Below are 57,174 nucleotides of genomic sequence, written 5' to 3' on the forward strand. Positions count from 1 at the left end.
GGCGTCGAGGTCGAAGGCGTGATGGCGCCCGTCGTCGCGTTCAGCGTCAGGCCCGAAGCAGGATTCACGGTGAAGGCGCCCGAGGTGCTGCCCGTGCCCAGAATTACGGGAATGGTGCCCGTAGCCGAGGTGCAGAAGCTGGTGGCCGAGTAGCCGATGTTGGCCACGGCCGGGGCCGTGATGGTGACGGTAGCCGTGCTGGTGCACGAGGCACTGGCGGCGTACGTCACGTTGTAGGTACCCGGCGTCGAGGTGCTCAGGTTGATAACGCCCGTGTTCGGGTCGATAACCAGACCGGTGGTGGACGAGTAGGTGCCGCCCGTGGTGCCGGTAACGGTGGGAGCGGGGTTGGTGCCGGTTTTGCAGAATGCGCTGGCAGCGTAGCTGAAGGCGGCGTTGCAAGTAGCTGGGGTCAGGTCTTCACCCTTGGCCACTACGTTGCGCAGCATGGCGTAGCGGCCGGTGCTGGTGCTGCCGCAGCTGAAGTACAACCGCAGGGTAACCGTTTGCCCGGCAGCAATAACGACGCCGGTCGAGCCGTTCAGGGCCAGGCGGTAGACGTTGGTGGCGCCGGTGGTTTGGTTGGCCAGCAGAATGGGCGTAGCAAAGGCGCCGTTGGCCGTGCTCAGCAAGCCGCCCGTCGGGCCACGGCCACCGGTTACATCGGCCGAATCGGACACGAACGCACTGCGCGAGTACACCACGGCCAGCTTGGTGTTGCTGCTGGTGTTGTGGAAGGCCGAGGTCAGCAGCAACGAGTCAAGGCGCAGGCTGTGGCCGGCCGCAGCCGTTACCGTGAACTGCTCGTAGAACTTGCGGCTGAGGTTGCCACCCGGGCCGCCCACGGCCGTGCCCCACGAACCGTCGCCGTTGGCCGTGGCGCCAAACGCCTGGCCCCGGATAACCGAGTAGGCCGGGATGGTGGGCACGGTGGTGCCGTTGGAGAGGTACAGGTTGCGCAGTACCGGCGTGCTGGCCGTTACGGCTACCGAGCGCACGGCCGTGCTGTCCTGGTTGTTGCGCGTCATGGGCCACCACTGCAGGGTTTCCGATACGGCGGCGGTGGTGTTGGTTTTGGTACCCGTCACGGCTACTGTGGCGGCGGGGGCGCCGTTGCTGGTGTGCGTGATGTTGCCCGAGTAGGTACCAGCTGTGGCCGCGTTCAGGCGCACGCTGATGGTGGTAGCGGCCACCACGTTGCTGGCAGGCGTGAGAACGAGCGGCGTAGCCGAAGTGGCCCACGTAGTGCCGCCGTTGCTGGAAATTTCAAAGTTGGCGGGCGGCGTGATGGTCAGGTTATCGGTCATGTTCACGGCCGAAACGCTGTAGGTCTGCACGCTCGAAGCACCGGTTTGGTACTGCGCAAACGCCCCCAGCGTACCGGTCGTCGTAATCGTCGGCTGGCTCGAAATCTGGATGGTTTCGGTGGTGTGGGTGGCGTAGCCGGTTTTGGAGGCCCGCAGGTAGTAGTAGTAAATGCTGCCAGCCGGCGGCAGGGCGTCGGTTTGCTGGAAGTTGATGGTCGAGTCGTTCTGGGCCGTTACCTCGCTCAGCTTGGTGAAGGTGGTGTTGTCGGACGAGCGAAACAGCTCAAACTTCACCTGCGGAATAGCCCAGCTGATGTTCCAGTTGAGGGTCGTTTGGCTGGCGCCTTTGGCACCGCGGAAGTTCGCCACGGCAATTTCCGGGGCGGCATTGCCGCAGAAGTTGGCCGAAATGGCGCACGGGTCCCAGGTGCCAAACAAGTTGGCGCGGGCGTACGCGGCGGTGTCGGCCGGCGTCAGCTGCTGCGACCAGGCCACGCGCTGGCTCACGTTGAGCGGGTTGCCGCTCATGGTGCGGGGCTGAAACTCGGCGTAGGTAATCAGGCTGGTGTTGGTGCCCGCGTCCCATGTCGTCCAGCCCGCCGGCTGCAGCAGGCCCGCGCCCACCTTCGACTTCAGGAATACCGTTTTGTTGGCGGCCAGCGGCGACGAACCGGTGGAGTTCTGCCAGGGGCGGCCCAGGAAGTACTGCGTGCCGCCGGTGTTGGCCGGCAGCTTGGTGTTGCGGAATACGTAGCCGAAAGTCTGGCCGGGCGGCGTGTTGGCGGCCGTGATAAACGACGAGCCCGCCGAGGTGCGCGCCTTGGCGTACACCACACAGTTGTCAAACAGCGCGATGGAGCTGCCGAAGATGAAATCCACGTTGCCATCGATGTAGCAGTTGCGGAAGTAGTGGCGCGGCACGCCGCTGCCCTTGGTGTAGAGCGTGTCCTGGTTGCCCAGGAAGCGGCAATTGTAGAACGCGCACCGGTCGGCGTTCAGCAACACTGCCACGGCCTGCGTACCGTCGCCGTAGGAGTTTTCGAACGTGATGTTGAGGGCCGAAAAGTCGGGGGCATTTACCGAGAAGCTAGCCGAGTTCTGCGTGCCCACCGTGCCGCCGCCGGGCAGCGGGTTGCTGGCGCCGTCGTCGAAGGTGAGGATGGTGTTGGCCACGCTTTCGCCAATCAGCTGCAGAAACGGCTTGTTGGCCGGCACGCTGATTTTCTCCTTGTACTTGCCGTTTTTGATGAAGATGGTGTAGAGCGTGGTGCGGCCCGTGGGGGCGGCGTTGATGGCGGCCTGCACCGTGGTGAAGTTGCCCGAGCCGTCTTTGGCTACCACCACGTCGTAGGCGAAGAGCTGGGAGCTAAAAACGGTTGTGAGCAGCAGCAAACACAGCGTCAGCCAGGGCCGAAGCGCGCGGCGTGTTCGTGCGGGTTGGGTAAAAGCTGGGGCCATAGAAAAAAGCATCAGTGGTTTGGGAAACAGCTGAAACTTAGCACCCTCAAAAGCCACAATGGAGTGCAGCCCGGCCTTTTAATTATGCACACGATACCGGGAACGTTGCCGGTAGCGGTGCGGCTGTTGGCCCGGAAGTAAACAGCCAGGCTACAGCGGTAGTCGGCACCTCTCCAGGGCTAGTGTTTTGGGGTGGCATATTTTCGCCCGCAACCTACTTAAGCACGCGGCGCTTAGTTTTGTCGGCTGCATTTGGCGCTATTCTCACTTCATGAACCGATTCCTGTCTATCTGGCTTCTCGGAGCCGGTTTCTGGCTGCTCATCGGCAGCCCGGCGCACGCCCAGCGGCGCTCCGTCCGCGCCGCCGATGCGCTGCTCACGCGGCCGGATACTGCGGCTGCTGTACACGAGCTGTTTGCCTCGCGCCGCACCGGGGGAGGCCTTTTCACCGCTTTCGGCGGGGTGTTCACGGGCTTGCTCACGGCCTCCATTGCCCAGGTGCCCGACCCGGGTTCCGGCGACAAAATCGGGGCCGCCGCGTCCATCGGGGTCATGGGGCTGATGCCGCTGGGTGTGGGCATCGGCAAGCTGACGCGGTACAGCAAAAAGCGCGAGCAGCAAGTTCTGACGGAATACGCGCAGGGCGGCCGGCTGGCCCACAAGTACCGGCGCCGGCTGCGGGGCAACTTCCGCCCCGTGCACGGCAACCAAAGCTGGCCCGAGCTGGCAGCGGTGCAAGCCGGGGTGAGCATTGACCAGCCCACCCGGCCCGATTCGGCGGTGCAGCAGCAGGGCGCAGCCACGCCAGCCCCGGCCACAGCGACGTCGCCGGTACTCGCCGTTGCCGGCCGCACCCGGGCCGATACGCTGGATGCCGTGCTGGGCTTGTTTATGGCCAAGCGGTTCGGCGGCCAGCTCCCAGCCCTGCTGCTGGTGCCCGTGGGCGGCCTGATAGCCGGCACCAGCAATGCCGACGGCGAATACAACGTGTACACCGGGCAGTATGAGGAAAAGCAGGTATCGGGCGGGGCTGTGGCTGCGGGCCTGGGTCTGGCGCTGGGTAGTGCGGTGTACATGTTCGTGCACAATGCCCCGTATTCCATGGCGAAGTTTCAGGAGTTGGAAGCCGCCTACAATGCGGGCCAGCCGCTGCCGCCGGCGCTGCGTGCCCAGCTCAAACCCAAGCATTTCGACAGCGGCCGGGAATGGCGCAACAAGATGGCCCGTCGCGCCCGGCGGTAGCCCACGTAAGCTGCGGAGCGTTATGACCCACGAAAAAGCCCTGCCGTATAGCCTACGGCAGGGCTTTTTCGTGAGGGAAAGCTTGCTTGGGTCCGTTACCGCGCCTAAAACGTGGCTTTCACAATGGCAAAGCGCGGCGAGGTCGGCTGGTAGGGGTAGAGCACGTAGGCATCGGCGGTGTTGCGCCGCGTGATGGTGGTGGGACTTACGGCGCCCGTGGCAAAGCTGCCGCTGCCGACGGCGTTGGCCCAGGCATCGGTGCTGCGCATGCGGTACACGGTGCTCTGGTTGCCGGCTACCACCAGCAAGGTTTGGTTGTCGAGCAGGAGCAGGCCGTCGGCGCCCGTCAGGGCCGGGGTGGCGGGCGTAACCACTTTGGTAAAGCCCACCGGGTTGTTGAGCGGGATTTTGAACAGGCTGCCGTCGTTGGTTTTGGCGGCCAGCAGGTAGCCGTCGGGGTGAAATACGATGCCGTTCAGCCCGAAGCCGGTACCGCCGCTGAGCTGCGCATTTTCCAGAAACACGGTGGCGTTGCCCTGCAAGTCGAGCTTGTAGATGACCGGAGCGAAGCTGTCGGTGATGTAGGCATTGCCCTGCGCGTCCACGGCAATGTCGTTGGCGAAATGCTGCGAGTACGAGGCGGCTTTGCTGCCCAAGTCGGTGTAGGAAATCAGGCTGCCGTTGGTGGAGTTAAAAATGGCCACGGCCGCCAGCTTGCGCAGCGTTGCGGCCGTCGAGCGGGTGGTGTTGGCCCCGGCGTCCGACACGGCAGCCAGTACGCGGTTGCGGCCCGCGTCGAGGTTCAGGCCGATGGTGGAAATCAGGCGCGGCTCGTCGGCCAGCACGGTGTAGGTGCTGTCGTCTTTCACCGTGCCAATGCGGCCCTGCGTGCGGGAGCTGACCAAAAAGCGTTTGTTGGCCTCGTCCCACTGCACGCCTTCGGGGTGCAAGGCCGCCTGGGGCACGGTTATCTTGTCGGGGGCACCGACGGTGGTTTCCGGGTCGTCATCGTCGGAGCAGCCGGGCAGCACGGTTACCAGGCCTAGCGCCAATACGGCCAGGCGCAGCAACGCAAACGGATTGAGTGGAGTGGGGCGGGACGGGTGCGGCATGTGCGTAATGGTAAAGGTCAAGAATTCAGGTTGCTGGCTATACGCGGAACGCGCAGGGAAAGGCCATGCCGGTGCGCCCACCAGTGCCGGCACAGGCGCTACTGCGCGGCTATACCCCGGCGGAACTGCCTCCTGCAGGCGCTTGTCTATCTTGCACCGCAACCACCCTTCGGCATTTCCATGCACAAGTATTTTCTGATAGTCGCTTTGGCCGCGCTGCCTTTGGCGGGGGCCTGGGCGCAAACCACGCCGGCCCTGCCCGCAGCCCCCACGCCGCCCACGGCCGCTGTGGCCGCCGCCCAGCGCGCCGCCCCCGACTCGGCCGATGCCGTGCGCACCCTGTTTCGCAAGCGCCGCAACGGCGGCACGGCCTTCACAGCGGTTGGGTCATTGGTGCTGTTGCGCGGGGTGCTCTTCGGCGGCGGCAGCGGGGCCAGCATCGGCGCTTCGGCCATTGTAGCCGCTCCGTTCCTCGGCATTGGCATCGGCAAGCTGGTGCGGTTTGGCAGCAAGAAGGAGGAAGAGTACGTGAAAGCCTACCGGCAGGGCAAACCGCTGCCGCACAGCATCCGCAAGCGCCTCCGGCCCGATTATTTCCGGCTGCCTCGGTAGAGGTAAAAACAGCAAAAAGCCCCGTCGGCGCACTGCCGGCGGGGCTTTTTGCTGATGTATAGGATAACGGTAGGGATAATATGTTGAAAATGGTGGTGATATGCGTCTGAATTGTGGTTGCTTTGGAGAAGTGTTGCCATGATTTGTCTTTCAGGAGCTTGCATCCAAAGCTCTATCCACTTTCACTATATGAAAATGAGAAAAGCTGCTTTCCTCACGTTTTCGTTCGCATTCATTGGCTTAGCGCAGGCCCGGGCGCAGGAAGCCATAGTTCCGGCGGGCGGCGACGCCTCGGGTAGCGGGGGCAACGTGAGCTACTCGCTGAACTACGTGGCCTACACGACGGGCAACAGTTCCGGTGGTAGTGTAAGCCCAGGCTTATTGCACCCCATCGAAACATTTGTGTTGAGTTCCAAGGTCCGTTCGACGGCGCTCAAGTACGAGGTATACCCCAACCCAACGAGTGGAGGTGTTACACTACAAGCTGCCGGGGCTTTTCTGCGCAACTACTCCTACCGGTTGTGCGACTTACAAGGAAGAGTGGTCGAGTCGCAGCCTCTCGGTGGTCCCACAACCGGTATTTCGCTGGAGCAACTACCTGCTGCCGTCTACATTCTCACAGTGAGCCAGGGAAACAAGGCCACCCAAACCTTCAAAATCATCAAACACTAAGCGCATGAAGTATTGCTTTACTCTCTTGGTTATGCTGCTCTCTTTTGCAGCCTTTGCCCAAACGCCTAAGCAGTTCGGCTACCAAGCCGTGGTGCGGAACAACCGCAATGGCATCAATGTACTGGCCGCTAATCAGCAGGTAAGTCTGCGCGTCAGTATTCTGCGTGGCAGCCCCACGGGTACGGCTGTGTATGTAGAAGACCATTCGCCTACTACCAATGCCAATGGCTTGTTTACGGTCCAAATAGGAGGCGGAACCCGCGTAAGCGGGCGGTTTGCCTCCATCAAGTGGAGCACCGGGGCTTTCTACCTAAAAACAGAGACGGACCCGGACCTCACGAACGGCACTTCGGCTGACGTCATTGTTAGCACCAGCCAATTATTGAGCGTTCCGTATGCCTTGTATGCTCAGCAAGCTGATACCACATTGTATGCGCAGTACGCTGATTCGGTTAAAGGGCATCAGATCGGAGACTTTGCCGAGGGAGGTATCATCTTTTCGGTGTGGCGCGACAAAACCGGCCAGCAGCACGGTTTAGTAGCATCGTTGCAGGACTTGGGAAGCCGTCCATACGCCGTTCCGGGTGTTTCTTCTGCAACCAGCAGCCACAACGGGGCCGCCAATACCGCTACGCTTGTAGCTGCATTGGGAGCCAACACTAACCACGCAGCCGGTCTGTGTGATGCGTATACAAGCGGCACCTTTACGGACTGGTACCTGCCGGCCGCGGCGGAGTTAAGCATGCTTTACAACCAAGCCGTGTTGCTTGATAGAGTCTTAGATGCGGATAATGATCCACTGACCACCGGATTATACGCCAATGCATATCTAAGTTCTACGTATTGCCTTTTTGACCGCACCTTTCCGGTTCCTGGCTATTCCGATCTACCAGAAGTTGCTGCGTTTGCTTTGGTCTTCAATAGCAATCAGAGTGCTCTTAGAACCCCGTTTTCTACCGGTACGATGACGTACGCTCCGCAGCAAGTGGTGGTACCTGTGAGGGCCATTCGGCGCTTCTGATTTCTCCATCAAGAAGAGGCAAGAAAAAGCCCCGTCGGCGCACTGCCGGCGGGGCTTTTCTTTAGCGGCATGGGAGCCTACTCCACGGTGGGCATTTCCACGTTCACGAACTCGATGCGTCCGTCGCGCAATTCAGCTTCCACCACGGCGTCCTTGCTCACTTTGCCGCTCAGGATTTCCTTGCTCAGCTCGTTCAGAATCAGCCGCTGCAGCACGCGCTTGAGGGGCCGCGCGCCAAAGGTCGGGTCGAAGCCTTGTTCGCCGAGGAATTCCAGGACCTCGTCGGTGGCTTCCAGGCGGATGCCGGCTTCTTCCAGGCGGTGCTGAATCTGCCGGAACTGGATGTCGACAATCTTGCGGATTTCCTTGCGCTTGAGCGGCTGGAACATCACGATTTCGTCGATGCGGTTCAGGAACTCGGGGCGCATGTGCTGCTTCAGGCGCTCAATGACTTCCTCGCGGGTGCGGTCCACCACTTCGTCGTGGTTGTACTCATTCAGCTCCTTGAAGTTCTTCTGAATGATGTCGGCCCCGGTGTTGGAGGTCATGATGATGATGGTGTTCTTGAAGTTCGCCACCCGGCCCTTGTTGTCAGTGAGGCGGCCGTCGTCGAGCACCTGCAAGAGGATGTTGAACACGTCGGGGTGGGCCTTCTCGATTTCGTCGAGCAGAATTACCGAGTACGGCTTGCGGCGCACGGCCTCGGTCAGCTGCCCGCCTTCGTCGTAGCCCACGTAGCCGGGAGGCGCCCCGATCAGGCGCGACACGGCGTGGCGCTCCTGGTACTCCGACATGTCGATGCGCACCATCGCGTTTTCGTCGTTGAACAGGTACTCGGCCAGGGCTTTGGCCAGCTCGGTCTTGCCGACGCCGGTGGTGCCCAGGAAGATAAACGAGCCGATGGGCCGCTTGGGATCCTGCAAACCGGCACGGGAGCGGCGTACGGCGTCGCTGATGGCCATGATGGCTTCCGACTGCCCGGCCACGCGCTTGCCCAGTTCGGCCTCCAGGTTCAGCAGCTTCTCGCGGTCCGACTGCAGCATCTTGCTCACCGGAATTCCGGTCCACTTGGCTACCACTTCGGCAATGTCCTCGTGGGTTACCACTTCCTGGAGCATGGAGCCGCCGTCCTTGTTGGCATTGGCCTGCTCCTGCAGGGTTTTGAGCTTGGCTTCGGCTTCCTGAATCTTGCCGTAGCGCAGCTCGGCCACGCGGCCGTAGTCGCCCTGACGCTCGGCCTGCTCGGCTTCCATCTTAAACCGCTCGATGGCCTCTTTCTGCTCCTGGATGTCGTTGAGCACATTTTTCTCCGACTCCCAGCGGGCTTTCAGCGAGTCACGCTTGTCGCCCAGCTCGGCCAGCTCCTTGTTGAGCACGGCTTCGCGGTCCTTGTTGTCCTCGCGGCGGATGGCTTCGCGCTCAATCTCCAGCTGCATGATGCGGCGCTGCACCTCGTCGAGCTCCACGGGCATGGAGTTCAGCTCGATGCGCAGCTTGGCGGCCGCCTCGTCCATCAGGTCGATGGCTTTGTCGGGCAGGAAACGGTCGGTGATATAGCGGCTCGACAGCTCCACGGCGGCAATGACGGCGTCGTCGGTGATGCGCACGCCGTGGTGCAGCTCGTACTTCTCCTTGATGCCGCGCATGATGCTGATGGCGTCCTCGATGCTGGGCTCGTCCACCGTCACGGCCTGGAAGCGGCGCTCCAGGGCCTTGTCCTTCTCGATGTACTTCTGGTACTCTTTGAGGGTGGTGGCGCCGATGGCGTGCAACTCGCCCCGCGCCAAAGCGGGCTTGAGCAGGTTGGCCGCGTCCATGGCGCCCTCGCCGCCCGCGCCGGCCCCGATCAGCGTGTGCATCTCGTCGATGAACAGAATGATCTGGCCCTCGGCGTCGGTGACTTCCTTGATGACGGACTTGAGGCGCTCCTCGAACTCGCCCTTGTACTTGGCGCCGGCAATGAGCAGGCCCATGTCGAGCGACATGATTGTCTTGTCCTTGAGGTTCTCGGGCACGTCGCCGGCCACGATGCGCTGGGCCAGGCCCTCCACGATGGCGGTTTTGCCCACGCCCGGCTCGCCAAGCAGCACGGGGTTGTTCTTGGTGCGGCGCGAGAGGATCTGCAGCACGCGGCGGATTTCCTCGTCGCGGCCGATAACTGGGTCCATCTTGCCGGTGCGCACCTGCTCGTTGAGGTTGCGGGCGTAGCGGTTCAGGCTCTGGTACTGGTCCTCGGCCGACTGCGAGGTCACTTTGCGGCCGCCCCGCAGTTCTTTGATGGCGGCTTTGAGGTCTTTGAGGTTGAAGCCCGTGTCCTTGAGCAGCGCGGCCACGCTGTCTTTGCCGTCGACCAGGGCCAGCAGCAGGTGCTCGACGGAGATGAATTCGTCGCCGAACTCCTTGAGGAAGCCGTTGGCGCGCTGCACGGCGCTGGCGGCTTCGTTGGCAAGGTAGGGCGAACCGCCGCTCACCTTGGGGTAGCCATTGACAATGGCGTCCAGGCGCGGGGTGAGGATGTTCAGGTTGACGCCGAGCTTCTTGGCCAGAAACCCGGTCACGTTTTCATCCACCTGAAAGATGCCTTTCAGGAGGTGACCCGTCTCGATGGCCTGCTGCTGATGGCCGCCGGCAATTTCGGTGGCCTTCTGCACGGCCTCCTGGGCCTTGATGGTGAAGTTGTTGAAGTTCATAGCTGCTAGGTCTGGTTCAGGTGCTTTGGTCTAAAGCTGATACGGACGTAGCAAAGGATGGGCTAAAGTGAATATTCGGACTTTTTGGCTGATTTTGGGATTTTAAAGGAATATAAATGTGAATTATTGACAGGGTACAGGTTGTAGTGAGTCCATAGATGCGACGAAAGGACTTAGTTCGAGCTAGCCGCTTCAACACAAGGTGCTGACGAAGAACTCACGGGCGATGATGTAGTCACGACCAATGAGTAGAAGGTGGTACATTGGATTGCCTGCATGAGTAGACCAACGGTCCTGTGGAGGGTAGTAGTAAGTTTCTACACCGTGGGTGGCACAGATATCAGCCACAGATTGCGCAACTTCTACCGGCACGGAGTCGAGGATGATTCCGCCGGTACGGGTAAGGCTAGGCTGCACATTATGGGCCACCAAGCGTTGCCACCACATTGTCCAGGAGCCGCTGACGAAGCTATACCACTCACCTGCCTGTGTTTGCAATTCCTGGCGGATATCAGCCAAGAGCGCGGGCGCACTAAGCAAAGGGTAAGGCGTAGCCCGGGCCATTAGACTGGCTAAAGGACCGTGAACACCTTTAAGTAATGGGTGGTCGTGGTGAAACGAAACCGGGCCGCGGGTGCCGCGCCGCAGCCGGGAGCTGAGCTTGCCTCGGAAATCAATGCGGTGTACTTCAGTGTCGGTGACTAATTCGAGAAAGGTGCTTTGGGTGTAACGAATTAAGCCGGAAGGGTAAAGCTGGGTGAATTTGGTCATCATGCTGACAAACTACAGAGGTCCGCATCTATATGCAAGAAAGTGATTAATGCTTCGATCGTAGATTGACACAGTTATACATCACGGTGTTATTTTCCGTAATTAATAATTCTGTCAATAATTGTGTCATGTATATTGCCTGTGTCTTCGTAGTAATCTTTATAATGGTCATATATAGTGTTGTATGTTTCTTCTTTCTGAGAAAATTTAGCGAGTTCAAGCCCGATCCAGAATATAAGTTCATTTACAATTCGTAGTAATTTAGTTGTATTGCCCGTTTGAATTAATTGCATATATTCTTTTTCCATGAAAGGAATCATCCATTGGTTCCTAAAGATAGTTTCGTCGCCATGGGCTATATGGCTTGCTAGCTTATAATAATGATCGAGTAATCTAAATGGTACAAAAAATCCTCCCTGTAGATTGCTGCTTAAATACTTGCTTAGTTCACTATAGGACCATTTGGCTTTAACTTCTTGTCGATATTTTCTATTTGCCCAGCTCGGCTTCTGCTTAAGTTCTTGCTCTTCTTCTTCGGAAAGAACTAAAGCAGCATATGGGTTGAATCTACTGTTAATTTTAGATTCGGATAAAATTTTATGTTTGTCAGATGTCCTTAATGTTTCTATTTGACAAAGAATTGTGAAATACTCATTTATCCTATGTTGATATACTTGGTCGTTTTCAGAGGTTATTATATAAATTAATTTTATAAATCCTTCTAGCATGGATCGAAATATAATTTCAGCATCGCCAGTGCTGCCTTGTTTAGATAATTGATTGACGCGTTTGGCTCTTTCGAGTGTGTATTTGACTAATGGTCTAATTTGGAAAAATGATTCGTGCGAATACAGTAACTCATATATGTTCTTCTCTGAATTGGTAAATTCAAGAGTGGATTTTGATATTATATACTTTTTTAGTGAAGCTGTTGTGCGCTTGTCCATTGACTTTGTTAAAGTATTTGCTGTCTTCAATTTAAGAGAAAACGCAGCGAAGCGAGTGAGTTCCTTCACTCCGCTTCGCTGCGTTCAGGATGACAGACGGCTGGGGCTACTGCTGTGGTTATCTGTTACTCCAGCTTCGCCGGCGCCGCACTGCTTTTCTGCTTGCCGGGGCGGTTGATGACGAGGCGGGCGGCTTGGATGCGCTGGTAGAACGCGGGGTGGGAGCGGGCGTACTTGCGCAGGCTGCGGTCGAGGCGGTCTTCGAGCAGGGCAGCCAGCTGGGTGAACTTGTCTTTGATGGCGAGGCGGGCGGCTTTGCCTTCGCTGATTTGCTGGCGCGGGTCGTTTTTGCTGGTGCTGAAGGCGCTGAAGGCTTCTTTGAGCTCGGTGAGGCGTGCTTTGGTGACGCCGTATTCGGCGAGGGGCTCGGCGTGCTCGGTGGCGAGGTCGAGGATATCCTGGGCGGTGTCGGTGAGGGCGGTGGCGCGCAGGTCGTAGAGGCTGCTGTAGTTGTGGTTGGCGGCGTTTTGCAGGGTGCGGTCCTGCTGGTCGATGGCGTAGGCGTACAGGTCGCCGGCAATTTCGCCAGCGCTGGTGGCGAGCAGCTCGCGGCGGTCGGTTTTGGCGGTGGTGTTGCCTTTGGAGGCTTTGCGCAGCGTTTGCTGCCGTAGCGGGGTGAGGTCGTCGGCGAACTGCTGGAGGTCGGCGACGGCACGTTGCAGGGCCTTGTCCTGCTGGTAGGGGGTGGCGTCCTGCAGGAGGGCGGCCAGGGCGTTTTCGGCGGCGGTGAGCCGGTTGTCTTGTTTGGCGGTCAACATATGATGGAAAGGAAAAAAAGGGAAAGTCGAGAGCAATCGGTGTGGGGTAGGGTCTAGCGTAATAGAGCAGTTGCCAAGAATAGAAATATTCGGGCAGATTATAGCATATCGAAGGCCGGAAAAAGTGTGACCGTGCCCGGAACGACTGAAACCGAAGCCGGGAGGCTGGTGACCATAGCGGGGAAGGGCGTAACCGGGGCCGGAACGGCTAGGGCCGGGCCGGGAGGCATTGGGGCGACAGCCGGAACGCCTGGGGCGGGTGCCGGAGGGTTCGGGCCCATAGCCGGAAGGGGTGAGGCCGGTGCCGGAACGACTGTGACCGGTGCCGGAGTCGTTGGGGCCGGTGCCGGGGATTTGGGGGCAAAAACGGCGCATGTTGGGCACCTCACCCCCGGCCCCACTCCAAAAGAAAGGGGAGTGTATGGTGTCTGATGGTGTCTGACGTCGGCACGCCAGCCAACAGGCCGGCCAGCAGAACCGGGACTGGCGGAAAACCAGTCAGGCGCTTGGCGCTTGCTTGCCTTTGCCAATTGCTTTCTTGCCTAGCAGCACCAGCTTTTCCACCACGAAGCCAATCAGCAGGCCGCCCAGGGCGCAGGCCAGGGCCTTGGCCAGCCAGGCCACTGCGGGCAGGTGGGCCAGGGCCTGTTCCAGCTCGTGCAGCAAGTGCGCGGTGAACGGGATGCCGTGGGCAATGATTTCGGCGCCGACCCAGAGCATGGCGGCGGTGCCCACGTAGCTGAGCAGGCTTAGGAAGTGGGGCATGAACCGCACGATGCCGTGCCCCAGCTTTTGGGTGCCAGGGTGGTATTTGTCCTGGGCCAGGTGCATGCCGATGTCGTCGGCTTTCACGATGAGGCCCACGAAGCCGTAGACGGCCACGGTGATGAACACGGCCACGGCCAGCATCACGGCAATCTGGTTGAGGATGGGCTGGCCGGTGACCTGGCTGTAGGCAATGGCCATGATTTCGGCCGACAGGATGATGTCGGTGCGCACGGCGCCGGCCACGCGCTGCTCTTCCAGCTCCTCGGGCGTGATGGTCGGGAGGTTCGCGCTTTCGGCGGCGTGGGGGTGCGGGCTGAAGAGGGCGTGCACCTTTTCGTAGCCCTCGAAGCACAAATAGGCCCCGCCCAGCATGAGAATGGGCGTAATGGCCCACGGCGCGAAATACCCCAGCAGCAGAGCCGCCGGGCTCAGCAGCAGCATTTTATTAATGAGGGACTTTTTGGCTATTCGGTAGATGATGGCCAACTCCCGGGAAGGGTCGAGGCCGACGACGTACTTGGGCGTCACGGCGGTGTCGTCGATGACGATGCCGGATACCTTGCCGGTGGTTTTGGCTACCTGGGCCGGCACGTCGTCGAGGCTGGCGGCGCTGGCTTTCACCAACGCGGCAATGTCGTCCAATAGCGCAAAAAAGCCTGAAGCCATACTCTGGGGGTTTGTTCCGGGGGTTGCCGATGCCGGCGGAGTGTGCCGGTTTGCGCCGCTCGGCTTGGCAGCAGGCAGGCGCACGGGGTCGTCCTTATACGGGCGGAGCGTGGGAGCTGCGGTAGTGGGCCCGATATCTGACGTGCCGGCTGCGGGAATGGGGTGGGGCACGCGGCGCTGTGGGTGCGGTAAGTGCCTGGGACGAACGGTGAAGGAAGGGCGTGGCCGCGGGCGAAAGCGCGGCTTGGGGAGTTGGTTGCTAATATGTTATATTCAGGATGACAACACTTCAAACGTTGGGTACTACTATGGCAACAGAAACCGAAGACTACAACAGCTGGCAGTACCGCATGAGCCATCCGTCGTGGTGGGTGTACATGCTCATTGTGCCGGCCGCCTACCTGACCTACTGCACCCTGCACTGGACGGGCGTGATTTGAGGGCTGCGGCGGGGCGGCTACCGGGTGCCGGGCCGCGCGTATCCGGTCAACTGAACCGGCCCGAAATAGCCGAACCCGAGGGCAGGCGCGTAGACTCGTGCAAACGACGCTCCGCGCCTGCTGCTTTATGCCCACTTACCACATCGGCTGTTCCGGCTTTCACTACCGCGACTGGAAGGGCGTGTTTTACCCACCCGAGGTGCCGCCGCGCAAGTGGTTCGGCTACTACTGCACGCAGTTTCACACGCTGGAGCTGAACGTGACCTTCTACAAGATGCCCGAGCTGCCGGCGCTGGAAAACTGGCACCAGCAAAGCCCCGAGGGGTTTCGGTTTGCGGTGAAGGCGCCGCGGCTGGTCACGCACTACAAGAAGTTCGGGCCCGAAGCCGGTCCCGTGCTGGCCGATTTCTACGGGCTGGTGCGCGAAGGCCTGCGCGAAAAGCTGGGGCCGGTGCTGTTTCAGCTGCCGCCCAAAGCCGCCTATACCGAGGAGCTGCTGGGGCGCATGCTGGAGCACCTGGATCCGGGCTTTCAGAATGTGCTGGAGTTTCGGCACCCGAGCTGGTGGGACGGCGAGGTGTTTCGCACGCTGGCCCGCCACGGCATCAGCTTCGTGGGCCAAAGCCACCCGCTGCCCCTGCCCGACGAGGCCGTGGTGAATGCGCCGCTGGTGTACTACCGCTTCCACGGCGTGCCGGAGCTGTACAAGTCGTCGTACGACGATGCGTTTTTGCAGCGGGTGGTGCGCGACATAGAAGCGCACCGGGAAGCGCGGGAGGTTTACCTGTTCTTCAACAACGGCATGGGCGGAGCGGGCGTGCTCGATGCCCTGCGGCTGCAGAAGCTGCTGGGCACGGGCATGGCTGGCTAGGCGCCGAATCCCGGGCAACCCCGACGCCGTGCCGCTCCGAGTAGCGGTTACCGTGCTGGAAGTTCTCCGCGGAGTTCTACCTTGGAAAGCTGCTGCTACCGGCTGCCGGCGGGTGTTGCCGAAGCGCCCGGCCGAAAGGACGGTGGGCGGTAGTTGCGGTAGCTATTTTGACGCCCTTACGCCTCTTGCCCATGCGCACCTTTCTACTTTGCTGCACGCTGTTGATGGGGTGGTTGCTGGCGGCGCGGCCGGCGGCGGCCACGCACCTTGTGGGAGGCGAAATGAGCTACAAATACCTCGACGACCAAGGGGGCAGCAGTACGCCGTTTCGGTACCAGTTTCTGGCCACGGTGTACTACAACAAAGAAGTGGGCTCGGCGGCACCCGACGGCCGTCCGTCGATTACGGTGAACATTTACAACCGCAGCCAGCCGGCCCTGCTGGTGCGGCGGGTGGTCATTGTGCGTACCCAGTTCCAGGAAATTACGGCGGCCCTGCCGGCGGGCTGCGCTATTTCGGTGCCCCGCGTGACAATGGCCACCTACAATGCCATAATTGAGCTGCCGTACTCGGCCACCGGCTTCCAAGCTATTTACGGTGAGTCGGCGCGCAACGTCGACATCGGCAACATCGACAACGCCGGCGGCACGGGCATGGCCCTGACGATGGACATTACCCCCACACCAATCCGCAACGCCACGCCCGTGTTTTCCGACATGGCCGTGGCGGTGATATGCCAGAACGATACCAGCTTCGTGCTCAACAACGCCTTCGATGCCGACGGCGACCGGCTGTCGTACTCGTTTGGCACGCCCTACAGCATCAACAACGCGGGTGCGCTGCTGTCCATCGACTACGTGCCGGGCTTCAGCCAGGCGGCGCCGTTTGGGCCCACCGGCTACGCGGCCCTCAACGCAGCCACTGGCCTGGCCAGCTACCTGTGCCGCATTGCGGGCCGTTTTGTAGTAGCGGTGGATGTGCGGGAATACCGGACCATCAACGGGCAGGAAGTACTGCTGGGCACCATTCGGCGCGACGTGCAGCTGGTGGTGCGGCGCTGCCCGGGTTCCCCGGCGCTGCCGCCGGCCTTCACCCCGGCCACACTGGCCCGGCGCAGCTACACCGTGGAAGAAGGGCAGGAAGTGGTGTTTCCCATCGAAGCCGTAATAGCCGGGGGGCAGCCGCTGACGCTGAAAGTGAGCAGCGCCCTGCTCGATGGCGCGGGCCCCTACGATGCCAGCTTCAACAACAACGCCGGCAGCCCCGATGCCAACACGCCGCTGGGCGCCGTTACGCTGACGGGCCAGGGGGCAGTAGGCGCCAGCTTCCGCTTTCGGGCGGGCTGCGGCAGTGCCCGCGCCACGCCCTACGATGTGCTGGCCGCGGTGCAGAACAACGTGTGCGGCGGCCGCAACATCGGCGAGGTATTCCGCATTCAGGTGACGCGGGCCGCCGGGGCCGTGGGCGGCATAGAGGGCGACGCGGCGGTGTGTGCCTTCAGCAGCGGCAGCTACACCGCCCGCGGCCTCACCTCGCCGCAAGGCTTTTTGTGGTCGGTGCGCGGTGGCACCATTGTGGGCCCAGCCACCGGTGCTACCGTACAGGTGCAGTGGGGCGCGCAGGCGGCGGGTCGGCTCACGGTGCGCGGCATTTCCACCCTGGGCTGCCCCACCGATTCGGTGGCGCAGGTCGTAATGCTCCAGCCTGGGCCGCCCATCAGCGGTACCGCATTCTACTGCCCGCAAACCAGCACCGGCCTGCGCTATTCGGTGGTGCCCGAAGCCGGGGCCGTGTACCAGTGGAGCGTGAGTCCCGGCACCGTGGTAGGCGGGCAGGGCACGGCCAACGTGGAAGTGAATGTGCCCAACCGAAGCACCGCCATTTTGCGGGTGCTGAACACGGCGCGGCCGGGTTGCGCCGGTCAGCTCACCATTGCGCCCGACATGGCGTGCCTCGCTTTCTACAACGTGATTACGCCCAACGGCGACGGTCTGAACGATGCCTTTGTCATCGAAAACCTGGGACACTACCCCGGCAGCGGCCTGCGCATCTACAACCGGTGGGGCCAGCAGCTGTACCAAACGGCCGACTACCGCAACGACTGGCGCGGCGAGGCGCAATCGGCCGGCACCTACTATTACTACCTGCAGGTGTCTGACGGGCGGGTGTTCAAAGGCTGGTTTGACATCGTGCGCTGACGCGCATCTGCCCGTGCGGAACGGCAACGCCCAACGGCCCGGCACTGCTCGCACAAGAGCGTCGCCGGGCCGTTGGGCGTCGACAGCGGTTTATGCCACCAGCCGCTTCCGCGTGCTCACGCCGTGCGCGGGGCAGGTCGGCACTGTGGAGCGTGATGCTCACCGCGCTAGGCGGCGGCGCGCTGTTCGGGCATGGTTTGCAGCAGCCAATCGTAGAGCTTGTCCACGTCGGCTTTGCGGAACAGTTCGGTGCCGGGGTTCATGGTAGCGGCAGTGCCGCAGGCCACGCCCAGGCGGGCCGCCTTGCGCACCGATTCGCCCGCGGCCAGCGCGTGCACGAGGCCCGCTACCATGCTGTCGCCGGCGCCCACGGTGCTGCGCTTCTTCACGGCCGGGGCCGCAATGTGGTCGACCAGGTCGCGGGTGACCACGCAAGCCCCCTGCGGCCCCAACGACGCCACCACGATTTCGCAGCGGCCTTCGCCAATGAGACCCTGCGCCGCGGTAGCCAGCGCGGCGCTGTCCAGCTCGCTCACGCCGGCCAGCTTGCTCAGCTCGCCCAGGTTGGGCTTGATGAGGTAGACGCCCGCTTCGATAACCCGCTGCAAGGCCGGGCCCGAGGTGTCGGCCACTACTTTGGTGCCGGCCGCGTGGGCCATGCGCACGATGTCTACCAGAAAATCGGGCTCGACACCGGGCGGCAGGCTGCCGCTGATGACGAGGTAGTCGGGAGCGGGCGACAGGGCCTGCAGCGCGGCCAGCACCTGCTGCTGCTCGTCGGCGGAAAGCGGCGTGCCGGGCATGCCGAAGCGGTACTGCTGGCTGGCCGAGGCATCGACCACCACAAAGTTTTCGCGCGTTTCGCCGGCGGCGGGCACGGCGTGCTGCTCGATGCGCTCGGCCGTGAGCAAGGCTTGCAGGCGCATGCCGGTGGGGCCGCCCGCCGGAAACACCGCCAACGACTCGGAGCCTAACCGCCGCAACGCCCGCGACACGTTGATGCCGCCGCCGCCGGGCTCAAACTTGGGCATCTCGCAACGCAGCTTTTGGTCGGGTACAATCTTGTCGACGGTCGTGCTTTTGTCAACGGTCGGGTTCAGGGTAAGCGTGACGATGCGTTTCATCGGCGAGAGGACAGGGAAGTAAAAAGAGCCAAAGGCGGCCTGCCGACAATGTACTACTGGCGTTGCAGCAGGGTTGCTGCGAGGCTGTGGCGCGACCTTGCACCAAACGCAAAGGCGGATGTAGTCTGTACACATCGGTGCACTTAATGACAGTGGATGATTAAAATGGTATTAAATCAAGCTATTGGTGCGCGGAAAGGCCGAATTTTCTGCGGACGTGACGGTTAAAACGCGTTTTAATGCGACCCTAATGAGCCTTTAATTTTCCTATAATTTCCTTTTAACGTCATTATAACGGCTTTTTAACGCTTCATTAATTATCGAATAGGTATGGAAAGTAGTTTTGTAATGGTTGCATTCAGCTTGAGCGGGAAGTAGGATTTGGGCAAGCGCAACCCACCGTAAGCCTCTCGTTCAGCAAGTGTTTAACCGCCCGTAGCACGTTCGCCTGAGTGCCGTGCTACTCGCCCGGGCGCATGGCTTCGGCTGCCCGGCTTCAGCCCGCAAGAAGTTGTCAACGGACTCCACCGAGCCCGGCAGCTACCCTCATGCCTAAACCCAATGGTATCATGAAAGAAACGACCGATGCCCGGCGCCGCTGGGATTTCACGTACTGGAAAAACGATTTGCAAGGCGGCTTCGTGTCGTTTTTGGTGGCGGTGCCGCTGTGTTTGGGCATTGCGTTGGCCTCGGGCGCACCGCTGTTTGCGGGCATCATTGCCGGCATCGTGGGCGGCTTGGTGGTGGGTGCGCTCAGCCGCTCGGCCGTCAGCATTTCGGGCCCCGAAGCGGGGCTGATTTTGGTGGTGCTCAGTGCCTCGGCCGCTTTGGGCTCGTTTGCGGCCGTGCAGCTGGCCATTTGCGTGGCCGGGCTCGTGCAGATTGGGCTGGGCTTTGCCCGGGCCGGATTCATCAGCCAGTTCATACCCTCGGCCGTCATCAAAGGCATGATGGCCGCCATTGGGCTGATTCTGGTGATGAAGCAGGTGCCGCACGTGCTGGGCTACGACGCCGACGTGGCCGAAACCCTCACCTTGTTTCCCCGCGAGGGCGCCAGCATTGTGGAGCTGGTGCGCGTGGCGCTGGGCCACATCAGCCCCGTGGCCCTGGGCATTGCCGGGCTGGGCGTGGCGCTGCTGATGCTGTGGGAGCGGCCGGTGGTGAAAACCCATCCGGTGCTGTCGAAAATACCCGGTGCGCTGCTGGTGGTGCTGCTGGGCGTGGGCCTCAACCAACTGGCAGGGGTGTGGCAGCCCGAGGCGGCTTTGCGCGGCACGCACCTGGTACAGCTACCGGTGGTAACGAGCTGGGAGAACTTCCTGGGCCTGTTCACGCTGCCCGATTTCGCCCAGCTCCGCAACCCCAAGCTCTACACCGCCGCGCTGTCGATTGCGCTGGTGGCCAGCCTGGAGGCGCTGCTGGCCGTGGAAGCTACCGACGAGCTGGACCCGCTCAAGCGCAAGTCGCCGACCAACCGGGAGCTGAAGGCGCAGGGTGTGGGCAACCTGGTGAGTGGCATGCTGGGCGGTTTGCCCCTCACGTCGGTGGTGGTGCGCAGCTCGGTGAGCATCAACGCGGGCGGGCGCACCCGGCTGGCGGCGCTGCTGCACGGCACGTTTTTGCTGCTGAGCGTGCTGCTGTTTCCCACTTTGCTGAACCTGGTGCCCTGGGCGGCGCTGGCGGCCGTGCTGCTCGTGACGGGCTACAAGCTTACCCGCATCAGCATTTTTCGGGAGCTGTACCAAGCTGGCTCCAGCGAGTTTTTGCCCTTTGTCGTTACCGTAGCGGCCATTCTGGCTACCGATCTGCTGGTGGGCATTGGCATAGGGGCCGCCGTGGGGGTGTTCTTCGTGCTGCGCGAAAACTACCGCAACGCCCACCGGCACGAGCGGTTTGTGGTGCAGGGGCAGGAGCGCATCCGGGTGAACCTGGGCAAGCACGTGTCGTTTATCAGCAAGGCCAGCATTCTGAAAGTGCTCGAAAGCGCCCCCGACCACAGCACGGTGGAAATCGACGGCACGCTCTCGGCCTTCATCGACCGCGACGTCGTTAGCGCCATCGAGAACTTCCGCGACACGGCCCGCCGCCGCGGCATTCAGCTGCTGTTTCTGCGGCAGGGGGCCGAGGTGGCCCAAAACCTGGCCGGCCAGCGCGACACGCACGGCACCGACACCGACTTCGATGCCTACTACAAGCTGTTTGGGCACGAGCGCAACTGGGTGGCCGAAAAGCTCCGCCGCGACCCTAGCTACTTCGAGCAGCTGCGCTTGGAGCCGGCGCCCAAGTTTCTGTTCATCGGCTGCTCCGATTCGCGCGTGCCCGCCAGCCAGGTAACCGGCGCCGCCCCCGATGAGGTATTTGTGCACCGCAACGTGGCCAACCTCGTGGTGAGCACCGATTTGAACCTGCTGTCGGTGCTGCAATACGCGGTGGAAGTGCTGGGCGTGGAGCACGTGGTGGTGTGCGGCCACTACGGCTGCGGCGGCGTGCGCGTGGCCATGCACGAGCCCGACAACAGTGCCCTTAACAGCTGGCTCGGCAACGTGCGCACCGTGATGCAGCGGCACCAGCAGCAGCTGGCGGCGCTGGAAACCGACGAAGCGCGCCACCGCCGATTGGTGGAGCTGAATGTGATTGAGCAGGTGTACAACCTCCACCAAACCGCCGTGTTGCGCCAGGCCGCGCACCGGGGCAAGCCTGTGCAGGTGCACGGCTGGGTGTACGACACCGAAGCCGCCCACCTGCGCGACCTGGACGTGGACGTGCGCCGGGCGTTCGAGGAATACGACACCGAGTTGCGCTACCAAGTGCAGGCCGAGGGCTTGGTGCGGCTGCCTGGCCACCTGCACCAGCCGCCCAGCCTGTATTCGGTGTACACCGGCGCGGGCAGCTCCATCATTGCTGTGCCGCCGTTTGAGGGCGACGCGCCCCAGGGCACGCCGTAAGAGCAGTCGACTGATTCCCCGCAGCCCGCACCCGCCAGGTGCGGGCTGCGGGCGTTTGGGGCCATGGCTCCCGAAGCAAGCAGCTGCCTTGTTGCCCCGGCTGATCTTGTTTTGGCGTATAGGTAGGCTTGTTTGACTCCTTCCGCTGCTCAGTTATGCCTGCCTACCACATTGGCTGTTCCAGCTACCACTACCGCCACTGGCGCGGCCGCTTCTACCCCGAAAAGCTGCCCATGCGCCGCTGGTTTGAGTTCTACAGCCAGCACTTTGGCACGCTGGAGCTTCCACCTATTTGGGCGCTGTTGCTATGGCCGTTGGGCTTCAGGCAGGTGTGCGGTGATGTTTGAATTTCATACTCATTGGTTTGATTTCTAGTGGAACCGCAAGCGCAGATGGCTGACATTTGCGTTGCAAATTCGGACTTGCTTGGCAGAGAAACACGAGGCAAATGGGAATGGAAGGCAACAGGACAGACGTTGGGCGTATGCCGGCGCAAGTGCTTTTCGACGGCCGAACCGGGGGCGTTTTGGGTGAATACATGCAGCTTTCGACCTGCTTGGGTGTCGTTGGCACTTCCACCATCCACCCCAGGCTTTTGGAACGTCGATTTTCCCCGGCCACGTTTCCGCGCTGACAGCGGGTGTTGCCTCGCCGCCAAGCCGCCCGCCGCAACCTTTCGCGCTGCCGCCGGTTTACAGAACTTCACTCGCCCCATCCGCTACCCCGTTTCCCCTGACTTGCCCGTCCCCCAGCCGGGCAACCATGCTGTGTCTAGCCTCAGAGTCGTCAGCTGACGTGGGGAAAGCCAGCCGGGCCTGCTTGCTGCTTATCCTAGACCACCGCATTTCGCGCCATCCCGCGACAATCTTTGCATGCACTACTTCTCCAAGGCGGCCTGGGCCGTCGGTATCCTGAGCGGATGGTGGCTGGCGCTGGCCACTTCCGCCAGCGCCCAAACCCCGCCGCCCACCCCCAGCGGGCCGCTCACCCTGGAGCAATGCCTTCAGGTAGCCCTGCAAAACCAGCCACTGCTGCGCCAGGCCCGCATCGACGAGGAAACCAACGAGGCCGACATTCGCATTGGCCTGGCCGGCTGGCTGCCGCAGGTGGGCCTCACGGCCTCGGCCCAGCACTACTTTCAACTGCCCTACACCGTGTTTCCGAACGCCGAGGGCGTGAGCGTGCCCCGGCAGATTGGCCTGCGCAATACCTCCACCGTGGGCCTGACGGGCACCCAAACCCTCTACAATAACGACGTGCGGCTTGCCCTGCGCACGGCCCGGCCGTCGCGGCTGTTCTACCAGCAAAACACCACCACCGTACGCATCGATGTGGTGTCGGACGTGAGCAAGGCGTTCTACGACGTGCTGCTCTCGCAGCGGCAGCTGGAAGTGCTGGGCGAGGACATTGTGCGCCTGCAACGCAGCCTGCGCGACGCCAAAGCCCGCTACGACGTGGGCATCGTGGACAAAATTGACTACAAGCAGGCCGAAATTCTGCTCAACAACTCCGTGGTGGCCCGCAAGCAGGCACAGGAAGCCATCAAGGCCAAAACCGCCAGCCTCAAGGAGCTGATGGGCCTGACCGGTGCCCAGCCGCTGGCCTTGCAATACGACACGCTGCGCCTGATGCAGGACGCCGCCGCGGACACGACCGCCGCGCTGAACGCCGCCAACCGCATTGAGGTGCAGCAGCTGCAAACCCAGAAAGCCCTGCAGGAAGCCCAAATCGATTTTTACCGCCTCGGCTACCTGCCGAGCCTGTCGGCGTTTGGCACCTACAACTCGGTGTTTCAGAACAACCAGCTGGCCGACCTCTACGCCACGCGCTTCCCCACGTCCTACGCCGGCCTGCAGCTGACGCTGCCCATCTTTCAGGGCACGCGCCGCCTGCAGAACCTGCGCCGCGAGCGGCTCACCAACCAGCGCCTCGACGAAAGCCTGCTGGCCACGCGCAACCGCATCAATACCGAGTACGAGCAGGCGCTGGCGGCCTACAAAAGCAACTTTGCCGACTACCAGATGGGCCAACGCAACCTCGCTCTGTCGAAGGAAGTGTACGACGTGGTGCAGCTGCAATACCGCGAAGGCATCAAAACCTACCTCGACGTGATTGTGGCCCAAACCACGCTGCGCTCGGCCCAGCTCAATTACTACAGCGCGCTGTTTCAGGTGCTGAGCAGCAAAGTGGATTTGCTGCGCACCCAGGGCCTGCTGCCCACCACCTATTAAGCTACTCCCGGCTGCTCACCCAAGCCCATGACAACAAACTCCTTCGCCCGGTACGCCGCTTTCGGCCTGCTCCTGACCTCGGCCGCCTGCGGCAAAAAAGACGAAAAGCAGGCCAGCGCCGCCCCGCCGCCCACGCCCGTGGGCCTCACCGCCGCCCGCACCACCGACGCTGTGTACTACGACGAATACCCGGCCACCGTGGTGGCCCTGAACACCGTGGAGCTGCGCGCCCAGGTGTCGGGCTTTGTGACGGGCATCTTCTTCAAGGAAGGCGAGCTGGTGCCCAAGGGCAAAACGCTCTACGAAATCGACCAGCGCAAGTACCAGGCGGCTTACCAGCAGGCGCTGGCGGGCCTGCGCAGCGCCCAGGCCGTGGCCCAAAACGCCAAAGTGAACCTCGACCGGTACCAGCGGCTGGCCCAGCAAGACGCCATTGCGCGCCAGATTGTAGACAACGCCTCGACGGCCTACGCCACCGCCCAAAGCCAGGTAGCCGAGGCCCAGGCCGGCGTGTCGACGGCGCGCACCGACCTCGACTATTCGTTGATTAAAGCACCGTTTACGGGCCGCATTGGTATTTCGCAGGTGCGGCTAGGGGCGCAGGTTAGCCCCGGCTCTACCTTGCTGAACACCATTTCGAGCGAAGACCCGGTGGGCGCCGACATTGTGGTGAACGAGAAGGATATTGCCCGCTTCGCCCAGATGCAGCAGCGCAACACCACGGCCGCCAGCGACACCACCTTCCGGCTGGTGCTGCCCGACGGCTCGGCCTACGCAGGCGGCGGCAAAATCCTGGCCATCGACCGGGGCGTGGACCAGCAAACCGGTACCATGCGGGTGCGGGTACAGTTTGCCAACCCGCAGCGCACCCTCAAAGACGGCATGAGCGCCGTGGTGCGGGTGCTCAATCAGCAGTCGGGCCGCCGGCTGGTGGTGCCCAACCGCGCCATTGTGGAGCAGATGGGCGAAAACTTCGTCTTCGTGGTGCAGGACTCGGTGGCCAACCAGCACAAGGTGCAGCTGGGCCCGCGCCTGCGCGACCAAATCGTCATCATGAGCGGCATCGAAGAAGGCGACAAAGTGGTGACGGAAGGCCTGCAGCGCCTGCGCGACGGCGGCATTGTGCGCGTGGGCGACCCTGCCGCCGCTGCCACTGGTGGCGCGCCAAGCCAGACGGCTGCCGCTAAATAGGTAGAGTCAGAAGCAAATTCTAGTTCGCAACGAGTATTCCTGAACGTCAAGCCAACAGCCAGTAGCTGTCCGCTTATAGCTTCCCAGAAATGATTGCAGAAACCTTTATCCGGCGCCCGGTCACCGCCATCGTCATTTCGGTGGTGATTGTGCTGGTGGGCGTGCTGGCCATCATCAACCTGCCCGTGGGGCAGTACCCCGAAATTACGCCGCCCACGGTGTCGGTGTCGGGCAACTACATCGGGGCCGACGCCCAAACCGTGGAGCAAACGGTGGCCACGCCCGTGGAAGTGCAGGTGAACGGCACGCCCGGCATGACCTACCTGCAGAGCAACAGCACCAGCAACGGGCAGATGAGCATGACGGTGAACTTCGAGGTGGGCACCGACATCAACAACGCCGCTCTCGACGTGCAGAACCGCGTGGGTATTGCCCTGCCCACCTTGCCGCAGGAGGTGCAGCGCCTGGGCCTGACGGTGCGCAAGCGGAACCCGAGCATTCTGATGCTGGTGGCCATGTACGCGCCCAAGGGCACCCACAACGTCACCTTCCTCGACAACTACGCCAACGTGTTTGTGAAGGACGCGCTGCTGCGCACCAAAGGCGTGGGCGACATTGTGAGCCGGGCCGACGACTTTGCCATGCGCATCTGGCTCAAGCCCGACAAGCTGGCCCAACTGGGCGTGTCGGCGCAGGACATTACGGCGGCGCTGCAGGAGCAGAACGCCCAGATTGCGGCCGGCTCCATTGGGGCGCCGCCGCAGCAGCAGGGGCAGACCTTCGAGTACATCGTGTTTGTGAAGGGCCGCCTGGCTACGCTGGAGGAGTTCGGCAACGTGGTCATCAAAACCCGCCCCGCCGACGGGTCTCTGGTGTACCTGAAGGACGTGGCGCGGCTGGAACTGGGCAAGTTCAATTATTCCAGCAACTCGTTTGTGGACGGCAAGCGCGCCTCCTACCTGCTGGTGTACCAGGCGCCCGGCTCCAATGCCCTGGAAACGTTCGAGAACGTGAACAAAACCATGGAGCAGCTCAAAAAGAGCTTCCCCGCCGACCTCGACTACGTGGTGCCGTTTGAAGCGGCTACCGTGGTGAAGGTGTCCATCAACGAGGTGCTGCACACGCTGCTGGAGGCCCTGGCGCTGGTAACGGTGGTGGTGTATCTGTTTCTGCAAAGCTGGCGCAGCACGCTCATTCCGGTGCTGGCCATTCCGGTGTCCATCGTGGGCACATTTGTGCTGTTCATTCCGCTGGGTTTCACCATCAACACGCTCACCATGTTCGGCTTCGTGCTGGCCATCGGCATCGTGGTCGACGACGCCATTGTGGTGGTGGAAGCCGTGGAGCACAACATGAACGAGCGGGGCCTAAGCCCCAAGGACGCCACGCTGGCGGCCATGCGCGAAATTTCGGCGCCGGTTATTGCCATTGCGCTCATTCTGGCGGCGGTGTTTGTGCCGGTGGGGTTCATTCCGGGCATTACCGGGCGCCTCTACCAGCAGTTTGCCATTACCATTGCCATTTCGGTGCTCATTTCGGCTTTTGTGGCTTTGTCGCTCACGCCGGCCCTGTGCACACTGCTGCTCAAGCCCCACAAGCGCGACGAACACTCACGCGGCCTCGACCGGCTGTTTTACAAGTTCAACTCGTGGTTCGACCGCGTGACCAACAAGTACGGCCGCGGCGTGCAGCGCGGCATCAAGCACGCGCGCTTCGTGGTGGTCATTCTGGTGTGCATCGTGGTGGGCACCGGGTTGCTGTTCAAGAACAAGCCCTCGGGCTTCATTCCCACCGAAGACGAGGGCCGCCTGATTGTGACCTTCAACCTGCCTGAGGCCACCTCTACCAGCCGCACCGTGGCCACGCTTCACGAAATCATGAAGGAGCTGAGCCAGGTCAAGGGCATTCGGCACTACGCCGGCCTGGGCGGCCTGAACGCGGTCAACTTCTCGTCGAAGTCGAACAGCGGCACGGTGTTTTGCCAATTGCAGCCCTGGGACGAGCGGAAGAACAAGGAGGAGCAGCTGCAAGGGCTGATTGCAACGGTGCAGCAGCGGCTGAGTCGGCTCAAGGAAGCCAACATCGTGGTGATTTCGCCGCCGGCTATTCCGGGCCTGGGCAACACCGGCGGCTTCTCTTTTGTGCTGCAGGAGCGCGAGGCCGGCGGCGACGTGAAAACCTTCGACGCCAACCTGCAGGCGTTTCTGGGCGCGCTGCGCAAGCGACCCGAAATTGCGGGGCCGTTTTCGTTTTTCACCGCCAACACCCCCGGCTACCAGCTCAGCATCGAACGCGAAAAAGCCAAGAAGTTGGGCGTTTCCATCGCCGACATCAGCCAGGCGCTGCGTACCTACCTGGGCTCGGCCTACGTGAACGACTTCACGCTCTACGGCCGCAACTTCCGCGTGGTGGCCCAGGCCGACAGCATGTACCGCGGCGACATCCAGAACCTGAGCCAGTATTACGTGCGCAATTCCGCCGGCGGCATGGTGCCCCTGAGCACGGTGACATCCTACAAGCGCACCGAATCGGCGCCGCTCATCTCGCACTTCAATCTGTTCCGCTCGGCCGAAATCAACGGCAACGCCGCGCCCGGGTATTCTTCCGGCGACGCCATCAAAGCATTGCAGGAAACGGCCGCCCAAACCCTACCGCAAGGCTACGGCTACGAGTTTTCGGGCCTGACGCGCGAGGAGTTGCTGGCCGGCGGCCAAACGGTGTACATCTTCGCCTTGTCCATCGTGTTCGTGTTTCTGTTCCTGGCCGCGCTGTATGAAAGCTGGTCGGTGCCGTTTTCGGTGCTGCTGGCCGTGCCGGTGGGCGCCTTCGGGGCTATTCTGGCCCTCACGTTCCTGCCCAAGCTCACCAACAACGTCTACGCCCAGATTGGCTTGATTACGCTCATCGGCTTGTCGGCCAAAAACGCCATTCTGATCATCGAATTTGCCAAGGAGCGGGTGGATAAAGGCATGCCGCTCGTCGAGGCTACGCTGGAAGCCGTGCGCCTGCGCCTGCGCCCCATCATCATGACGTCGTTGGCGTTTATTCTGGGCGTGCTGCCGCTGGTGTTTGCCTCCGGTGCCGGCGCCCAAAGCCGTCAGACCATCGGCTGGACGGTGCTCGGCGGGATGCTCTCGGCCACGCTGCTGGCCATTTTCATCGTGCCGGTGCTCTACGTGCTCATCACGCGGGTGGCCTACGGCAAAGCCAAGCTGGCCGAACTGGAAGCCGCCTACCAGCCCGACGAAGAACACGGCGGCCCGCCATCAACCCACGACGGATTGCCGGCACCCAGCCCGGCGTAAAAGCAACCCTTGCACTTGAACAGAACGGCGTGCTTCGCAGAGCAGGCCGTTCTTGCGTTACTTGCCGCCCCGCAACCGGCCTCAACCTCTATGACCTCCGATACCTCGCTTCTTTTCGACCCCGAGCAGTTCAACCGCCTCGTGCAGGCCCGCCGCAGTATTCATCCGCCGCAGTTTGTGCCCGGTCAGGTAGTGCCCGAGTCCATTGTGCGGCAGATGCTCGAAAACGCCAACTGGGCCCCCACGCACCGCCGCACCGAGCCGTGGCGCTTTGTGGTATTCACCGGTGCCGGACTGCAGAAACTCGCCGCGTTTCAGTCGGAGCTCTACCGCCAGCACGCCGGCGACCGGTTCGATGAGAAGAAGTACAGCAAGCTCAAAGATGGCCCCATGCTGTGCTCCCACGTTATTGCCATCGGCCTGAAGCGCCACGACGAAGTGCCCGAAGTAGAGGAAATAGAGGCCGTGGCCTGCGCCGTGCAAAACCTGCACCTCACAGCCGTGGCCTACGGGCTGGGCGGCTACTGGGCCAGCGGCGGCATTACGTACTTGGAGGCCGCCAAGCCCTTCTTCGGCCTCGGCCTGCACGACCGGCTGCTGGGTTTTTTCTCGCTCGGCTACGTGCAGCAGCAGCCCGGCCGCAACTTCCGCCGCCCCGCCGAGGACAAGGTGACGTGGGTAACTGAATAACACTGCCGTCAGCAGACGGCACCCCGGAAAAGCAAAGCGCCCGCCGAATTCGGCGGGCGCTTTGCTTTTCCGGGGGTTAGCGGCGTTTAGGCGCTGGCTTGGCCGGTGCGGGTTTGCGTGGTGCCGGCTTGGCCACGGCTGGTTTTGCAGCGGCCGCAGGCTTGCGTACCGCCTTTTTCGACGCTGCTTTTGGGGTGGCCTTGGCCGGGGCTTTGCGGGCCGTCGCTTTCTTACCAGCAGCCTTTTTGACCGGTGCCGCCTTGGCTGGCGCTTTCACGGCAGGCACCGGCGGCTCGGGGCCGTATTTCACTTCGGCCGGGTTCGGGTCGCCGGTCAGGAAGAGGTCGAACTCCACACGGCGGTTGCGGGCGCGGCCAGCGTCAGTGGCGTTGTCGGCAATGGGGTGGGTGGGGCCGTAGCCGCGCAGCACAACGCGGGTTTCGGGCACGCCCTTGCCTCGCAGGTAGCTGGCGGCGGCGGCGGCCCGTTCGCGGGCCAGGCGCAGGTTGAAGGCGGCCGAGCCCTTGCTGTCGGTGTGGCCGGCAATACTCAGCGTGTAGTCGGGATACTCGGTCAGCAGTTGGGCAATACCGTCGAGTGTGGCGTAGGAAGCCGGCAGCAGCGCTGCTTTGTTAAGCTCAAACGCAATGAACTGGGTGGCTTCCTGGAGCTGCTGACGGGCTTCGGCCTTCACTTCGGGACAGCCGCGGTTGGTAGCTGGCCCGGCGCTGGTGGGGCACCGGTCGTCGGCATCTGCCACGCCGTCGCCGTCGCGGTCGGTTGCCGCAGATGTGGTTGCCGGGGACGTCACCGCCGGGCACCCCACGCTATCTACCGGTGTGCCCATGGGTGTATCGGGGCACTGGTCCTGCACGTCGCCCACCCCGTCGCGGTCCGAATCGGGGCAGCCTTGGTATTCGGCTTTGCCGGGCGTGTCGGGGCACCGGTCGTCGGTATCGGTCACGCCGTCGCCGTCGCCATCCGGACAGCCTTGCAGCTCGGCCACACCCGCCTCGGTGGGGCACTGGTCCTGGTAGTTGGGCACTCCGTCGCGGTCGTCGTCGAGCGGGCAGCCGTTTTCATTCACCGGCGTGCCGGGCGGCGTATTCGGGCACCGGTCGCGGCGGTCGGGCACTTCGTCCAGGTCCTGGTCGGGGCCCTGGCCGAGGCTGAACGTCAGGCCCACGGTATGCTGCAAAAACCGGTCGTCCAGCCGGTCGGCGTCGCGCACGGTGGTGCCGTCGAAGTTGGCATTGAGCGGCAGGTGCTGGCCTGTTTGCACAAACAAGCCCACCACGCCCCCGAGGCGGAAGTTGATGCCCGCCCCGGCAAACAGGTCGAGGTGGTTTTCGATCTGGTCGTCGGGCTTGCCATCGGTAAAACCGCTGCGGCTGGCGTAGGTCCAGCCCGGTGCGGCCAGCAGGTAGGGCTGAAAGAAGGCGTTTTCCTTCAGCGCCCAGCCGTTGTTGAGCTTCAGCTTGAAGCCCACGTTCACGTTCACGAGCGTGGTGGAGAAGGTGGCATTGGGGCCGCGGGTGCCCTTCAGGTCGCCGTAAAATATCTGCCCGTTCAGGTCGAGGCCCCGGGAAAGGTACTGGTTGATGCCGAAGCCCGCCGTGTAGTTGTTGCGGTCAAAATCCCAATACGAATTGCCGAACGTGCCGCGGTACTGCAGTGCGCTGGCGTGCAAGCCAATGCTGGTCGGGCGGTCGGCGGTTTGGGCGTGAGCAACTGCGGGCAGCGCTGCCAGCCCCGCCAGCAGAAGCCGGGAATTGAGTAAAAAGTGCTTCATCGCAGACAGCGTTTTGTCGGAGGGGGTGGGCTCCGGGCAAAGGGGGTATACCAGCAGTTGGGTAAAAAGTTGCCCCGGAAGCAGCCAACGCATTTTTGGCTTTTGAACTGGGCAAGACTTCAAGTTAGCAGAAAGTCAGAAACTGCGCAGTAGTGAGCCAAAGAAATTGGATTTTTTGATTGGCATGGCCCAAAACAACCGCTGCCGGCTTCGGCCGGGCCACTGGCCCGCCAAAACCGGCAGCAGAAATGTGGGCAGCGCAGCTCCGTACGACGCAATTAGTTGGCCGCGTTGGCGGAGGTAGCAGCCGGCATTTTCACGTATTTGTCGAGCCAGGCGTTCATCTCCCATAGCATGTGCATGATGTTTTCCCGCGCCGCGTAGCCGTGCGACTCGGCAGGTAGCACCACGTAGCGCGCCGTGGCGCCGTGGCCTTTCAGGGCATTGTAAAACCGCTCGGTCTGAATAGGGAACGTGCCCGAGTTGTTGTCCAGCTCGCCGTGAATGAGCAAAATCGGGGTCTTGATCTTGTTGGCGAAGTTGAAGGGCGACATGGCATTGTACACCTCCGGCGCTTCCCAGTACGTGCGCTCTTCGCCCTGGAAACCGAAGGGCGTGAGCGTGCGGTTGTAGGCACCGCTGCGGGCAATACCGGCCTTAAACAAGTCGGAATGGGCCAGCAGGTTGGCCGTCATGAAAGCGCCGTAAGAGTGGCCCATCACCGCCACGCGGCTCGGGTCCACCACGCCCAGGCGCTTGCCTTCGTCGATGGCGGCTTTGGCCGAAGCCACAAGCTGTTCGGTGTACGTGTCGTTCGGCTCTTTGTCGCCTTCGCCCACTATCGGAATGCTGGCGCCCTGCAGCACCGCGTAGCCCTGCGTTACCCAGAAAATGGGGGAGCCGTAGCCCACGCGCGTAAACGTGTAGGGGGAGCCCGACACCTGGCCGGCGTTTTTCTTGTCCTTAAATTCCACCGGGTAGGCCTCCATCAGGGTAGGCAGCGGCGCGTCGCCGGGTTTGTGGTTGGCTGGCAGGTACAGGTTGGCCGTCAGGTCCACGCCGTCGGCGCGCTTGTAGTGCAGCACTTGCTTTTTGGGGGCACCGGCCGCGCCGTAGGGGTTCGGGAACTTGGTGAGGGCCGTGAGCTTGCCCGAGCGGGCGTCGCGCAGGTAGTAGTTCGGCGCCTGGTCCACCGACTCGCGGCGGGTGAGCAGGCGCTGCTTGTCGAAATCGAGGATGGCCAGCGGTACTTCGTAGAACGGTGCTTCTGAACGCCACCAGCGCTTCGAGACTTTGGTTTTTACGTCCAGCTCGTCCACAAATGGCCGGTCGCCCTCGGGCGACGCGCCGGCGCCAATCAGGTAAATCGTTTGGCTCTTGCTGTCGGTGGCTAACACGTACTGGCCCTGGGCGTTGCGCTTGGTGTAGGGCGTGCCGGGCGCGTGGTACTTGTCTTGGGCGGAGCGGTCGAAGAGCATGGCCAACGACGGCAGCGCGCCGGGGCTCACGGTGTAGGTTACTTCCTTGCGGTCGGCCCAGCGCGAGGTGCTCACAAGGGCAATGTTGTTGTTGCCCCAGATGATGTCGTCGAAGCGCAGGGGCAGGGCCGCCAGCTCTTCGGCTTTGCCGCTAAAGGGAGCGGGCAGCGTGAAAATCTTGTCGCGCACGGCGGCCGTGGCTTTGGGGTCGCCGCCGTCCTGGGCTTCCACCCAGTAAAGCGTGGCGGGAGCATCGGCACGCCAGTCGTGGGCGCGGGCGCCGGTGGGCACCGCGTCGAAGCTGGTGGGCACGTTGTCGGCCAGCGGCAAATCGTCGAGGGTTTTCACCAAGTCGCCGGTTACCAGGTCGATAACATCGACTTTCAGCGGGAAGCTGCTCACCGGCAAGGTGTAGGAAAACGGCCGGTGGCGCGTTTTCACCAGCACGTACTTGCCGTTGGGCGAGGGCTCGGCCGATTGAATAATGGCGGGCTGGCCCAGGGGCTGTACTTTGCCGCCCACGGTGATTTTCACCAGCTGCGAGGTGGCAAAGTGCTCAAACAGCCGCTCGTCGGTGGGCGACTTCAGCAAGTCCTGGTAGGTGCGGGCGCCGGATTTTTTACCGGTGCTTTCCTGCACGGCCGGGCCCGTGGGCGCCGCCGTAGCACTGGGTGCCGCGCCCCGACCGGCCACCAGGCCGCGCACAATCAGCGTTTCGTTGTCGGAAACCCATTCGTAGGGCTTGCCAAACACGCTGTTGAGCGTGACACCGGCCAAGCGCTTGGCCGAAACGGTAGCCAAATCGACCACCCACAGCTCGATGCGACCTTCGGCGGCGGCACTGGTGAGGGTCAGGGCAATTTTAGAGTTGTCGGGCGACCAAGTAACGTCGCTGATGCGGGCTTGCTGGGGCAGGCCGAGCACGGCCAAATCCTTGCCGTCTTCCACGCGGCGCAGCATCATGCCGGTGGCAAAGCTCACGCGGCTCGGGCCGTTGGTGCGCGGATTGATACGCAAACCAGCCAAGCGGAATTCCGGTTGCGAGAGGTCGGCAATGCTGGGCATGTCCTGCATCGGCAGCAGCAACATCCATTTGCCGTCCGACGACAGATTGACGCGCGGCGTTTGGGGGGCATCAACCCAGTCGGCAATAGCCTTGGGGGGCGTTTGGTAAGGAACGTCCTGCCCTACAGCGACCAAGCTGGCCACCCACATCAGGCCGAGGAGTACGTGTTTTTTCATGTAAAACGAGGAAATCTTCCTAAGCTGCACTTATCCAAGCACTAAGGTACAAGATCCTGCGAAGTCAGCCATACATGAAGCCACGCTTTATCCAATTTTGAAAGACGGCCCTTGCGTGAAGCCCTGCAATAGTTTATCCTGCAAACCGGGCTGTTTAAAGCGCAGAACGACGTTTTTGCCGTAGTTTTAGGCCTTACAGTTCAGTAGTCGTTACAGGTTTTTCAAACCGTACAGAGGAGAAAAATTTCTTTTTGCTCGGCGCTACGCCCGCTTGCTCGGGCAGGCGGTAAGTGCACACAAACAAGTAGAGCGCGTGCACCCGCCACACCCATACCGTCTCGATGCGCGTGGGCTGCTGAAAGTCGTAATCGAAGCCCTCGTAGACGACGGCGCGGGCGGGACTCTCGGCAAATACCACATTGGCTTGTTCCAGCAGGCGGGCCCCGAATACCTGACGGCCGTACAGCCGGCTCTGCTTGTTGAAAAATCGGTTTAAGGCTTTCGGTGTGATGCCCTGGCCGGGGCGGTAGCCGGGAAAATACCGTCGGTCGAGGCTCATCACGGAAAAATCGACGTCGGCGGTGGTAGTTTCGAATACCTTCAGGCCCTGCGGCTGATCGGGAATTTCCACCGGCTTGGCCTCGTACGGCAGGTCCACCTGGGCGTCGTCGTGCAGGGTGGTGGTTACCCACTCCTGCACCACCCATTGTGCATGGAGCAAGGGAGCGTAGCCAAGGGCCAACAGCAGCAGAAACCAGCGCAAACGATGCATAACCGGGCAGTGAGGCAGGAAATATACACACTGCCGCCGGCCAACGGGTGAGGGGACGCAATAAACAACAAGCGGCCCGCCGGGAAGGCGGGCCGCTTGGGCCGTGGGTCAGAAGAATGCGCTGGGCGCAGCTAGTAGCTTACTTCTTGCGCGGGGCCGGCTTTTTGGCCGGCGCCTTCTTGGTCGTGGTCGTCTTCTTGGCCGGGGTGGCTTTCGAAGGCGTGCTCGGAATTACGATGTCGGGCATGGCGGGCTCCGGACCGTACTTCACTTCGGCCGAGTTCGGGTCGCCGGTCAGGAAGAGGTCGAAGTCCACGCGGCGGTTCAGGGCGCGGCCGGCATCGGTGGCGTTGTCGGCAATCGGCTTCTGTTCGCCGTAGCCGCGCGACTCGATGCGGGCGTCCGGAATACCCTTGCTCAGCATGTAAGTGCGGGCCGAAGCAGCACGGTCGTGCGAGAGACGCAGGTTGTACGGATCGGAGCCTTTGCTGTCGGTGTGGCCGGCAATGCTCAGCGTGTAGTCCGGGTACTCGTTCAGAATCTGCACGATGGCGTCGAGGGTCGGGTACGAAGAAGGCAGCAGTACGGCTTTGTTAAACTCGAAGTTGATGTACTTCGTGGCTTCCTGCAGGCGCTTCTTGGCTTCGGCCTTGATTTCGGGGCAACCGCGGTTCGAGGCGGGGCCGGGACGGTTCGGGCAGCGGTCCTGGTAGTCGGGTACACCGTCACCGTCGGTATCGAGCGGGCAACCCGAGGCGTCTACTTTCACGCCGGCCGGGGTGTTGGGGCATTTGTCGGCCGAGTCAATCACGCCGTCGTTGTCGGCATCGGGGCAGCCGCGCAGTTCCACTTTGCCGGGGGTATCGGGGCAAGCGTCTTCCGAGTCGCGCACACCGTCGCCGTCACGGTCGGGGCAGCCTTCGAGGGCCGCAAGACCTTTTTCGGTCGGGCACTTATCCTGGTAGTCGGGCACACCGTCGCCGTCGCCGTCGAGCGGGCAGCCGTTGGCATCCACGGCTACACCGGCTGGCGTGCCGGGGCATTTGTCTTTGCGGTCCGATACGCCGTCTTTGTCTTCGTCCTTGGTTTGGCCCAGGGCGAAGGTGAGGCCGGCCGAGTGCTGCAGGAACCGGTCGTCCCAGCTGTTGTCGTCGCGGGTGGTGATGTTGTCGAAGTTGGCACCGATGGGCCAGTGCTGGCCCGTTTGCACGAACAGCCCAACCCCGTCGCTGAGGCGGAACTTAAGGCCGGCCGCGCCGTGCAGGTCGAAGTACGAGGTGCTGCGGTCGAAAGCCTGCGAGTTGGCGTTCTGGTTTACGGTGCCGTCGGTGCTCACCACGGCCAGGCCGGGCGCAATCAGCAGGTAGGGCTGCACAAAGAAGGTTTCCTTGATGGGCAGCTTGAGCTTGATGCCGAGGTTGGCCGTGGCCACGTTGGCCGAGAAGTTCGAGCCGAAATACGGCGCGCCCGCGGCAGCGTCAAACTGCATGTCGCCGTAGTTCAGGTCCACGCCAAGGTCGAGGCCTTTGGTGATGTAGCGGTAAACCGAAACACCCGCGCCGAATTCAAAATTGTCGCCGGCTTTCCAGTACTGCGAGCCAAGGTTGCCCTTGTACTGCAGCGTGCTGCCGTAAATGTTGATGCCGGTCTTTTTATCGGCTGTTTGCGCGTGGCCGTCGCGGGGCGCTGCGGTACACAGCGCCAACCCCAGCACCACGGCATGAGGCAAGTGAAAAAGTCTTTTCATGGGAAAGCGGTTTGGTGTGAGTCCGAGGCGCGGCAAGCCTCTTATTGGAATAGGCCTATATACCCCCGCTTCCCAGAAAAGTTGTTGGTGCGCTGTAATGCGCATAAAGTCAATTCCATTTTCGCTGAACTGCGGCAAAAGCCCCTTGCCATTTGCCAGGGGCCCGCTGCCGCAAATGCCCAGACTTGTTTTCTCCAATAACCGCAGCAATCGGCACGGGCACGAGGGGCGCATTGAATCCAACTCAGCAGTTGGCGGAGCGGGGCAAACGCGGTTGGTCAGCCAATGGCCCGCCCCACGCCATCGGTACCAACAAAAAGCCCCGCCGTAGGGGCGGGGCGTTGCGCGCAGGCGGTGCAGGCGAGGCTAGCCAAGCTCCGTATCGATGGGCACGGAAGCCGTCAGCGCCTTGTGAATGGGGCAAAGGTTGGCTATCTGGAGCAGGCGCTGGCGTTGCTCGTCGGTCAGCGTGCCCAGTAGGTGCAGCTTGCGCGTGAGGCGCGTTACCACGTGCTGCGGGTTGTGCTCAAAGCTCACCACGGCCTCCACGCCGTGCAGCGGCCATTGTTTGCGGTCGGCGTACATGCGCACCGTAATGCAGGTGCAGGCACTCAGCGAGGCGGCCAGCAGCTCGCCCGGCGACGGGCCCAGGTTCTGGCCGCCGTTGTCGAGCGGCTCGTCGGCCAGCAACTCGTGGCCGCTGTCGGAGGCTATTACCGTGCGGAAGTGGTCGGGGCCGATGCGGCCGGTGAGGGTGGGCACGGCTAGTGGTTGATGGGAGCTTCGATGACGATAAAACGGCTTTCGGCGCGGCATTCCAGCTGCACCGCATCGGTTTCCCACAGGCCGATGCTGTCCCGCTTTGCAAGGGCTTGGCCGTTTACCGTGAGGGCCCCGTCCATCACAAACACAAACACAGCCTTGTTGGTCGGGTTGAGCGTGTAGGTCAGCTGCTGGCCCGAATCGAAGTAACCCAAGGAAAGCCTGGCGTTCTGGTTGATCCAGCAATGCGCCTGGCCTTCCTCGTTGCTGACCACGGTGGTGAGCTGATTTCTGCGTTTTTCTTCCGGAAACGAGCGGCGCTGGTAGCGCGGCGTCACGTTTTGCAGCTTCGGCTCAATCCAGATCTGCAGGAAGTTCACCTCGTCGTCGCCCACGTTGTGCTCTTCATGGCGCAGACCCGAGCCGGCACTCATAATCTGCACCCAGTCGCGCTCCACTACTTCCTTGTAGCCCAGCGAGTCGATGTGGTTCATCTTGCCGGCCAGCATCACCGAAATGATTTCCATGTTGGCGTGCGGGTGAATGCCAAAGCCGCCGCCTGCCTGCACAAAATCGTCGTTGAACACGCGCAGCAGCCCAAAGCCGTTGCGCTCAGGGTTCTGGTAGCTGCTGAAGCTGAACGTGAAGTTGCTTTGCAGCCAGCCAATGTCTTTCAGCCCCCGCTCGGCGGCCCGGATGATGCGGTGTTTCATGGTGAAAAGCTGTTAGCTGTTGGTCGTTAGCTGGTAGCTGCGAGCTTGGAGCCAACAGCACCAGCTAACGGCTTACTCAGGTAGTTCGTGGTTGAAGGCGAAGTCGGCAACGGGCTTGCGGCTGCGGGGTGCGGTTTCGCGCGAGCGGAACGGCTCTTCCAGCTGTTCGGCCGCGCCCACGTAGCCCAGCGCAATGAAAGCCACCGGGTCGAGGTGGGCGGGCAGGGCAAATTCCTCGCGCGTTTTGGCGTAGTCGAAGCCGCCGAGCACGTGGCCGTGCAGGCCCAGCGCCGTAGCCTCCAGAAACAGCGTGGCGTTGGCCGCGCCCACGTCGTGCATGGCGGTGCGGTTCGGCTGGCCATTGTCGAAGTGGGTTTTGGCCAGCGAAATGATGAGCACCGGCGCGTCTTTCGCCCACAGCTGGTTGGCCGGCACAAGGCAGCTCAGAATGCGGTTGAAGGCCTCGGTGTCTTCTTTGTGGGCGTAGATGTAGCGCCAGGGCTGCTCGTTCATGGCGCTGAACGCCCACGACGCGGCTTCAAAAACCTGCTCCAGGGCTTCCTGCGGCACGGCTTGCTTGGTAAAGGCCCGCGGACTCCAGCGTTTGCGAATCAGCTCGTGGATGGGGCGGGTGGCAATGGCTTCTTTCATGGTATGTAGAGCGGCCCGAAGGCCGGTTTGCGGAAAGGAAAAAAACGGTGGTCAGGCCTTATACGGCCATCGGTACTTCCATCAGCAGCACTTCGGCGTTGCTGTCGGCGCGGATGTCGAGCCGGTCGGTTTCCCAGATGCCGAAACCGTCGCGGCGGTGCAAGGTTTGGCCGTTGATGGTCACGTCGCCTTCCAGCACGAAGGCGTACACGCCGTTGCCAGCCTTTTTCAGCTGATACTCGGTGGCAAAACCCGCGTCGAGCTTGCCCAGGTGAAACCACGCGTCTTGGTGAATCCACACGCCCGCGTCGTCGGGGTTGGGCGACAGCACCTGCTGGAACTGGTTGTGGCGGTCTTCCTCGCGGAAGCTCTGCTGGTCGTAGCGCGGCTGCACGCCCCGCTTGTTCGGGAACACCCAGATCTGCAGAAACTTAACTTCCTGGTCGCGGTTGTGGTTTTTCTCGCTGTGTGCCACGCCCGTGCCGGCACTCATGGCCTGCACGTCGCCCTTCCGGATGATGCCCACATTGCCCATCGAGTCTTTGTGCTCCAGGTCGCCCGACAGCGGAATGCTGATGATTTCCATGTTATCGTGCGGGTGCGTGCCGAAGCCCATGCCGCCGGCCACGGTGTCGTCGTTGAGCACGCGCAGCACCCCAAAATGCACCCGCGCCGGGTTCTGGTAGCCAGCGAAGCTGAAGGTGTGGTAAGAGTTCAGCCAACCGTGGTTGGCGTGGCCGCGGGTTTCGGCGCGGTGCAGGATGGTCTGGGCCATAAGGGTAGTCGTCAAAGGCAATTTCAAGGTTGGCGCCGCATAGCTTGGCTTTTGCCATAAGCCTGTATGAGGCTGGTAGCTGCAATGCGCTGCAAATATATGTACATACATTTGATGTACATACATAGTTTCATCTTTTCTCAGAAATTGATAGAGGATTGGATACGGACGCTCGGATGGGCAGGAACTGCGTAAAGCCCCAGAAACGGATTGCTCCGCTGAAAACCATGCCTGCGCCGTGCAAATGAGGTTTAGCAGCCAAGCAAAGACGATGTATACCCAGAAGGTAGAAATATATTTTGCACAACTAAATTTCAAACAACCTAAATAACTATACCTTTGCTCCGCCATGAAGCAGCCGACCCAACCGCCAGCCTCCGAACTGCTGAAGCTGGAAAACCAGCTCTGCTTTCCGCTTTACGCGGCCTCGCGCATGTTCACCAAGGCCTACCAGCCGCTGCTCCAGCAGCTCGACGTGACTTACCCGCAGTACCTCGTGTTGCTGCTCTTGTGGGAGCACCGCGAGCAAACGGTGAAGGAGCTCGGTGAGAAACTGCTGCTCGATTCGGGCACGCTCACGCCCTTGCTCAAGCGCATGGAGCAGCGCCAGTGGCTCACGCGCCGCCGCGACCCGCGCGACGAACGTTCCGTCATTATTGCCCTCACCGAAACCGGCGCACAGCTGCAGGCACAAGCCGGCGCCATTCCAGCTGCGTTGCTCGAAAAAATCAAAATGACGCCTGCTGAGTTTGAGCAACTGCGCACCCAACTCAAGCACCTTTTAACCCTGCTGAGCTAGTCCAGCCCAGCTTTTTACCCTTTCGCATGAAAATCGAGAAAATCTTCACGGCGCAAGCCAAAGCCCAAGGCGGCCGCGACGGCCAGGTAACCACCAACGACAACGTGCTGAGCGTGGCCCTGAGCACGCCCAAAGCCATGGGCGGCCCCGGCAAAGCCGGCGCCACCAACCCCGAGCAGCTCTTCGCCGCCGGCTACGCCGCCTGCTTCGAAGGCGCGCTGGGCGTAGCGGCCCGCCAGGCCCAGGTGCGCCTCGAAGGCGTGACGGTGGAAGCATTCATCGGCTTTGGCAAGGCCGAAGACGGCGGTTACGGCATTTCGGCCGACCTGCACGTGAACATTCCCGGCGTGGAGCAAGGCCAGGCCGAAGACCTGGTAGCCGCCGCGCACCAGATTTGCCCCTACTCGCGCGCTACCCGCGGCAACATTGAAGTGGCCCTTACCACGACAACCAACCCCAACTAAACGGGCGACGGGTTTCCGCCCGAAATGGTCTGTCATCCTGAGCAACGCGAAGGACCTCCTCACCGCCGAACGAGCCGTTGTTACGTGCATCGTTCCAGCGTGGGAAGGTCCTTCGCGTTGCTCAGGATGATGCTTTTTACAGGACTCTTACTGCTTCACCAGACGCTGACGACCCAGCGGAGTGCCATCGGCGGCTACTAGCTGCAGTTGGTACAGGCCCGCCGAAACCCCATCCACAGAAACCCGGGTAGCAGGTGCCACAGCGGCGGTGCGGTGCAGCACGCGGCCGAGCATGTCGGTGAGCAAAAGCGAAGCGCCGGGCGGCACCGGTGCAGGCAGCTGCACGGTTACGGCGCTGGATGCAGGGTTGGGGTAGGCCTCGAAGGCGACTTGCGCGGAGCGGCCGGTAGTGGCAGCGGTGATGCAATTGAGCATAGCGCCGATGTATTGCCACAGCTCGGTGTCAAAAGACGACACGGCAAGTTTGGACTGCGCGGCGGAGTTGCCCTGGCGCACGACGACCAGACCCAGGCTGGGCACGACGTAGATTTTCTGGTCGTTTTTGCCCAGCGCCGCAATTAAATCGGCGGGGGCTGAAGGCACGAGCGGGCCGTTGTAGACCAGCGGCGAGGTGGGCAGCATGTAGGTCGGCTGGCCGTTGAGCCACCAGAGGTAGCCGTAGCTGCGGTTGAAGGCCTGGGAGGGCGTGGTCATGCGGCGGAAGTAGGTCGTGTCGCGCAGGATGACGGTTTGGTCCCAGGTGCCGCGGTTGAGCATGAGCAGGCCAAAGCGGGCCATGTCGCGGGCACGGCTGTAGTACACGTCGTTCAGCCAGCCGCCGCCCATGCCAATGCGGCTGCCAATTTTCTGGTTGGTGTACTGGTTGATGGTCAGGCCGCTGGCGGCGGCAATATCGTTTTGCAGCAGGCGGTAGGGGCCGGTGTGGTAGGCCCAGCGCGTGCCGGCGTCGGCGCGGTAGAGCAGGCACGCGGCCCTGGTCGATTCGTTGTCGCAGGGCGCAGGCGGGGTGTCGTCGAGGCCGGTGGTCATGGTGAGCTGGTGCCGCACCTTGATCAGGCGCTCCTTCGCATTCGGCGCCGAGGTCCAGCCGCGGCCCAGCCAGCGCGAAGTCGTATCGTCCAGACTCAGGAGGCCGTCTTGCTGGGCAATGCCTACCAGCGTAGCCGTGAGCGACTTGCCGGCCGAAGCCCAATACCAGAGCGAGTCGCGGGTGAAGGTACCGTAGTACTGCTCGACCACCAGCCGGCCGTTTTTGAGGATGATAAACGACTTGGTGTGCTTGCGGCCGAGGAAGTTCAGCAGCGAATCGAGCCGCGGCTGGCACCACCCCAGGCTTTGCGGTGAGGTGGCGGCCCAGGCGGTGCCGGTAGTCGGCGGAAAGTAGAGCGAGGTGCCTTGGGCCGAGACGGAAAAACGCCATAGCAAGATGGCCAGAACGAGTAACCAGTGCTTCATCGAGCGGAGCAAAAAGGAGGAACGGTTTGCTTGACAGCGGCGGGAAGCCAACGTTTAACGGCCGCGGTGGGGCATGCCTACTCGAGGCGCGTGATGAGCAGGCGCATGGTGCCGTGGTTGTTGCCGTAGAACAGCCGCGCGTCGTTGGCGTAGCACAGCAGCTCCCCATCGGCGGCGGGGCGAAATTCGGCCACGCCGCTGCCGATGAGGAAGGGCGGCCCATCGGGCCCGATGGCGCCGACGAGGGCAAACCACGGAAACGGCGCGCGCCGCAGCCAGCCCGCCAGCCGCTGAATGCCCTGCCCCGGCTGTCCTTCGGGTCCGCTTTCGATGTGGGCATCGAGCCAGGTTTGGCCGGGCGGTACGCTGAGGCGGTAGCGGTGGCCGCGCAGCAGGTAGGCGCCGGTGGCGTTCCACGGCAGCCGGGCCTGCACGGTGGTTTCCAGCGACTGGCCTTGGGCCAAAGGGGCGGGGTGTTGCATCGGGCCGAGGAAAAGGCGTGAAGGCCGCCTAGTTATTGAACTTCGACCGCATTTCCGCGCCCATTGACCAAACGCTACGGCCGCAGAACCACGCCGCGGCCTTGGTCGGCGTCGGCGGTGGTGTAGGTGCCGTTCAGGCGAAAGCGTTTGCGCGTGTTCTGGTAGCAGGCGCAGCAGCCTTTGCCGGTTTCGCCGGCCAGCTCGATGTCGGTAACGTCGTAGGTGCGGGCGGGGCGCGGCAGGACCACGCGGTAGCTGTAGCTGCTAAAGGCGCGGGGCTCACCGTCGGGACGTACGGCAAAGGCCAGCGCCGAAAAGCCGTCGAGGCGCCGGTAATCGGGGCGGCCGTCGTTGGGGCGGTTGTAGTGCAGAGTATCGAGTGGCCGGGCGAAGTCGTTGCGGGCGTAGCGCACCATGTAGGCCGTTTGCAAATCGGAGCGCCGGAAACCGCCGTGGAGGCTGTCGAGGTCGAAGCGCAGCACCACGTCGTCTTCGTACGGGTTGCACGGGCTGCACTCGGCGCCGTCGCAGCTGCAGGCCGCCACAAGGCCCGTCGCAATCAGCAGGGCGCAAAATGATACGAGTCGGAGCATAGCGGGGAGGTGATGCCGGTACCAAAGGGAGCGGCCCGCCGTGGCGGCAGTTGCGCGGGCGTTGTAATTTACCGCCCTTGCTCCGTATGCCTGCTTCTGAAACTCCCGTCGTTGGTCGGCTGGCGCCCACGCCCAGCGGCTATCTGCACCTCGGCAACGCCGTCAATTTTGTGCTGACGTGGCTGCTGGTGCGCCGCGCCGGCGGTACCCTGCACCTGCGCATCGACGACTTGGACCGTGCCCGGCTGCGCCGGCCCTACCTGGAAAGCATTTTCCGCACCATCGACTGGCTGGGCCTCGACTACGACCACGGCCCCAGCGGGCCCGATGATTTTCTGCGCCACCACTCGCAGCTGCTGCACCTGCCCGACTACAACCAGCTGTTGCGCCGCATGCGCCGGGTGCCCGGCCTGCTGCACGCCAGTACCCGCAGCCGCACCCACGGCACCGAAACGCCCGCCGACCTCGACCAGCCCGGTGCAGCGTGGCGGGCCCGCGTGCCGGCTGATACGTCTATCGGTTTCGCCGACCTCTGGCACGGCGAAACCCACCAGCCGCTGGGCCATTTGATGCCCGATTTTGTGGTGCGCAAGAAAGACGGCGTAGTGGCCTACCAGCTGGCCTCCGTAGCCGACGACCTGCGCCTCGGCACCACGCTCATTGTGCGCGGGCTGGATTTGCTGCCCAGCACGGCGGCGCAGTTGTGGCTGGCCGCGCAACTGCCCGAAACGGCCGGTTTCAATGCCCGGCGCATCCAGTTTCTGCACCACCCGCTGCTGACGGATGCGGGCGGGCAAAAGCTGTCGAAGTCGCAGCAGCTGCCGCTGGAGCGGGGTATTCTGAGCGCGGTGCCCGGGCCGCAAGTGGTGTACGAGGCGGTAGCTGGCTTGTGGGGTTTGCCCCCAGGCAACGCTTCCGCGTTGGCTGAACTCCAGCTGCAAATGCCCGACTACCCCAGCTTTACCGCACCTCTTTCTTGAACTGCTCGGCCCAGTGGTCGGCGAGGCGCGTGGGCTCGGGGAGCTTGTAGCCGCGCAGGCAGCGCAGCGCGAGGGTGGTGGCCGTGGCTTGGTCGAGGCGGTGGCCGGGACTCACGAACAGCGGCTTGACGCGCTCCTTGCTGCGCAGCACCTCGCCAATCAACTCGCCGGTTTTCTTGTCGAGCAGTGGCGACCTGCTGCCCTGGGCTTCGGCGGGCTCCTGGTAGTCGCCGGTGAGCTTTTCCTTGGCGACGCCCAGCGAAGGTTTGTCGAGGAGCACGCCGATATGCGCCCCAATGCCCATGCGGCGCGGGTGCGCAATGCCGTGGCCGTCCACCATCAGCACATCGGGTTGGGTAGTGAGCTTTTCGTAGGCCAGCAGCAGGTTGGGCGCTTCGCGGAAGCTCAGAAAGCCGGGCACGTAGGGCAGGTCGACGGGGCCGTAGTTATATACCTTTTCCACCAGCTCCAGCCCCGGAAACGTGAGCACCACAATCACCGACAGGATGGTGTCGGGCGTGGGAAACGACGAATCGAGGCCGGCAATGAGCTTGGGCAAACCGGGTAGCGGCTCCAAGCGCACGCGCTGGCGCATCTCGTTCTGGGTGGCGGTCAGCTCGCGCACCAAAGCGGGGTCGGCGGGTGGGTGGTAGGGGCGGTAGTAGGCCATGAGCAGGGCAGATGTTGCCCGGCTATACGTAGCCGCGCCCCCTCGCGGCTGAGGGGCAAGCCCTGCTTGGCTACGAGGCGTTGCTTTTGCGGAACACGTACGAATCCTGCTCGATAAACTCGTTGACGCGCAGCTCCAGGCTAACCACCTTGCCGTTTTCCACCTTAAAATCGGCCGGGTAAATACCGTAGCTCAGGTTCGAATACACGCACCGGAACTGCTGGCCGTCCATGTAGTCGAGCGTAGCGGTGAGGTTGGGGTGGTGGCCGAAGCTCACGAGCAGCTGCTTGCCCTTGCGCGCTACCGTGATGGGGCCGTAGAGCGGGTGCGTGTACTGACCGGCATACTCCTGCAGGTTCAGGGCCAGCTTGTTTTTCTTGGCTACACGGGCGTTCAGCGCGGCAACGTCTTTGAGCGTAGCCTCGCGGGCCGACGTGCCGTAGGGCAGCAGTTGCTTGCTGCGGTCTACGTAGGGCACGCCTAGGTAGCTGTCGAGCAACTGGTAGCGCAGGGCCTCAAAAAAGCTCTGGTTGTCCTGGTTCGTGAGCACGGCAATGCCCAAGCGTTCTTCGGGCACAAAGCACACGTTGGTCACGTAGCCCACGGCGCCGCCGGTGTGCCAGTACACCTGCTTGCCGTTGTAGTCGGCCGAAAACACACCGAGGCCGTAGGTTTGGTAGTGCGAGGGCAGCAGGCCCGATTTGCGGGTTGAAATCAGCGTGTTGGCGTCGCGGGTGCGGCGCACGGCGGGCCAGCTCAGCACGCGCTGGCCTTGGTATTTGCCGCTGTCGAGCTGGCACTGCAGCCACTTGGCCAGGTCCGTCACGTTCGAGACCATGCTGCCGGCCGGGCCGATGTTGTCGATTTCGTCGAAGGGCATTTGGGCCAGCGGGCCGTAGCTGTTGGAGTAGGGCAGGGCAATGTTGGGGCGCTGCCCGAAGCCCCGGCCGCTGGTGGTGGTGCTCGTCATGCCCAGGGGCTGCAGCAGGTTTTGCTGCACGTAGTCGTCCCAGCTGGTGCCGCCGGTTACGACGGGAATAATCTGGCCGGCGGTCAGAAACGCCGAATTGCAGTAGCCGTAGTCCTGCCGAAACTGGTTGGGCGGCGTGAGCAGGCGCATGCTGCGCACAATGTCCTCGCGGCTCAGGTTGGAGTCCCAGAAAGTGAAGTCGCCCTGGAAGGTTTTGGTGCCCAGGTGGTGGCCCAGCAGGTCGCGCACCGTTACGAGCTGCGTCGAGGTGGGGTCGGCGAGCTGAAAATCGGGCAGGTACTTGGTCACCTTGTCGTTGAGCGAGAGTTTCTTCTCGTCGTCGAGCTTGGCAATGGCCGAACCGGTGAACAGCTTGGTGTTCGAGGCAATCATGAAGAGCGTGTTGGCATCCACGGGCTCGGGTTTGCCCACAGCCCGCACGCCGAAGCCCTTGCTCACCACCACTTTGCCGTCTTTCACCACCACCACGGCCAAGCCCGGCAAATCCCACTGTTTCAGCCCGCGCTGCACGTAGGTATCGAGCGAATCGGCCACAAACCGGCTGCCCGGCACTTGGGCTTTCGCCGATTGAGCCACGGCCGGGGCGGCAGAAACACAGATGCCGGCGAGCAAGCCGGCCGCTAACGGGCGAAGGAAATGGTGGAGCATCGGGAGGGGAGTATAGCGCAAAAGGGGAGCAAAGACAACCCGGCGACGCCAAGGTTGCCGCCGGCGAAACCGGCTGGGCGCTAAGGTAGTCCTACGCCGCCAGCTCCGGCGTATGGCGGGCCGATTCTGCATCGGCCTGGGCCAGCCGGGCGCACCAGCGCGGGTACCACAGCAGCTGCACCATAATGAGCAGCCAGGCCAGAATCATGGGCACGGCTTTGATTTTGTAGGGCACGAACACACCGTTGCGCACCGCCGCCGGAAAGAGGTCGGAGGGCGAAAGGGAGGTGAAGACCAGCACCAGCCCGAGCAACCCCCACGCCAGCCCCGGCACGCTGCGGTGGTAGGCCAAAAACCAGAGCCCGAAGCCCGCCACGGCAATGACGAACGTGGGCGACTCGGCCATTTGGTTGAAGATGACCACGAAAATGAGAATAGCCGCCACGTACAGCCGGCGGTAGTGCACCTCGGCCCAGCTGCGCCAGTGCAGGAGCGGCAGCAGCAGCGTGGCCAAGCCCAGCCCTTGTACCACGCCCTTGGGAATGGGCCACCCAAACCAGGTTTCGAGCACGCCCATTACCGAAAGCTGCACGCCCGTGGCCGATACCCGCACGATGGTGTACCAGCCTTCGTACATGCGCACAAACTCGGGCCACGACGCGACCAGCAGCGGCGCCAGCGCCAGCAGAATACCAAACGCCACGGCCCACAGCGCGGCGCGCCACCAGCCGGGGTAAAACAGGAAAATCAGCCCGATGCCAATGCCGTAGACTTTGATGAAAAAGGCCAGCGCAATGCACAGGCCCGCCCAGCGGTACTTCCCCGATTCGAGGTTGATGTAGGTCCAGAGCATCAGGCCCAGCAGCAGGTTGTTGCTTTGGCTGTTCTGCAAGGCCGTGAGGGTATCGATGGCCAGCAACAACAGCAGTACCAGGCCGCGGCGCTGGTCGGGAAACAGGCGCCGCAGAGCCGGGTAGCACACAGCTAGATTTAAGGCGTTCCACAGCAGCAGGCCCAGCCAGTCGGGCATGGCCGCCGCCCAGCCCATAAACAGCGCGAAGGTGGGGCTGTACTTGTAGGGCACGCTGTAAAGCGTGGGGTAGTCGGCGTACAGGTCGCGGCCCGCCAGCAGGTGCCAGAACGGCACCGTAAAAATCTTGTAGTTGTCGATGGTGTGCTTGAGGTACTGCTGGGCAGTGGCGACCAGCAGCAACACGGAGTAGAGCACCAGCACAAAGCGCGGCTGCACGACAACAGAGGAAAAGCGCGAACGAAACACGGCGGGAAAACTAGGCTGAAGCGGAAACCGCAAAGGTACCGCCGCCGCTCCAGCTTCCCAGCGCCGCCCCGGCCGGCGCATCGGGCGGCGCTGCTACTTTTTGCCGGCTTCTACGTACCATACGCTGCCGCTTCGCCCTACTGCTTGCCTTCATGGAACCTGTTACCGCTCCCAAGCCCATTCGGCTGGAGCTGCCCCACGCGACGCTGGCCGCCGACCTCACGCTGCCGCCGAACGCCCCGGGCGTCATCATTTTTGCCCACGGCAGCGGCAGCAGCCGCCTCAGCCCGCGCAACCAATACGTGGCCCAGCGCCTCCAGCAAGCCGGGTTTGGCACCCTGCTGTTCGACTTTCTGACTCCGGCCGAAGATGCCCTCATGGAGCTGCGCTTCGACCACGCCCTGCACACGCGCCGCCTCATTGGGGCCACCAGCTGGGTGTGCCGCGAGCTGCGGCTATTTGATCTGAACATGGGCTTTTTCGGCGCCAGCACCGGCGCCGCCTCGGCGCTGCAAGCCGCCGCCGAGCTGGGCGACCGGGTGAAGGCCGTGATTTTGCGCGGCGGCCGCCCCGACCTCGCCCTCAGTGCCCTGCCTCAGGTGAAAGCCGCCACGCTGCTCATTGTGGGCGGGCAAGACTGGCCGGGGGTAAGCCTCAACGAACAGGCCTTGGAGGCGCTGCCTGGGCCTAAGCACTTGCGGGTAGTGCCCGGGGCGGGGCACTTGTTCGAGGAGCCCGGCACGCTGGCCGAAGTGGGCGACCTGGCTACCGATTGGTGCGAGAAATACCTGCGCTAAAGCAGTAGATCAAGCCCGTAGGCTCAACCTCCGGGCCCATACCCGCGTTTGCGCAACACCACTGCCGCTTGCTCACCGCTTCGCCTTTCTCATGGCCGATTCCTCAACTCCCCAACCCGCCGACACTGGCTCCGGCCCCCACATCGAGCGGCGCTACTACATCGATCTGGAAGCACCTGCCAAGTCGGCCGCCGAGCTGATGAAGGTCATTCAGTGCGACGTGGAGCACTTTTCACCCGATTTGCTGGCCAACTTCGAGAAGCGCAAAGGCGAGCAGGGCCGGCTGCGCGTGGGCGACGAATTCCACATCAAGATTCTCGGCCCCTGGAACGGCTCGGTACGCGTCACCGAGGTCAGCCCCCAGCACTTTGAGCTGCTGACGCTGGAAGGCCACCCCGAGGCCGGCCGCATTCGGTTTTCGACCCGCCAGCTGCCCAAGCCGGCCGGGGCCCTGCGCTTCGAAATTCACTCCCGGGCCCGCTCGCGCGACGGACTGGTGGCCTTTGCCTACAGCACCATTGGCGTGGGCAAGCAGGTGCAGGAGCAAACCTGGGTAACGTTTTGCCAGCGCGTGGCCGAAGCCAGCGGCGGCCGGCCGCTGGGGCCGGTGCAGGTAGAAACCGTGGAGCAAGACGGCTCCGACAAACAAACCGAACGCCATGAACGCGCCTAGCCGCCCCGCCGCCTCGGCCGCGCCGCCCCTGTGGGAGCAGTACCGCGCCCAGCTCGAAGCCTTCAGCAAAGCCAAAGTCAACTACGACCTCGCCCGCGTCGACGAGTACACCGCCGAAGCCGGCTGGCGCCTCGACGACTACGGCACCGAACTGCCCGCCGAACCGCCCGGCCCGCCCTTGCCCGACGGCAGTTGGGCCGCTGCCAAGCAGGTGCTGCTCAACTACTCCTTCCCGCCGCCCGACCTCATTACCGGCATCTTCGTGCCCGACCAGCCCCTGGCCGAGCGCGTGATGCTGCTGCGGGCGCAGTTTCTGGGCTTTACGTTCTGGTTTGGGGTGCGCATCGGTGGCGTGGTCGACGAAACCCGCACCACGCCCGACGGCCCCGAGCAGGTGTGGGGCTACAACTACCGCACCCTCGAAGGCCACTTCGAGAAGGGCGAAATCACCTTCACCGTGCACAAGCAGGAGCGCACCGGCCGGGTGCTGTTTCGGGTGAAAGCCTACTCCCAGCCCGACCGCATCCGCAACCCGTTCTACCGCATCGGCTTCAAGCTGTTCGGGCGCACCTTGCAGCGCAAGTTTGCCCGCGAGTCGCTGCGGCGGCTGAAGCAGCTGGTGGTGGAGCAGCTGCGCAATGGCAAGGCTGCAGTCTTAGCCGACTAGCCTACGGAGCGCTGCAAGCCAGTTATTCGCGGAATAGCTTCTTTTCGGCCCAGAACGTGCCGAACGGGACCAACGACGCCGCAAACGCCAGCGCCGCCTTGCGCACCGACCAGCTGTATTCGATGGCCACCATAATGACCAGCAGCACGTACAGCACAAACAACAGGCCGTGCGCCATGCCTACCGCGCGTACTGCTTCGGGCTGGCCAAAAACGTATTTCAGCGGCATGGCAATGCCCAGCAGCACCAAAAACGACAATCCTTCGAGAAAACCGACCACGCGCAGGCGGCCCAGGGAAGAAGAAAGCAAACGAAGCATAGGCCCGGTCGGAGAAGCGAAAAGTGCTGCAAAAATAACGCTGCCCGGCCGATTTTTGGCGCCGCAGCAAACCGAAGCGCCGCTGCTCGGTTAATACCTCTCAGTCCATTCACCTCCCCCTGTATGCTCCCAACTTCAGCCTACGCTGCGCCGGCCGCCAATGTGCCGCTGGCGCCGTTCCAATTTGAGCGCCGCGACGTCGGCCCGCATGATGTGCTCATCGACATCCAGTTTTGCGGCGTGTGCCACTCCGACCTGCACCAGGTGCGCGACGAGTGGGGCGGCTCGATTTTTCCGATGGTGCCCGGCCACGAAATTGTGGGCCGCGTGACCCAGGTCGGCGCCCACGTCAAAAACTTCCAGGTAGGCGACTTGGCCGGCGTTGGCTGCATGGTCGACTCGTGCCGCACCTGCCCCAGCTGCCAGGAGGGCCTGGAGCAGTACTGCGAAACCACCGGCATGGTGGGCACCTACAACAGCCGCGAAATCGGCTCGGGCGCACCCACCTACGGCGGCTACTCCAAGCAGATTGTGGTCGACGAGAAGTACACCCTGAAAGTATCGGAGAAGCTCGACCTGGCCCGCGTGGCCCCGCTGCTTTGCGCTGGCATCACCACCTACTCGCCGCTGCGGCAGTGGAAAGTGGGCCCCGGCCACCGCGTGGGCGTCATGGGCCTCGGCGGCCTAGGCCACATGGCCGTGAAGCTGGCCGCTGCTATGGGTGCCGAAGTAACCGTGCTCAGCACCTCGCCCAACAAGCAGGCCGATGCCGAAGCCCTCGGTGCCCACAAGTTTGTGGTGACAAAGGACAAGGAACAGCTGAAGTCGGTGACCAACTACTTCGACTTCATCATCAACACCGTGTCGGCCCCGCTCGATCTGGCGGCCTACCTGAACCTGCTGCGCCGCGACGGCACCATGATTCTGCTGGGCGTGCCGCCCGAAGCGCCGCAGGTGCACGCCTTCCAGCTCATCGGCAAGCGCCGCCGCATTGCCGGCTCGCTCATCGGCGGCATTCAGGAAACCCAGGAAATGCTGGATTTCTGCGCCGAGCACAACATCATGTCCGACATCGAAATCATCGACATCAAGGACATCAACGAAGCCTATGAGCGCATGCTGAAGGGCGACGTGAAGTACCGCTTCGTCATCGACCTGGCGACGCTGTAGAGGATTTGCAATCAGGATGTGTCATCCTGAGCAACGCGAAGGACCTTTTCACCGCCGAACGAGCACCGCAACAACGGCTCGTTCAGGCGGGAGAAGGTCCTTCATTGCGTTCAGGGCGACGGGTGTTAACTGAAAATCGGTGCCTCAGCGCACTTCGTAGGGGTAGTGAAACACACCCTCGAACACCAGCCGCTTAGCCGCCGAGCGGGCCACGTTGGTTTGGCAGAGCACCACCCGAAACGTGCCCGTGAGCAGGTGCTGAGCCGCGTCCACGTTCGTCACGCGCACTTCGCCCTCGTTCACGCCGCAGGCCATCGACTCGGCACTCATGTCGCCCACGCGGTAGCCGGCCTCGCGCACGTGCCCGCTCAGGATTTCCTTGAAGCGGTAGATGCCCGGCGTCGGCTTGAACTCATCGACCAGAATGGTAAGGCCTTGCTCGTCGGGGGCGTCGGCGCGGGCAATGGCCAGCGTGAGCACCTTGCCGGCCCCGGTCGATACCTCGATGCGTGAGTAGGTGGTATCGGCTTTCACGGGCACGCCGTTGAGGCGCAGTTGGAGCAGGTGCGGCGGGCGGGCCGGGGGCGCAGAAGCCGTGAGCATAGCCAGCGGCAGCACCGGCCACAAAAGCACGGAAAAACGGCGGACACGCGGCAGCAGGAGAGGCAAAAGCATGAGGAAAGATAAGCAGTGAAACCCGGCCGGGCCAGCCAACAATCGGGCCAGCGGCCTATAGCAAAGCCGCCGGGTGCCCGTGGTGGTTGCAACGGGCGTCCGGCGGCTTTTCGTGTGGCGGCAAGGGCGGTTAGCGGCGCGCGGCGTCGGGCACGGGCGTTTCGCCGCCGTGAATCATGTCGGAGGTAATGCCGTGGTCTTTGTGCAGCTCGGCCCACAGCACGCCGCCCAGGTGCACCACCACGAAGGCGATGATGAGGTACATGTTCACGTTGTGCACCTCCTTGATGGTGTGCTCTAGCTCGTGCAGGGCGGGCACGTCGTCGGCGTACACCAGGCACAGGCCCGTGGCCACCATCACCAGCAGCAGCAGGTAGAACACGAGGTAGCTGTACTTCACCAGCACCGAGTGGCGCAGGCGAAACGCGGTATCGGGCATAGCGTCGTGCAGCCGGGCAGCCTGGCGCAGGCGGTAGCGGAAGCGCTGCACCAGCGGCGAGGCCAGCTCGGCCACAATGCGCAAGGCCAGCAGCAGGGTCAGCGTCACGCCCAGGTAAATGTGCCAGTCCCAGATGCGGTGGCTCACCAGCCCGCCAATGCCGCGCAGCTGCTCTTTGGTGGCCGTAATGCCCTGTTCGCTCAGGCGCTCCTGCATCTTGGGCAGCAGCCCGCGCATGTTGATGATGACGCGCAGAAACAGGATGGTGCTCAGCAGCCCAAATACCACGGCGGCGCTGGACCAGTGCCAGAGCCGCAGCAGGGGCGAGTATTTTTTGACGGTGACAGGAACGGAAGCGGTGGGTAGCTCTGGCATGGCGAAAAAGGGTCAGGAAAGCAGGGTAGGGGTGTGTAGGGCGGAGGCGGATGCCTGGGCAAGGGTGCGGCCGGGGTAGTGCAGAAGCCCTTCGGCCAGGCAGTCCATGGCAGCCTCAATAGCGGGCTGGTTGATGACGTAGGCCAGGCGCACTTCGTCGCGGCCCGCGCCGGGCGTGGCGTAGAAGCCGGCGGCCGGCGAAATCATGACCGTGTGGCCGTGGTGCTGAAACGACTCTAGCAGCCACTGCGCAAACCGCTCGGCATCGTCGACGGGCAGGCGGGCCATTATGTAGAAGGCCCCGTCGGGGGTGGGGCACTGCACGCCGGGCATGGCCCGCAGGCGGCGCAGCATCAGGTCGCGGCGGGCGCGGTATTCGGTTTTGGTGTGGTCGAAGTAGCTGCTGGGCAGGTCGGCGGCGGCTTCGGCAAACACCTGAGCCAGGCCGGGTGGGCTCACGCGCAGCTGGGCAAACTTGAAGGCGGCTTGGTAGAGCGCCCGGTTTTTGGTGACGAATGCCCCGATGCGCGCTCCGCAGGCGCTGTAGCGCTTGGAAATGGTGTCGAGCAGTACCACGTGCTCGTCGGCGCCAGGCAGCTGCAGCGGACTCACAAACTCGGCGTCGTAGCAGAATTCGCGGTAAGCCTCGTCGGAGAGCAGGTACAGGTCGTGCGCCCGGCACACGTCCAGCAGCTCGGCCAGCTCGGTACGGGTGTACACGTAGCCGGTGGGGTTGTTGGGGTTGCAGATGAGCACGGCGCGGGTGCGGGGCGTGATGCGCGCGGCCACCTCGGCAATGGGTGGCAGGGCGTAGCCGCTTTTAAACGAAGCCGTGACGGCCACCAGCCGCACACCCGTGGCCAGCGCAAAACCCAGGTAGGGCCCGTAGAACGGCTCCGGCACAATCACCTCGTCGCCGGGATTGAAGCAGCACATGAAGGCAAACAGCAGCGCCTCCGAACCGCCGGTCGTCACCAGGATATCGTCGGCGGCCACCACTATGCCGAGGCGCTGGTAGTAGGCGGCCAGCTTGTGGCGGTAGCTGGGGTAGCCGGCCGTGGGGCTGTACTCCAGCACCCGAATGCTGGCCTGCTGCACGGCCGCCAGCATGGCGGGCGGCGTTTCCACGTCGGGTTGCCCAATGTTGAGGTGGTATACCCCCACGCCGCGCTGCTTGGCGGCGTCGGCAAACGGCGTGAGCTTGCGGTAAGGCGACATCGGCAGGGCCGTGCCGCGCTCGGATACTTTCAACATACACACGGAGCTGAACGGACAAGCCAAAGACCGCCCAAAATACCAAGCCGCACGCAGTTGCCGGCTACCCGCGCCGCAAATAATGAGATGGATGCGGCACCCAAGCCAGTAGGCAATAGCAATTTGAGTGGGCGAATTGTACTGAGCGCAGAACCAAGTGCGCGGCTTTGCTACTACCTTTGAATTAGGATTTTACGTGCTTGGCGGAGTGTGCCAGGAACGCCGATTGCCGGCGGCGGACGATTCTGCAGTGTTTTTCCACCCTTATTTTACCCCACCCTTTATGCACCGACTTTTACGCTGTGCCGGCGTGTTGGCGGCCGCCCTCTGCGCCCTGCCCGCGGCTGCGCAGGAAACCTCCATTCCCAACCTCGAAGCGTGGTCGTTCACCGGCTTCAAGTCGGTGGATGGGCAGTTCTACTACATGCTGCGGCAGGAGCGCAACGTGTACGACCTGTTCCACCTGGAGCTCTACAGCCGCGACCTGAAAAAGCTCAGCACCACCGACGTGCGCCTGGGCCGCAACGGCAAGTTGTTGGCCGCCCGCGCCGTGGGCGACTACGCCGTGTTCTGCTTCTACAACGGCAAGACCGGGCAGCTACTCAAGTTCGACGCCAACGGCCAGAAAAGCCAGGACGTGGCCGTGCCCGCCGCCGACGTGTTTGGCAGCATCACCGCCATTGAGCCCGCGGGCGGCGGCGACTTCTACGTGGCCTACCCCATCGACGCCGACAAGAAAGGCTACTCGGTGGCCCGCTACGGCGCCGATTTCAAGCCCAAGTGGCAGAAAGACTACGCGCCCGAGAAAGGCAAGTACCAGCTGAAGATGTTCCGGGCCGATGCCACCCACGCCTACGCCATCGACGACTACTCCAAAACAGGCTGGGAAGTAGCCTGCCTCGACGGCACTACCGGCGCCGAAAAGGCCCGCCCGGCCCTGCCAACCGCGCCCAACCTGCTGGAACCCACCCTGGCCAGTATCGACAAAGCCGGCCGGCTGCTGCTGAGCGGCACGTACGTCGACAAATCCTCGCCGCGGCCCGTGGTGTCGGTGCAAACCGAGGAAACGCCGCCGCGCGAGGGCTTTTTCACCAGCGCCTACTCGCCCGAGGGCAAGGAAGAATTTCTGACCGCCACGCCCTACACAAAGGAGCTAGGCCAGCAGCTGAATTCGCGCTCCAGCATCCAGATTTTCACGGTGCGCAACTACCCCGGCCTCAAGTTGCACGAGCTGGTGGAGCGGCCCGGCGGGGGCTACACCCTCATAGGGGAAACGTTTAAAACCTACGGCTACAACGACACCGACTACCAGCTGGCCGGCGGCACCAAAACGGCCGCGCCCGCTGCGCCCAACAGCAGCTTCGGCTCGATGGGCGGCTTCGGCGTAGCCAACACCCGCCGCTACATCCTGGACTTCGTGCTCATGCAGCTCGATGCCCAGGGCAAAATCACCAGCATCAAGCGTATTCCCAAGCCCTACAAGCTCTACCAAAACCGCAGCATCGGCAACGGGCCCGAGGAGTTCGACAAGCGCCTGGCCTACAGCTACCGGTTTATGTACCAGTCCACGCCGGCGCAGGAGCCCCGGCTGGTGTTTCTGAACTGGCACCAGAACCTGCAGTACGTCAACACCATCGGCAGCACCGACACGCGCGACAACCTCTTCACCCGCCTCTACCTCGACCAGCCCGTGGTGCCCGCCGACAAAGACCGCGGCGAGCTGACAGTGCGCGAGTTTGAAGACGAAGTGACGGCCCACAACGTGGACTTGTTCTACGACGAAGTGCTGCCCAACGTGCCCGGCAAGTTTGTGTACTCGCACTACGACAAAGCCCGCCAGACGCTGTTTCTGCGCCTGCTCGACGTGCCCGGCCTCAAGTAATTCCTGGTGTTTTATCTGCTGATTCCGATGACGACTTTCCTTTCGCGGCCCCTTGGGCTGCTGACTGCCCTGCTGCGCCAGAAAGCTGGCAGCCTCCTGTATCTGCTGACCCTGGCCGCCTTGCCCGCGGTGGCGCAAGCCCCGCAAGACCTCACCTTGCGCGGCGTGCCAGTACCGCCCCAGGTCCTGCCGCTCGACGGCCAGGGCTACGCCGTGCTCTACCGCAGCGAAGCCGGCGAAGAAGGCCAGGACGTGTACGCCATGCGTATTCTCGACCCGGCCCTGAAGGTGAAGCACCAGTACGCGCTCAACATTCCGGTGGGCGCCGTGCCATTGGCTACGCTGCCGGCCCGCAACACCTTCGCGCTGGTGTTTCAGGACCGCACCACGGCCCGCGTGGCCCTCTACACCTTCAACCCCGGCACCGGCGCCAAGCAGCAGCGCATCCTCGAAGCCTTGCCCGACGGCCGCCGCGCCCCGGCCGGGGCCCCGCTGGTAGCCACCACGCCCACCGAAGGCTATTGCCTGGTGCAGCCCTACCGCGCCGACACCGCCGGCTACGCCATTACCATTCTCGACGCCAACCTGAAGCCGGAATGGACGCACATGTACTTCCCAAAGGATTTGCGCCAGCATCAGCCCCTGCAAGTGGCCGTGAGCAAGGACGTAATTACCCTCGTGCTGTCGGATTCATACATCCTGAACCGCAACAAGCCCACCCAGCGCTACATGACCGACTACGCCGTGCTGGGCATCGACCGGGCCACGGGCAAGGTGCTCTACCGCACGCCCACCCGCCAGAACGGCCTTACCATGTTGCCCAACCAACTGTTGCCCCTGGCCGATGGCCGCGTGGCCACCACCGGCGTGTACTTCACCAGCAAGGCCACCCGCCTCGATAGCGCCCAGGGCGTGTTTCTGACCACCTACAAGCCCGACGGCACCGCCGCCGCGCCCGTTCTCACCCCGTGGGCCGAGCTGGGCAAAGCCGTAAATGACCCCGGCCTAGGCGTGCGCGTACAGGCCCGCAAGGCCTACTTCCCGCTGCTGGAGCTGGTAACCACCACCGGCACCGACGCCAAGCTCATCGGCGAGTACAACGACAACGGCCAGCCCGGCCCCTTCGTGGTGCTGAACTACGATGCCACCGGCAAGCTCGCCAACATCTACCCCGTGGCCCGCACCTTCAAATCCGTAAGCACCGCCGACGAGCTGCGCTATAGCCACTACCGCGGCGTGGTGGGCAAGCAGGGCGAACCGTACCTGCTCTACACCGGCGTCGAGAGCAAGCAGGAATACGCCTACGCTACCGTGCTGGCCAACGTGCCCGGCCGCTCGGCCGTGCGGGCGGTGTCGTCGCTGGAGAAGCTGCCCGATGCCCCGGCAGCCCCGGCCGCCTTTGTCGACCCCGTGGCCCAGCACCTGGAGCTGTTTCGCAAGAACCTGAACACGGCCGCCGAAGCCGTAAACAAGGCCCTCTACGGCGACACGCCGCCCCCGCAGACCTACTACCAGAACGACCCGCTCAC

48 protein-coding genes (1 of these 48 only partly in view) are annotated in these 57,174 nt (G+C 62.8%); 22 read left to right on the top strand and 26 right to left on the bottom strand.

Annotation, left to right across the window (positions count from 1 at the left end; all coding sequences use genetic code 11):
• A partial coding sequence (locus tag F0P96_RS11045; RefSeq protein WP_167291199.1) for a pectinesterase family protein occupies positions 1-2,765 on the bottom strand: 2,765 nt, incomplete at its 3' end.
• A gap of 271 nt (positions 2,766-3,036) precedes the next feature.
• On the opposite strand from F0P96_RS11045, the gene F0P96_RS11050 reads away from it, so the two are divergent.
• Positions 3,037-4,008: a hypothetical protein gene (locus F0P96_RS11050; protein ID WP_151078949.1), complete on the top strand. Its 972-nt coding sequence runs from the start codon at positions 3,037-3,039 to the stop codon at positions 4,006-4,008.
• Positions 4,009-4,112: 104 nt separating this feature from the next.
• On the opposite strand, the gene F0P96_RS11055 is transcribed toward F0P96_RS11050, so the two are convergent.
• Positions 4,113-5,120 (bottom strand): SMP-30/gluconolactonase/LRE family protein, encoded by a 1,008-nt coding sequence (locus F0P96_RS11055; protein ID WP_151078950.1) that lies wholly within the window; start codon positions 5,118-5,120, stop codon positions 4,113-4,115.
• 180 nt (positions 5,121-5,300) lie between these two features.
• Between F0P96_RS11055 and F0P96_RS11060 the strand changes: the two genes are divergently transcribed.
• From F0P96_RS11060 to F0P96_RS11070, 3 genes are all read left to right on the top strand, one after another.
• A complete protein-coding gene (locus tag F0P96_RS11060) occupies positions 5,301-5,732 on the top strand; it encodes a hypothetical protein (RefSeq protein WP_151078951.1) in 432 nt (143 codons plus the stop codon).
• A gap of 195 nt (positions 5,733-5,927) precedes the next feature.
• Complete coding sequence (locus tag F0P96_RS11065) at positions 5,928-6,404, top strand: T9SS type A sorting domain-containing protein (protein ID WP_160620136.1); 477 nt, start codon at positions 5,928-5,930, stop codon at positions 6,402-6,404.
• A gap of 31 nt (positions 6,405-6,435) precedes the next feature.
• Positions 6,436-7,425, top strand: coding sequence for a hypothetical protein (locus F0P96_RS11070; RefSeq protein WP_151078953.1), 990 nt, complete (start codon positions 6,436-6,438; stop codon positions 7,423-7,425).
• Positions 7,426-7,502: 77 nt separating this feature from the next.
• Here F0P96_RS11070 and clpB read toward each other — a convergent pair whose 3' ends face one another.
• The 5 genes from clpB to F0P96_RS11095 all read right to left on the bottom strand — a co-directional run bounded on the left by clpB (position 7,503) and on the right by F0P96_RS11095 (position 14,085).
• Positions 7,503-10,115 carry an ATP-dependent chaperone ClpB gene (gene clpB, locus F0P96_RS11075; RefSeq protein ID WP_151078954.1) on the bottom strand — a complete coding sequence of 871 codons (2,613 nt, stop codon included), beginning with the start codon at positions 10,113-10,115 and terminating at the stop codon, positions 7,503-7,505.
• Between the two features lie 192 nt (positions 10,116-10,307).
• Positions 10,308-10,889 carry a hypothetical protein gene (locus F0P96_RS11080; RefSeq protein ID WP_151078955.1) on the bottom strand — a complete coding sequence of 194 codons (582 nt, stop codon included), beginning with the start codon at positions 10,887-10,889 and terminating at the stop codon, positions 10,308-10,310.
• An 86-nt stretch (positions 10,890-10,975) separates the two neighbouring features.
• The gene (locus F0P96_RS11085) at positions 10,976-11,902 is read right to left on the bottom strand and encodes a DUF5677 domain-containing protein (protein ID WP_160620134.1); all 927 of its coding nucleotides are present in this window, start codon (positions 11,900-11,902) and stop codon (positions 10,976-10,978) included.
• A 56-nt stretch (positions 11,903-11,958) separates the two neighbouring features.
• On the bottom strand, positions 11,959-12,651 hold the full coding sequence (locus F0P96_RS11090; RefSeq protein WP_151078957.1) for a hypothetical protein: 693 nt from the start codon (positions 12,649-12,651) through the stop codon (positions 11,959-11,961).
• Positions 12,652-13,149: 498 nt separating this feature from the next.
• Positions 13,150-14,085, bottom strand: a complete 936-nt coding sequence (locus tag F0P96_RS11095) for a DUF808 domain-containing protein (protein ID WP_151078958.1) — start codon at positions 14,083-14,085, stop codon at positions 13,150-13,152.
• Between the two features lie 308 nt (positions 14,086-14,393).
• On the opposite strand from F0P96_RS11095, the gene F0P96_RS21300 reads away from it, so the two are divergent.
• The 3 genes from F0P96_RS21300 to F0P96_RS11105 all read left to right on the top strand — a co-directional run bounded on the left by F0P96_RS21300 (position 14,394) and on the right by F0P96_RS11105 (position 17,594).
• Positions 14,394-14,525, top strand: a complete 132-nt coding sequence (locus F0P96_RS21300; RefSeq protein WP_262714368.1) for a hypothetical protein — start codon at positions 14,394-14,396, stop codon at positions 14,523-14,525.
• 127 nt (positions 14,526-14,652) lie between these two features.
• Positions 14,653-15,396, top strand: coding sequence for a DUF72 domain-containing protein (locus F0P96_RS11100; protein WP_151078959.1), 744 nt, complete (start codon positions 14,653-14,655; stop codon positions 15,394-15,396).
• Between the two features lie 191 nt (positions 15,397-15,587).
• Complete coding sequence (locus F0P96_RS11105; RefSeq protein ID WP_151078960.1) at positions 15,588-17,594, top strand: T9SS type B sorting domain-containing protein; 2,007 nt, start codon at positions 15,588-15,590, stop codon at positions 17,592-17,594.
• Between the two features lie 167 nt (positions 17,595-17,761).
• Here F0P96_RS11105 and F0P96_RS11110 read toward each other — a convergent pair whose 3' ends face one another.
• The gene (locus F0P96_RS11110) at positions 17,762-18,718 is read right to left on the bottom strand and encodes a 1-phosphofructokinase family hexose kinase (protein ID WP_151078961.1); all 957 of its coding nucleotides are present in this window, start codon (positions 18,716-18,718) and stop codon (positions 17,762-17,764) included.
• A 548-nt stretch (positions 18,719-19,266) separates the two neighbouring features.
• Between F0P96_RS11110 and F0P96_RS11115 the strand changes: the two genes are divergently transcribed.
• The 6 genes from F0P96_RS11115 (at position 19,267) to F0P96_RS11140 (ending at position 29,080) form a co-directional block, all read left to right on the top strand.
• A complete protein-coding gene (locus F0P96_RS11115) occupies positions 19,267-21,663 on the top strand; it encodes a SulP family inorganic anion transporter (protein ID WP_160620131.1) in 2,397 nt (798 codons plus the stop codon).
• Positions 21,664-21,818: 155 nt separating this feature from the next.
• Entirely contained in the window at positions 21,819-22,010 is a 192-nt protein-coding gene (locus F0P96_RS11120; protein WP_151078962.1) for a hypothetical protein, read from the top strand.
• Between the two features lie 525 nt (positions 22,011-22,535).
• Positions 22,536-23,894 (top strand): TolC family protein, encoded by a 1,359-nt coding sequence (locus F0P96_RS11125; RefSeq protein WP_151078963.1) that lies wholly within the window; start codon positions 22,536-22,538, stop codon positions 23,892-23,894.
• Positions 23,895-23,921: 27 nt separating this feature from the next.
• Positions 23,922-25,085: an efflux RND transporter periplasmic adaptor subunit gene (locus F0P96_RS11130; RefSeq protein ID WP_151078964.1), complete on the top strand. Its 1,164-nt coding sequence runs from the start codon at positions 23,922-23,924 to the stop codon at positions 25,083-25,085.
• 89 nt (positions 25,086-25,174) lie between these two features.
• Positions 25,175-28,390, top strand: a complete 3,216-nt coding sequence (locus tag F0P96_RS11135) for an efflux RND transporter permease subunit (protein WP_151078965.1) — start codon at positions 25,175-25,177, stop codon at positions 28,388-28,390.
• A gap of 90 nt (positions 28,391-28,480) precedes the next feature.
• Positions 28,481-29,080, top strand: coding sequence for a nitroreductase family protein (locus F0P96_RS11140; protein ID WP_151078966.1), 600 nt, complete (start codon positions 28,481-28,483; stop codon positions 29,078-29,080).
• 76 nt (positions 29,081-29,156) lie between these two features.
• On the opposite strand, the gene F0P96_RS11145 is transcribed toward F0P96_RS11140, so the two are convergent.
• The 8 genes from F0P96_RS11145 to F0P96_RS11180 form a co-directional block, all read right to left on the bottom strand.
• On the bottom strand, positions 29,157-30,872 hold the full coding sequence (locus F0P96_RS11145) for an OmpA family protein (protein WP_151078967.1): 1,716 nt from the start codon (positions 30,870-30,872) through the stop codon (positions 29,157-29,159).
• Between the two features lie 278 nt (positions 30,873-31,150).
• Positions 31,151-33,592 carry an alpha/beta hydrolase family protein gene (locus tag F0P96_RS11150; RefSeq protein WP_151078968.1) on the bottom strand — a complete coding sequence of 814 codons (2,442 nt, stop codon included), beginning with the start codon at positions 33,590-33,592 and terminating at the stop codon, positions 31,151-31,153.
• Positions 33,593-33,785: 193 nt separating this feature from the next.
• A complete protein-coding gene (locus tag F0P96_RS11155; protein WP_151078969.1) occupies positions 33,786-34,364 on the bottom strand; it encodes a hypothetical protein in 579 nt (192 codons plus the stop codon).
• 139 nt (positions 34,365-34,503) lie between these two features.
• Positions 34,504-36,111, bottom strand: a complete 1,608-nt coding sequence (locus F0P96_RS21355) for an OmpA family protein (protein WP_151078970.1) — start codon at positions 36,109-36,111, stop codon at positions 34,504-34,506.
• 366 nt (positions 36,112-36,477) lie between these two features.
• Positions 36,478-36,873 (bottom strand): OsmC family protein, encoded by a 396-nt coding sequence (locus F0P96_RS11165; protein WP_201743907.1) that lies wholly within the window; start codon positions 36,871-36,873, stop codon positions 36,478-36,480.
• A 2-nt stretch (positions 36,874-36,875) separates the two neighbouring features.
• A complete protein-coding gene (locus F0P96_RS11170) occupies positions 36,876-37,586 on the bottom strand; it encodes a pirin family protein (RefSeq protein WP_151078972.1) in 711 nt (236 codons plus the stop codon).
• 72 nt (positions 37,587-37,658) lie between these two features.
• The gene (locus tag F0P96_RS11175; protein WP_151078973.1) at positions 37,659-38,237 is read right to left on the bottom strand and encodes a nitroreductase family protein; all 579 of its coding nucleotides are present in this window, start codon (positions 38,235-38,237) and stop codon (positions 37,659-37,661) included.
• Positions 38,238-38,295: 58 nt separating this feature from the next.
• Positions 38,296-39,012, bottom strand: coding sequence for a pirin family protein (locus F0P96_RS11180; RefSeq protein ID WP_151078974.1), 717 nt, complete (start codon positions 39,010-39,012; stop codon positions 38,296-38,298).
• Between the two features lie 349 nt (positions 39,013-39,361).
• On the opposite strand from F0P96_RS11180, the gene F0P96_RS11185 reads away from it, so the two are divergent.
• Positions 39,362-39,811, top strand: coding sequence for a MarR family winged helix-turn-helix transcriptional regulator (locus F0P96_RS11185; protein WP_151078975.1), 450 nt, complete (start codon positions 39,362-39,364; stop codon positions 39,809-39,811).
• Positions 39,812-39,837: 26 nt separating this feature from the next.
• On the top strand, positions 39,838-40,275 hold the full coding sequence (locus tag F0P96_RS11190; RefSeq protein ID WP_151078976.1) for an organic hydroperoxide resistance protein: 438 nt from the start codon (positions 39,838-39,840) through the stop codon (positions 40,273-40,275).
• A 147-nt stretch (positions 40,276-40,422) separates the two neighbouring features.
• Here F0P96_RS11190 and F0P96_RS11195 read toward each other — a convergent pair whose 3' ends face one another.
• From F0P96_RS11195 to F0P96_RS11205, 3 genes are all read right to left on the bottom strand, one after another.
• A complete protein-coding gene (locus F0P96_RS11195; RefSeq protein WP_151078977.1) occupies positions 40,423-41,751 on the bottom strand; it encodes a serine hydrolase domain-containing protein in 1,329 nt (442 codons plus the stop codon).
• 77 nt (positions 41,752-41,828) lie between these two features.
• Complete coding sequence (locus F0P96_RS11200; RefSeq protein WP_151078978.1) at positions 41,829-42,233, bottom strand: hypothetical protein; 405 nt, start codon at positions 42,231-42,233, stop codon at positions 41,829-41,831.
• A 74-nt stretch (positions 42,234-42,307) separates the two neighbouring features.
• On the bottom strand, positions 42,308-42,826 hold the full coding sequence (locus tag F0P96_RS11205; protein WP_151078979.1) for a hypothetical protein: 519 nt from the start codon (positions 42,824-42,826) through the stop codon (positions 42,308-42,310).
• A gap of 86 nt (positions 42,827-42,912) precedes the next feature.
• Between F0P96_RS11205 and F0P96_RS11215 the strand changes: the two genes are divergently transcribed.
• Positions 42,913-43,806 (top strand): glutamate--tRNA ligase family protein, encoded by an 894-nt coding sequence (locus tag F0P96_RS11215; RefSeq protein ID WP_201743906.1) that lies wholly within the window; start codon positions 42,913-42,915, stop codon positions 43,804-43,806.
• On the opposite strand, the gene nfi is transcribed toward F0P96_RS11215, so the two are convergent.
• From nfi to F0P96_RS11230, 3 genes are all read right to left on the bottom strand, one after another.
• Positions 43,787-44,476 (bottom strand): deoxyribonuclease V, encoded by a 690-nt coding sequence (gene nfi, locus F0P96_RS11220; RefSeq protein WP_151078980.1) that lies wholly within the window; start codon positions 44,474-44,476, stop codon positions 43,787-43,789. The genes F0P96_RS11215 and nfi overlap by 20 nt on opposite strands.
• A 70-nt stretch (positions 44,477-44,546) precedes the next feature.
• Complete coding sequence (locus F0P96_RS11225) at positions 44,547-46,115, bottom strand: serine hydrolase (protein ID WP_151078981.1); 1,569 nt, start codon at positions 46,113-46,115, stop codon at positions 44,547-44,549.
• 91 nt (positions 46,116-46,206) lie between these two features.
• On the bottom strand, positions 46,207-47,394 hold the full coding sequence (locus F0P96_RS11230; protein WP_160620129.1) for a glycosyltransferase family 87 protein: 1,188 nt from the start codon (positions 47,392-47,394) through the stop codon (positions 46,207-46,209).
• A gap of 152 nt (positions 47,395-47,546) precedes the next feature.
• On the opposite strand from F0P96_RS11230, the gene F0P96_RS11235 reads away from it, so the two are divergent.
• The 3 genes from F0P96_RS11235 to F0P96_RS11245 all read left to right on the top strand — a co-directional run bounded on the left by F0P96_RS11235 (position 47,547) and on the right by F0P96_RS11245 (position 49,531).
• Entirely contained in the window at positions 47,547-48,191 is a 645-nt protein-coding gene (locus tag F0P96_RS11235) for a dienelactone hydrolase family protein (RefSeq protein WP_151078983.1), read from the top strand.
• Positions 48,192-48,282: 91 nt separating this feature from the next.
• A complete protein-coding gene (locus tag F0P96_RS11240) occupies positions 48,283-48,864 on the top strand; it encodes a DUF1990 family protein (RefSeq protein WP_151078984.1) in 582 nt (193 codons plus the stop codon).
• Complete coding sequence (locus tag F0P96_RS11245) at positions 48,851-49,531, top strand: DUF1990 domain-containing protein (protein ID WP_151078985.1); 681 nt, start codon at positions 48,851-48,853, stop codon at positions 49,529-49,531. Before F0P96_RS11240 ends, F0P96_RS11245 begins: the two co-directional genes overlap by 14 nt.
• A 22-nt stretch (positions 49,532-49,553) precedes the next feature.
• Here the strand turns inward: F0P96_RS11245 and F0P96_RS11250 are convergent, their stop codons facing one another.
• The gene (locus F0P96_RS11250) at positions 49,554-49,850 is read right to left on the bottom strand and encodes a DUF3817 domain-containing protein (RefSeq protein WP_151078986.1); all 297 of its coding nucleotides are present in this window, start codon (positions 49,848-49,850) and stop codon (positions 49,554-49,556) included.
• Between the two features lie 123 nt (positions 49,851-49,973).
• Between F0P96_RS11250 and F0P96_RS11255 the strand changes: the two genes are divergently transcribed.
• Entirely contained in the window at positions 49,974-51,020 is a 1,047-nt protein-coding gene (locus F0P96_RS11255; protein ID WP_151078987.1) for an NAD(P)-dependent alcohol dehydrogenase, read from the top strand.
• Between the two features lie 144 nt (positions 51,021-51,164).
• On the opposite strand, the gene F0P96_RS11260 is transcribed toward F0P96_RS11255, so the two are convergent.
• From F0P96_RS11260 to F0P96_RS11270, 3 genes are all read right to left on the bottom strand, one after another.
• Entirely contained in the window at positions 51,165-51,695 is a 531-nt protein-coding gene (locus tag F0P96_RS11260; RefSeq protein ID WP_151078988.1) for a hypothetical protein, read from the bottom strand.
• Between the two features lie 130 nt (positions 51,696-51,825).
• Positions 51,826-52,509 (bottom strand): cytochrome b/b6 domain-containing protein, encoded by a 684-nt coding sequence (locus F0P96_RS11265; RefSeq protein WP_151078989.1) that lies wholly within the window; start codon positions 52,507-52,509, stop codon positions 51,826-51,828.
• 12 nt (positions 52,510-52,521) lie between these two features.
• Positions 52,522-53,763, bottom strand: a complete 1,242-nt coding sequence (locus tag F0P96_RS11270; protein WP_151078990.1) for a pyridoxal phosphate-dependent aminotransferase — start codon at positions 53,761-53,763, stop codon at positions 52,522-52,524.
• A gap of 283 nt (positions 53,764-54,046) precedes the next feature.
• On the opposite strand from F0P96_RS11270, the gene F0P96_RS11275 reads away from it, so the two are divergent.
• Entirely contained in the window at positions 54,047-55,645 is a 1,599-nt protein-coding gene (locus tag F0P96_RS11275) for a hypothetical protein (RefSeq protein WP_151078991.1), read from the top strand.
• A 27-nt stretch (positions 55,646-55,672) separates the two neighbouring features.
• Positions 55,673-57,174 carry the 5' portion of a hypothetical protein gene (locus tag F0P96_RS11280; RefSeq protein WP_151078992.1) on the top strand. 94 nt of this gene lie beyond the right edge of the window, so 1,502 of the gene's 1,596 nt are visible here — the first part of the coding sequence; its start codon is at positions 55,673-55,675; its stop codon lies beyond the right edge, outside the window.

The sequence above is a fragment of the Hymenobacter busanensis genome, from assembly GCF_008727865.1.
Lineage (GTDB): Bacteria > Bacteroidota > Bacteroidia > Cytophagales > Hymenobacteraceae > Solirubrum > Solirubrum busanense.

Excerpts from the sequence above, each read along its gene's own strand:
- F0P96_RS11140 (WP_151078966.1), top strand. The coding sequence starts at position 28,481 with ATGACCTCCGATACCTCGCTTCTTTTCGACCCCGAGCAGTTCAACCGC.
- F0P96_RS11175 (WP_151078973.1), bottom strand. The coding sequence starts at position 38,237 with ATGAAAGAAGCCATTGCCACCCGCCCCATCCACGAGCTGATTCGCAAA.
- F0P96_RS11250 (WP_151078986.1), bottom strand. The coding sequence starts at position 49,850 with ATGCTTCGTTTGCTTTCTTCTTCCCTGGGCCGCCTGCGCGTGGTCGGT.
- F0P96_RS11145 (WP_151078967.1), bottom strand. The coding sequence starts at position 30,872 with ATGAAGCACTTTTTACTCAATTCCCGGCTTCTGCTGGCGGGGCTGGCA.
- clpB (WP_151078954.1), bottom strand. The coding sequence starts at position 10,115 with ATGAACTTCAACAACTTCACCATCAAGGCCCAGGAGGCCGTGCAGAAG.
- F0P96_RS11190 (WP_151078976.1), top strand. The coding sequence starts at position 39,838 with ATGAAAATCGAGAAAATCTTCACGGCGCAAGCCAAAGCCCAAGGCGGC.
- F0P96_RS11215 (WP_201743906.1), top strand. The coding sequence starts at position 42,913 with ATGCCTGCTTCTGAAACTCCCGTCGTTGGTCGGCTGGCGCCCACGCCC.
- F0P96_RS11235 (WP_151078983.1), top strand. The coding sequence starts at position 47,547 with ATGGAACCTGTTACCGCTCCCAAGCCCATTCGGCTGGAGCTGCCCCAC.
- F0P96_RS11090 (WP_151078957.1), bottom strand. The coding sequence starts at position 12,651 with ATGTTGACCGCCAAACAAGACAACCGGCTCACCGCCGCCGAAAACGCC.
- F0P96_RS11110 (WP_151078961.1), bottom strand. The coding sequence starts at position 18,718 with ATGAAACGCATCGTCACGCTTACCCTGAACCCGACCGTTGACAAAAGC.
- F0P96_RS11185 (WP_151078975.1), top strand. The coding sequence starts at position 39,362 with ATGAAGCAGCCGACCCAACCGCCAGCCTCCGAACTGCTGAAGCTGGAA.
- F0P96_RS11135 (WP_151078965.1), top strand. The coding sequence starts at position 25,175 with ATGATTGCAGAAACCTTTATCCGGCGCCCGGTCACCGCCATCGTCATT.
- F0P96_RS11100 (WP_151078959.1), top strand. The coding sequence starts at position 14,653 with ATGCCCACTTACCACATCGGCTGTTCCGGCTTTCACTACCGCGACTGG.
- F0P96_RS11240 (WP_151078984.1), top strand. The coding sequence starts at position 48,283 with ATGGCCGATTCCTCAACTCCCCAACCCGCCGACACTGGCTCCGGCCCC.
- F0P96_RS11050 (WP_151078949.1), top strand. The coding sequence starts at position 3,037 with ATGAACCGATTCCTGTCTATCTGGCTTCTCGGAGCCGGTTTCTGGCTG.
- F0P96_RS11120 (WP_151078962.1), top strand. The coding sequence starts at position 21,819 with ATGCCTGCCTACCACATTGGCTGTTCCAGCTACCACTACCGCCACTGG.
- F0P96_RS11095 (WP_151078958.1), bottom strand. The coding sequence starts at position 14,085 with ATGGCTTCAGGCTTTTTTGCGCTATTGGACGACATTGCCGCGTTGGTG.
- F0P96_RS21300 (WP_262714368.1), top strand. The coding sequence starts at position 14,394 with ATGGCAACAGAAACCGAAGACTACAACAGCTGGCAGTACCGCATGAGC.
- F0P96_RS11065 (WP_160620136.1), top strand. The coding sequence starts at position 5,928 with ATGAGAAAAGCTGCTTTCCTCACGTTTTCGTTCGCATTCATTGGCTTA.
- F0P96_RS11255 (WP_151078987.1), top strand. The coding sequence starts at position 49,974 with ATGCTCCCAACTTCAGCCTACGCTGCGCCGGCCGCCAATGTGCCGCTG.
- F0P96_RS11170 (WP_151078972.1), bottom strand. The coding sequence starts at position 37,586 with ATGAAACACCGCATCATCCGGGCCGCCGAGCGGGGGCTGAAAGACATT.
- F0P96_RS11070 (WP_151078953.1), top strand. The coding sequence starts at position 6,436 with ATGCTGCTCTCTTTTGCAGCCTTTGCCCAAACGCCTAAGCAGTTCGGC.
- F0P96_RS11275 (WP_151078991.1), top strand. The coding sequence starts at position 54,047 with ATGCACCGACTTTTACGCTGTGCCGGCGTGTTGGCGGCCGCCCTCTGC.
- F0P96_RS11195 (WP_151078977.1), bottom strand. The coding sequence starts at position 41,751 with ATGAAGCACTGGTTACTCGTTCTGGCCATCTTGCTATGGCGTTTTTCC.
- F0P96_RS11115 (WP_160620131.1), top strand. The coding sequence starts at position 19,267 with ATGCCTAAACCCAATGGTATCATGAAAGAAACGACCGATGCCCGGCGC.
- nfi (WP_151078980.1), bottom strand. The coding sequence starts at position 44,476 with ATGGCCTACTACCGCCCCTACCACCCACCCGCCGACCCCGCTTTGGTG.
- F0P96_RS21355 (WP_151078970.1), bottom strand. The coding sequence starts at position 36,111 with ATGAAAAGACTTTTTCACTTGCCTCATGCCGTGGTGCTGGGGTTGGCG.
- F0P96_RS11080 (WP_151078955.1), bottom strand. The coding sequence starts at position 10,889 with ATGATGACCAAATTCACCCAGCTTTACCCTTCCGGCTTAATTCGTTAC.
- F0P96_RS11105 (WP_151078960.1), top strand. The coding sequence starts at position 15,588 with ATGCGCACCTTTCTACTTTGCTGCACGCTGTTGATGGGGTGGTTGCTG.
- F0P96_RS11060 (WP_151078951.1), top strand. The coding sequence starts at position 5,301 with ATGCACAAGTATTTTCTGATAGTCGCTTTGGCCGCGCTGCCTTTGGCG.
- F0P96_RS11155 (WP_151078969.1), bottom strand. The coding sequence starts at position 34,364 with ATGCATCGTTTGCGCTGGTTTCTGCTGCTGTTGGCCCTTGGCTACGCT.
- F0P96_RS11260 (WP_151078988.1), bottom strand. The coding sequence starts at position 51,695 with ATGCTTTTGCCTCTCCTGCTGCCGCGTGTCCGCCGTTTTTCCGTGCTT.
- F0P96_RS11225 (WP_151078981.1), bottom strand. The coding sequence starts at position 46,115 with ATGCTCCACCATTTCCTTCGCCCGTTAGCGGCCGGCTTGCTCGCCGGC.
- F0P96_RS11125 (WP_151078963.1), top strand. The coding sequence starts at position 22,536 with ATGCACTACTTCTCCAAGGCGGCCTGGGCCGTCGGTATCCTGAGCGGA.
- F0P96_RS11130 (WP_151078964.1), top strand. The coding sequence starts at position 23,922 with ATGACAACAAACTCCTTCGCCCGGTACGCCGCTTTCGGCCTGCTCCTG.
- F0P96_RS11245 (WP_151078985.1), top strand. The coding sequence starts at position 48,851 with ATGAACGCGCCTAGCCGCCCCGCCGCCTCGGCCGCGCCGCCCCTGTGG.
- F0P96_RS11055 (WP_151078950.1), bottom strand. The coding sequence starts at position 5,120 with ATGCCGCACCCGTCCCGCCCCACTCCACTCAATCCGTTTGCGTTGCTG.
- F0P96_RS11270 (WP_151078990.1), bottom strand. The coding sequence starts at position 53,763 with ATGTTGAAAGTATCCGAGCGCGGCACGGCCCTGCCGATGTCGCCTTAC.
- F0P96_RS11180 (WP_151078974.1), bottom strand. The coding sequence starts at position 39,012 with ATGGCCCAGACCATCCTGCACCGCGCCGAAACCCGCGGCCACGCCAAC.
- F0P96_RS11265 (WP_151078989.1), bottom strand. The coding sequence starts at position 52,509 with ATGCCAGAGCTACCCACCGCTTCCGTTCCTGTCACCGTCAAAAAATAC.
- F0P96_RS11150 (WP_151078968.1), bottom strand. The coding sequence starts at position 33,592 with ATGAAAAAACACGTACTCCTCGGCCTGATGTGGGTGGCCAGCTTGGTC.
- F0P96_RS11205 (WP_151078979.1), bottom strand. The coding sequence starts at position 42,826 with ATGCTCCGACTCGTATCATTTTGCGCCCTGCTGATTGCGACGGGCCTT.
- F0P96_RS11200 (WP_151078978.1), bottom strand. The coding sequence starts at position 42,233 with ATGCAACACCCCGCCCCTTTGGCCCAAGGCCAGTCGCTGGAAACCACC.